Annotated in this window: 55 protein-coding genes (1 of these 55 cut by a window edge); 24 read left to right on the top strand and 31 right to left on the bottom strand. The window is 64.4% G+C overall.

From position 1 onward, the window contains the following. On the top strand, positions 1-1303 hold the 3' portion of the coding sequence (locus tag WMN78_RS15775) for an MFS transporter (RefSeq protein WP_340534675.1). It extends 59 nt beyond the left edge of the window; the window shows 1303 of its 1362 coding nt (coding positions 60-1362); its start codon lies beyond the left edge, outside the window; its stop codon occupies positions 1301-1303. 107 nt (positions 1304-1410) lie between these two features. Here WMN78_RS15775 and WMN78_RS15770 read toward each other — a convergent pair whose 3' ends face one another. Further along, positions 1411-2046 (bottom strand): TetR/AcrR family transcriptional regulator, encoded by a 636-nt coding sequence (locus tag WMN78_RS15770; protein ID WP_340534674.1) that lies wholly within the window; start codon positions 2044-2046, stop codon positions 1411-1413. Positions 2047-2161: 115 nt separating this feature from the next. Between WMN78_RS15770 and WMN78_RS15765 the strand changes: the two genes are divergently transcribed. After that, positions 2162-2572: a carboxymuconolactone decarboxylase family protein gene (locus WMN78_RS15765; RefSeq protein WP_340534673.1), complete on the top strand. Its 411-nt coding sequence runs from the start codon at positions 2162-2164 to the stop codon at positions 2570-2572. Positions 2573-2599: 27 nt separating this feature from the next. Here the strand turns inward: WMN78_RS15765 and WMN78_RS15760 are convergent, their stop codons facing one another. The 4 genes from WMN78_RS15760 to WMN78_RS15745 form a co-directional block, all read right to left on the bottom strand. Next, complete coding sequence (locus WMN78_RS15760) at positions 2600-3778, bottom strand: MFS transporter (protein WP_340534672.1); 1179 nt, start codon at positions 3776-3778, stop codon at positions 2600-2602. Next, complete coding sequence (locus WMN78_RS15755) at positions 3775-4440, bottom strand: GntR family transcriptional regulator (RefSeq protein ID WP_340534671.1); 666 nt, start codon at positions 4438-4440, stop codon at positions 3775-3777. The genes WMN78_RS15760 and WMN78_RS15755 overlap by 4 nt, the downstream gene beginning before the upstream one ends. 84 nt (positions 4441-4524) lie before the next feature. Beyond that, positions 4525-6528: a VWA domain-containing protein gene (locus WMN78_RS15750; RefSeq protein WP_340534670.1), complete on the bottom strand. Its 2004-nt coding sequence runs from the start codon at positions 6526-6528 to the stop codon at positions 4525-4527. Between the two features lie 23 nt (positions 6529-6551). Then, positions 6552-7940 (bottom strand): sigma 54-interacting transcriptional regulator, encoded by a 1389-nt coding sequence (locus tag WMN78_RS15745; RefSeq protein ID WP_340534669.1) that lies wholly within the window; start codon positions 7938-7940, stop codon positions 6552-6554. Between the two features lie 91 nt (positions 7941-8031). Between WMN78_RS15745 and WMN78_RS15740 the strand changes: the two genes are divergently transcribed. Then, positions 8032-8706 (top strand): histidine phosphatase family protein, encoded by a 675-nt coding sequence (locus tag WMN78_RS15740; protein WP_340534668.1) that lies wholly within the window; start codon positions 8032-8034, stop codon positions 8704-8706. A 10-nt stretch (positions 8707-8716) separates the two neighbouring features. Next, positions 8717-9418, top strand: a complete 702-nt coding sequence (locus WMN78_RS15735; protein ID WP_340534667.1) for an SCO1664 family protein — start codon at positions 8717-8719, stop codon at positions 9416-9418. Positions 9419-9434: 16 nt separating this feature from the next. Here WMN78_RS15735 and WMN78_RS15730 read toward each other — a convergent pair whose 3' ends face one another. Further along, the gene (locus WMN78_RS15730) at positions 9435-9635 is read right to left on the bottom strand and encodes a hypothetical protein (protein WP_340534666.1); all 201 of its coding nucleotides are present in this window, start codon (positions 9633-9635) and stop codon (positions 9435-9437) included. Between the two features lie 260 nt (positions 9636-9895). Between WMN78_RS15730 and WMN78_RS15725 the strand changes: the two genes are divergently transcribed. The 6 genes from WMN78_RS15725 to WMN78_RS15700 all read left to right on the top strand — a co-directional run bounded on the left by WMN78_RS15725 (position 9896) and on the right by WMN78_RS15700 (position 14019). Further along, positions 9896-10150 (top strand): hypothetical protein, encoded by a 255-nt coding sequence (locus WMN78_RS15725; RefSeq protein ID WP_340534665.1) that lies wholly within the window; start codon positions 9896-9898, stop codon positions 10148-10150. A gap of 64 nt (positions 10151-10214) precedes the next feature. Further along, positions 10215-11324 carry a cytochrome P450 gene (locus WMN78_RS15720; RefSeq protein ID WP_340534664.1) on the top strand — a complete coding sequence of 370 codons (1110 nt, stop codon included), beginning with the start codon at positions 10215-10217 and terminating at the stop codon, positions 11322-11324. Between the two features lie 87 nt (positions 11325-11411). Next, the gene (gene arfB, locus WMN78_RS15715) at positions 11412-11834 is read left to right on the top strand and encodes an alternative ribosome rescue aminoacyl-tRNA hydrolase ArfB (protein WP_340534663.1); all 423 of its coding nucleotides are present in this window, start codon (positions 11412-11414) and stop codon (positions 11832-11834) included. 213 nt (positions 11835-12047) lie between these two features. Next, a complete protein-coding gene (locus tag WMN78_RS15710) occupies positions 12048-12923 on the top strand; it encodes an aldo/keto reductase (protein WP_340534662.1) in 876 nt (291 codons plus the stop codon). Beyond that, positions 12920-13699: an SDR family oxidoreductase gene (locus WMN78_RS15705; RefSeq protein WP_340534661.1), complete on the top strand. Its 780-nt coding sequence runs from the start codon at positions 12920-12922 to the stop codon at positions 13697-13699. The genes WMN78_RS15710 and WMN78_RS15705 overlap by 4 nt, the downstream gene beginning before the upstream one ends. Before the next feature lie 101 nt (positions 13700-13800). Next, the gene (locus tag WMN78_RS15700; protein WP_340534660.1) at positions 13801-14019 is read left to right on the top strand and encodes a three-helix bundle dimerization domain-containing protein; all 219 of its coding nucleotides are present in this window, start codon (positions 13801-13803) and stop codon (positions 14017-14019) included. 17 nt (positions 14020-14036) lie between these two features. Here the strand turns inward: WMN78_RS15700 and ppk2 are convergent, their stop codons facing one another. The 5 genes from ppk2 to WMN78_RS15675 form a co-directional block, all read right to left on the bottom strand. Then, on the bottom strand, positions 14037-14972 hold the full coding sequence (gene ppk2, locus WMN78_RS15695) for a polyphosphate kinase 2 (protein WP_340534659.1): 936 nt from the start codon (positions 14970-14972) through the stop codon (positions 14037-14039). Positions 14973-15130: 158 nt separating this feature from the next. Continuing rightward, complete coding sequence (locus WMN78_RS15690) at positions 15131-15892, bottom strand: ABC transporter permease (RefSeq protein WP_340534658.1); 762 nt, start codon at positions 15890-15892, stop codon at positions 15131-15133. Continuing rightward, a complete protein-coding gene (locus tag WMN78_RS15685; protein ID WP_340534657.1) occupies positions 15889-16701 on the bottom strand; it encodes an ABC transporter ATP-binding protein in 813 nt (270 codons plus the stop codon). Before WMN78_RS15685 ends, WMN78_RS15690 begins: the two co-directional genes overlap by 4 nt. Further along, the gene (locus WMN78_RS15680) at positions 16698-17069 is read right to left on the bottom strand and encodes a DUF1048 domain-containing protein (protein WP_340534656.1); all 372 of its coding nucleotides are present in this window, start codon (positions 17067-17069) and stop codon (positions 16698-16700) included. The genes WMN78_RS15685 and WMN78_RS15680 overlap by 4 nt, the downstream gene beginning before the upstream one ends. Position 17070: 1 nt before the next feature. Further along, positions 17071-17400, bottom strand: a complete 330-nt coding sequence (locus WMN78_RS15675; RefSeq protein WP_340534655.1) for a PadR family transcriptional regulator — start codon at positions 17398-17400, stop codon at positions 17071-17073. 222 nt (positions 17401-17622) lie between these two features. Here WMN78_RS15675 and WMN78_RS15670 point away from each other — a divergent pair, with 222 nt between their 5' ends. Continuing rightward, positions 17623-19602, top strand: a complete 1980-nt coding sequence (locus WMN78_RS15670) for an amino acid transporter (RefSeq protein ID WP_340534654.1) — start codon at positions 17623-17625, stop codon at positions 19600-19602. A 27-nt stretch (positions 19603-19629) separates the two neighbouring features. Here the strand turns inward: WMN78_RS15670 and WMN78_RS15665 are convergent, their stop codons facing one another. From WMN78_RS15665 to WMN78_RS15620, 10 genes are all read right to left on the bottom strand, one after another. Next, complete coding sequence (locus tag WMN78_RS15665; protein WP_340534653.1) at positions 19630-21147, bottom strand: aldehyde dehydrogenase family protein; 1518 nt, start codon at positions 21145-21147, stop codon at positions 19630-19632. Beyond that, the gene (locus WMN78_RS15660) at positions 21144-21905 is read right to left on the bottom strand and encodes an HD domain-containing protein (protein WP_340534652.1); all 762 of its coding nucleotides are present in this window, start codon (positions 21903-21905) and stop codon (positions 21144-21146) included. The genes WMN78_RS15665 and WMN78_RS15660 overlap by 4 nt, the downstream gene beginning before the upstream one ends. 36 nt (positions 21906-21941) lie before the next feature. Continuing rightward, positions 21942-23255 (bottom strand): NAD(P)/FAD-dependent oxidoreductase, encoded by a 1314-nt coding sequence (locus tag WMN78_RS15655; RefSeq protein WP_340534651.1) that lies wholly within the window; start codon positions 23253-23255, stop codon positions 21942-21944. A 2-nt stretch (positions 23256-23257) separates the two neighbouring features. Further along, positions 23258-23578 (bottom strand): 2Fe-2S iron-sulfur cluster-binding protein, encoded by a 321-nt coding sequence (locus WMN78_RS15650; protein ID WP_340534650.1) that lies wholly within the window; start codon positions 23576-23578, stop codon positions 23258-23260. A 47-nt stretch (positions 23579-23625) separates the two neighbouring features. Next, positions 23626-24402, bottom strand: a complete 777-nt coding sequence (locus tag WMN78_RS15645) for an SDR family NAD(P)-dependent oxidoreductase (protein WP_340534649.1) — start codon at positions 24400-24402, stop codon at positions 23626-23628. Then, entirely contained in the window at positions 24395-26293 is a 1899-nt protein-coding gene (locus tag WMN78_RS15640; protein WP_340534648.1) for a PEP-utilizing enzyme, read from the bottom strand. The genes WMN78_RS15645 and WMN78_RS15640 overlap by 8 nt, the downstream gene beginning before the upstream one ends. 47 nt (positions 26294-26340) lie before the next feature. Beyond that, positions 26341-27420 carry a PEP/pyruvate-binding domain-containing protein gene (locus tag WMN78_RS15635; RefSeq protein ID WP_340534647.1) on the bottom strand — a complete coding sequence of 360 codons (1080 nt, stop codon included), beginning with the start codon at positions 27418-27420 and terminating at the stop codon, positions 26341-26343. Between the two features lie 5 nt (positions 27421-27425). After that, complete coding sequence (locus WMN78_RS15630) at positions 27426-28703, bottom strand: cytochrome P450 (protein WP_340534646.1); 1278 nt, start codon at positions 28701-28703, stop codon at positions 27426-27428. A 156-nt stretch (positions 28704-28859) separates the two neighbouring features. After that, positions 28860-29654, bottom strand: coding sequence for an IclR family transcriptional regulator (locus tag WMN78_RS15625; RefSeq protein WP_340534645.1), 795 nt, complete (start codon positions 29652-29654; stop codon positions 28860-28862). 121 nt (positions 29655-29775) lie between these two features. Further along, positions 29776-31239, bottom strand: coding sequence for a protein adenylyltransferase SelO (locus WMN78_RS15620; RefSeq protein ID WP_340534644.1), 1464 nt, complete (start codon positions 31237-31239; stop codon positions 29776-29778). Positions 31240-31432: 193 nt separating this feature from the next. Between WMN78_RS15620 and WMN78_RS15615 the strand changes: the two genes are divergently transcribed. Then, the gene (locus WMN78_RS15615; protein WP_340534643.1) at positions 31433-31888 is read left to right on the top strand and encodes a hypothetical protein; all 456 of its coding nucleotides are present in this window, start codon (positions 31433-31435) and stop codon (positions 31886-31888) included. Positions 31889-31949: 61 nt separating this feature from the next. Here the strand turns inward: WMN78_RS15615 and WMN78_RS15610 are convergent, their stop codons facing one another. The 3 genes from WMN78_RS15610 to WMN78_RS15600 form a co-directional block, all read right to left on the bottom strand. After that, positions 31950-32216: a DUF1876 domain-containing protein gene (locus WMN78_RS15610; protein WP_340534642.1), complete on the bottom strand. Its 267-nt coding sequence runs from the start codon at positions 32214-32216 to the stop codon at positions 31950-31952. A 127-nt stretch (positions 32217-32343) separates the two neighbouring features. Beyond that, the gene (locus WMN78_RS15605; protein WP_340534641.1) at positions 32344-33180 is read right to left on the bottom strand and encodes an alpha/beta hydrolase; all 837 of its coding nucleotides are present in this window, start codon (positions 33178-33180) and stop codon (positions 32344-32346) included. Positions 33181-33270: 90 nt separating this feature from the next. Beyond that, a complete protein-coding gene (locus WMN78_RS15600; RefSeq protein ID WP_340534640.1) occupies positions 33271-33888 on the bottom strand; it encodes a dihydrofolate reductase family protein in 618 nt (205 codons plus the stop codon). A 192-nt stretch (positions 33889-34080) separates the two neighbouring features. On the opposite strand from WMN78_RS15600, the gene WMN78_RS15595 reads away from it, so the two are divergent. Further along, positions 34081-35517: an MFS transporter gene (locus WMN78_RS15595; protein ID WP_340534639.1), complete on the top strand. Its 1437-nt coding sequence runs from the start codon at positions 34081-34083 to the stop codon at positions 35515-35517. 15 nt (positions 35518-35532) lie between these two features. On the opposite strand, the gene WMN78_RS15590 is transcribed toward WMN78_RS15595, so the two are convergent. Then, the gene (locus WMN78_RS15590; protein WP_340534638.1) at positions 35533-36471 is read right to left on the bottom strand and encodes a LysR family transcriptional regulator; all 939 of its coding nucleotides are present in this window, start codon (positions 36469-36471) and stop codon (positions 35533-35535) included. A 242-nt stretch (positions 36472-36713) separates the two neighbouring features. On the opposite strand from WMN78_RS15590, the gene WMN78_RS15585 reads away from it, so the two are divergent. From WMN78_RS15585 to WMN78_RS15550, 8 genes are all read left to right on the top strand, one after another. Beyond that, a complete protein-coding gene (locus WMN78_RS15585) occupies positions 36714-37832 on the top strand; it encodes a PrpF domain-containing protein (protein WP_340534637.1) in 1119 nt (372 codons plus the stop codon). 10 nt (positions 37833-37842) lie between these two features. After that, positions 37843-39291 carry an SLC13 family permease gene (locus WMN78_RS15580; RefSeq protein WP_340534636.1) on the top strand — a complete coding sequence of 483 codons (1449 nt, stop codon included), beginning with the start codon at positions 37843-37845 and terminating at the stop codon, positions 39289-39291. A 536-nt stretch (positions 39292-39827) separates the two neighbouring features. Beyond that, entirely contained in the window at positions 39828-40838 is a 1011-nt protein-coding gene (locus WMN78_RS15575) for a LacI family DNA-binding transcriptional regulator (protein WP_340534635.1), read from the top strand. Between the two features lie 77 nt (positions 40839-40915). After that, positions 40916-41809 carry an ABC transporter permease gene (locus WMN78_RS15570; protein ID WP_340534634.1) on the top strand — a complete coding sequence of 298 codons (894 nt, stop codon included), beginning with the start codon at positions 40916-40918 and terminating at the stop codon, positions 41807-41809. A gap of 7 nt (positions 41810-41816) precedes the next feature. Further along, positions 41817-42785, top strand: coding sequence for a carbohydrate ABC transporter permease (locus WMN78_RS15565; RefSeq protein WP_340534633.1), 969 nt, complete (start codon positions 41817-41819; stop codon positions 42783-42785). A gap of 73 nt (positions 42786-42858) precedes the next feature. Further along, a complete protein-coding gene (locus WMN78_RS15560) occupies positions 42859-44466 on the top strand; it encodes an ABC transporter substrate-binding protein (RefSeq protein WP_340534632.1) in 1608 nt (535 codons plus the stop codon). A 103-nt stretch (positions 44467-44569) separates the two neighbouring features. Then, positions 44570-46078, top strand: a complete 1509-nt coding sequence (locus WMN78_RS15555; protein ID WP_340534631.1) for a glycoside hydrolase family 32 protein — start codon at positions 44570-44572, stop codon at positions 46076-46078. 30 nt (positions 46079-46108) lie between these two features. Beyond that, positions 46109-47053 carry a carbohydrate kinase gene (locus WMN78_RS15550; RefSeq protein WP_340534630.1) on the top strand — a complete coding sequence of 315 codons (945 nt, stop codon included), beginning with the start codon at positions 46109-46111 and terminating at the stop codon, positions 47051-47053. Here the strand turns inward: WMN78_RS15550 and WMN78_RS15545 are convergent. The 4 genes from WMN78_RS15545 to WMN78_RS15530 form a co-directional block, all read right to left on the bottom strand. Next, the gene (locus WMN78_RS15545) at positions 47050-47268 is read right to left on the bottom strand and encodes a 2-oxoglutarate and iron-dependent oxygenase domain-containing protein (RefSeq protein ID WP_340534629.1); all 219 of its coding nucleotides are present in this window, start codon (positions 47266-47268) and stop codon (positions 47050-47052) included. The two genes, WMN78_RS15550 and WMN78_RS15545, sit on opposite strands and share 4 nt — an antisense overlap. Before the next feature lie 238 nt (positions 47269-47506). After that, complete coding sequence (locus WMN78_RS15540; RefSeq protein WP_340534683.1) at positions 47507-49387, bottom strand: alpha-amylase family glycosyl hydrolase; 1881 nt, start codon at positions 49385-49387, stop codon at positions 47507-47509. Positions 49388-49805: 418 nt separating this feature from the next. Continuing rightward, positions 49806-50072, bottom strand: a complete 267-nt coding sequence (locus WMN78_RS15535) for a hypothetical protein (RefSeq protein ID WP_340534628.1) — start codon at positions 50070-50072, stop codon at positions 49806-49808. A gap of 95 nt (positions 50073-50167) precedes the next feature. Further along, the gene (locus WMN78_RS15530) at positions 50168-50686 is read right to left on the bottom strand and encodes a flavin reductase family protein (protein WP_340534627.1); all 519 of its coding nucleotides are present in this window, start codon (positions 50684-50686) and stop codon (positions 50168-50170) included. A 264-nt stretch (positions 50687-50950) separates the two neighbouring features. Here WMN78_RS15530 and WMN78_RS15525 point away from each other — a divergent pair, with 264 nt between their 5' ends. Further along, positions 50951-51763 carry an MBL fold metallo-hydrolase gene (locus tag WMN78_RS15525; RefSeq protein WP_340534626.1) on the top strand — a complete coding sequence of 271 codons (813 nt, stop codon included), beginning with the start codon at positions 50951-50953 and terminating at the stop codon, positions 51761-51763. A 605-nt stretch (positions 51764-52368) separates the two neighbouring features. On the opposite strand, the gene WMN78_RS15520 is transcribed toward WMN78_RS15525, so the two are convergent. Beyond that, the gene (locus WMN78_RS15520) at positions 52369-53376 is read right to left on the bottom strand and encodes an isopenicillin N synthase family dioxygenase (protein ID WP_340534625.1); all 1008 of its coding nucleotides are present in this window, start codon (positions 53374-53376) and stop codon (positions 52369-52371) included. A 181-nt stretch (positions 53377-53557) separates the two neighbouring features. Between WMN78_RS15520 and WMN78_RS15515 the strand changes: the two genes are divergently transcribed. Then, positions 53558-54652 (top strand): SDR family oxidoreductase, encoded by a 1095-nt coding sequence (locus WMN78_RS15515; protein ID WP_340534624.1) that lies wholly within the window; start codon positions 53558-53560, stop codon positions 54650-54652. Positions 54653-54833: 181 nt separating this feature from the next. On the opposite strand, the gene WMN78_RS15510 is transcribed toward WMN78_RS15515, so the two are convergent. Further along, complete coding sequence (locus WMN78_RS15510; RefSeq protein WP_340534623.1) at positions 54834-55802, bottom strand: NAD(P)-dependent alcohol dehydrogenase; 969 nt, start codon at positions 55800-55802, stop codon at positions 54834-54836. A gap of 48 nt (positions 55803-55850) precedes the next feature. Here WMN78_RS15510 and WMN78_RS15505 point away from each other — a divergent pair, with 48 nt between their 5' ends. Next, complete coding sequence (locus tag WMN78_RS15505; protein ID WP_340534622.1) at positions 55851-56504, top strand: TetR/AcrR family transcriptional regulator; 654 nt, start codon at positions 55851-55853, stop codon at positions 56502-56504. Positions 56505-56773: the final 269 nt, after the last annotated feature.

Raw genomic sequence — 56773 nt, 5'->3', positions numbered from 1 at the left:
ACTCCTCGGCAGCGCACTCGAGTACTACGACTTTTTCGTCTACGGTGCCGCAGCCGCCCTCGTCTTCAACGTCCTGTTCTTCCCGTCCGGCGACCCGACTGTTGCGCTGATCGCATCGTTCGCCACCTTCGCGGTGGGCTACGTGGCCCGGCCTGTCGGTGCGGTCGTCATGGGGCACTTCGGCGACCGCCTCGGCCGCAAACGCGTGATGCTCGCCACCGTCGTCCTGATGGGCGTCGCATCCTTCGCCATCGGGTGCCTGCCCACGTTCGACCAGGTGGGCCTGCTGGCCCCTGCCCTCCTGGTGGTCCTGCGGGTTGTTCAGGGATTCTCCGCAGGGGCCGAATCCGCGGGAGCTTCGACCCTGACCGTTGAACATTCCCCGGTGGGACGCCGCGGATTCTTCACCAGCTTCGTCATGGTGGGTTACGCCGTCGGATGTTCGCTGGCGACTATTGTCTTCCTGCCGGTGGCGCTTCTGCCTGCCGAGATGCTTTACAGCTGGGGCTGGAGGATTCCCTTCTGGCTCAGCGCCGTCGTCGTGGTTATCACCTACTACGTTCGCAGCCACCTGGACGAAACCCCGGTGTTCGCCGAGGCGAAGGAAGAAAGCGCGGTCCGCAAGCTGCCGCTGAGCGACGTGTTCAAGTACCACTGGCGGGACGTGATCCGTGTCGCCGGAGCGTCACTGATGGCAGCGATGCAGACGTTGTTCGCTGTTTTCAGCCTTTCGTACGCAACCTCGGTCGGGGTTGACCGGAGCGTAATGCTCGCCATCATCTTCGGCGCCATCGCGTTGTCCATCGTGACCATCCCCGCCGCCGGCTACCTCTCCGACGTCATCGGCCGGAAGCGGACGATGCTGATCTCCTCTGTCGGCTGTGCGCTCACGCTCTTCGGGTACCTCTGGGCGATCTCGGTGACGGACGTCCTGATGATTGCAGCCTTTGCGTTCGTCAACATGAGCCTGTTCTTCAGCTGCTACAACGGCGTGTGGACGTCGTTCTTCGCCGAGCAGTTCCCGGCGCCGGTCCGGTTCACGGGCATGGCTGTCAGCAACCAGTTGGGCAACCTGCTGGCCGGCTTTGCTCCGATGGTCGCTGCGATGCTCCTCGTCCCCGGCCCAACAGGCTGGTTGCCGGTGGCGATCTTTGGCGCGGTCGCCGCTGGAATTGCGGCGGTAGCGGTTATCGCAATGCCCGAGACATCGAAGGTTCCCACCGAATTGCTGGGCGGTCCGAGGGTTGCCGTTATGAAGGCTGAGATGGAAACAGAGAGATTCGCTGCCGCGAACGCGGGGTAGCCGGTCCCTGGTGAATCACGAGACCTGATGCAACCGCCCGCAGCCCTCGTGAGAGGGGTGCGGGCGGTTGCTTACCACCGCCATGCCGGGGCGTTTGGAACTGTGGCCTAGGCCGTGAACGAGGGAAGCAGGGTAGTGACCAGGCGTTTGCCGAATCCTTTGTCCATGGGGGCGCCACTGAGGAAGAAGCGGTAGTAGACGGGACCGAGTAAGAGGTCGGTCACCATTTCGGGATCAAGGCCGGCCCTGAGTTCTCCCCTGGCGATACCGTGGTCAACCAGGGCGCTCACGTCCGCCAACCGATGGCTGACAACCCGTTCCCGGTATACCCGCGCCAGCTCGGGATCTGCGGCCACCTCCGACACCAGGCCTTTCATGATCCGGCCCATCACGGAGGTACACATGAGCTCGACGGTCCGGTCGACCAGCTCCGCCAATTCAGTTTCAGCATCCGCAACGTACGGCCGTGTACTGACGTCACCGACCATGTCCAGTAGCACGGCCAGCGCGAGGTCATTCCTGGACCGATACCGGCGGTAGATCGTTGTCTTCGCTACTCCTGCCCGGGCCGCGACACCCTCCACTGTCAGGCTGCCGAATCCCACTTCCGCCAGCAGCAAACGTGTCGCGTCCAGGATCTTCTGCTCCGACCTGGCCCGCCGTCCCGAATGCCCGGATGCCGGGGTTCCGCCCGCGTCCGGGACTGCGGGCGCCCCGCCTCCCCCGCCCTTTGAAACGTCCATTACGACACTCTCTTTCCGTAGCCGCGGCAGTACTTCGGTGCTACTATTGTAACGCAACGTAGCGTTTCGGAAACCTTCAAGACGCTTCTTTCACCAACCTAAGAGGAATAAGAAAATGACCACGGATCGCTACCAGCGCGGCCTGGACCGCATGATGGAACTCGTCTCCACCGAGCACACCAACACTTTCGACCACGTAAAGCTCGTGGAGTCCTACAAGAGCCTGGACGAGGACCTGTCCGACTACATCGTCTCCTTCGCCTTCGGGGACATCTATTCCCGGACCAGCCTGACCCAGCAGGAACAGACCATGGTGACCATCTCCACGCTGGTGGCCCTCGGCACTGAGCCCCAGTTGAAGCTGCACATGAATGTCGGTTTTAACGTGGGCCTGACCAAGGAAAAGATCGTCGGTGCCCTCATCCAGTGCATCCCCTACATTGGCTTTCCCCGCGTCCTCAACGCCCTGACCCTCCTGAAAGAGGTCATGGCAGAGCGCGGCCTCTCCCCGGAAGCCACCGACTAGCCCACCCCTCACACCGCTGCCTGCCGCCTAGTCGTCCAGGCGCACGCCGCGGACCAGCAGGAGCGTTCCGCCCACAGCAACGGCTGACGCCAGGAACACGCCTGCCGCACCGAGGCCTGCCGCCACCACGCCGATGGCGCTCGGCAGGACCACCTGCCCCACCCGGTTGCCCGCAAGTCGCAAAGCGAGGGCCTTTCCGCGCTGGCCGTCCGGCGCCTGGGCGGAAAGCCAGGACATGGTCAGGGGCTGGCCGATGCCCAGCCCCAGACCCAGCCCGGCCATCACCACGAAGAGCAGCCACACAGGCATCGGGATCGCGGCGATCGCCAGGGCGACCATAGAGAGCGCGAGGCTTGAAACCATGAGCCTTCCCCGGCCGAAGGTCCTGGACATGCGCCCGAGCCCCAGCCTCGAAACCATTGAGAATCCGGCCCGGACCGCGAGCATAAGGCCCACCGTGGCCGCACTGAGGCCCCGCTCTGTGCCGAGTGCCGGCAGGTAAACCACTGTCAGGTCCACCACGGCCAGCACCGTGGCACTGGTAGCCAACGCCCGGACCAGCCCGGGGGTCCTCAGAAGGGAGGCAACACTCCCCTTCGTGCCGTCCACTGCGGTGACGGCGGGCTTCCTTCTGGTGGTCTTCGCGGAAATGACGAAGGTGGTGAGGAAGAGTACCAGGCTCATGCAGGCCGAGAGAAGGAAAATTGCCTGCGTGTCCGGGCGGATGGAGGCGCCGCCCACCACGGAAATTGCCAACGGGCCAAGCGCCTGCCCCAGGGACGCAGCGAACGTCAGGTAGCCGAACGCGGAGTCAAGCCCCGATGCGACGGCATTGTTCGCGACCACCGCCTGTTGGCCGACCACACACGCCAGCTGGCCGGCGCCCAGGAGTGCCGTTCCGATGACCAGCGAGGCTACCGACGTGCCCCAGAACAGCAGGAACAGGGAACAACCGAGCACGACGGCGGACCCGATCACCATGAGCCGCCGCTCGCCTAACCGGTCCACGAGGGCGCCTGTGGGAACCGCCAGCAGCAATGGAAAGACGGCGTAGCTGGCCGCCACGACACCCAAGGCATACCCCGGCACGTCCAGCTCCAACGCACGGTAGCTGGTTGCCGGCCGGACCAGGAACGTCACGGCTTGGATCAGTGTGGAATGAAGCAGAAGCGCCAAGGCGGAACGGCGGCCCAGTTCACCAATCATGGGATCACGCGGGCGCTGCCGGAGATGGCGCGCAGCGCCTCATCCCGGGCGCCGAGTACATGGTCAAAAGCGATTTTGGCTGCCGCCTCCGGCTTGCCTGACGCCACGGCGTCCACCAGGATTCGGTGCTCAGCGAGGGCCCGGTCGCGGCGCTCCTGCGAGTTGTTGACGAAGTGGCGGTAGCGCTCCATGTGGCTCGAAATCTGGTCGTGGAACCTCTTCGCCCAGGAATTTCCGGCAATGTCCGCGATCGCGGCGTGCAGGGACATTCCGTACTTCATTGCTTCATCGGCGAACTGCACCATGGCCGCATTGCGCTCCACGATCCCCTCAAGGTTCGCGATGTCCGCCGGCGTCGCTTTGCTGCATGCCTCGCGGGCCATGAGGGACTCCATGGCCGCACGCACGTCGTACAATTCGGAGATCACCCCTTCGTCCAGTATCGGGACGAGCACGCCTCCCGTGGGTTGCTGTTCCAGCAGACTTTCCGCGATCAGCCGCCGGATCGCCTCCCGCAGCGGCGTCCGGCTGACCTGCAGAGCTGTCGCCATTGCCGGTTCATAGATCCGCTCCCCCGGCTTCAGTTCCAGGCTGAGGATCCGGCGTTTCAGCTCTCCATACACCAGATGAGCTCCCGTGTTCCGGGACTGCGATTCGACCATGTTGGCCACCTCCGCATCCAACTATACTTGTATACAACTGTACAAAGTGCGCGGCGGATTCGGGACAACAGTGCTTCGGCGGTCCTACGGGGTCCAGTCGGCGTCGTCGTAGGGGCGGCCGCGGAAATGAGCGCGGAGGTACTCCCCCACCACGGCGGCTCCGAGGTCCCCGGCCTCGGGCGCAACCACCCGGCCATCGACCCGGCGGGCCATACGTTGAACGAACCGCTCCAGGCCCGGGTCATCCCCGAGCCGGAAGAACGTGGCCTGCGTGCCTGCGCGGCCAAGACGGTCGAGCTCGGCAATCGTGACGCGGATGGTCTCCGGATCCGGGGGGTAGTCGAAGTACGAAGCCCCGTCCGGCAACAGGTGCGCGGTAGGCTCGCCGTCTGTCACCACCAGGAGGACGTGCTGCATCGACGGGTGGCGGCGAAAGAACCGACCGGCCAGCAGCAAACCATGATGCAGGTTGGTTCCCTGCTCCCGCCGGGATGCAAGGGCCGTGAGCTCGCCAATGTCCATGGTCTGCGCGTAGCGGCCGAAGGTGATCAGCTCCAGCCGGTCCCCGCGGAACCGGGTGGAGACCAGGTGGTGCAAGGCGAGCGCGGTGCGTTTCATCGGCACCCACCGACCCTCGGCGGCCATCGAGAACGACACGTCGACGAGCAGGACGACGGCGGCCTGCGTACGCGCCTCCGTCTCCGCCACCTCGATGTCGCCCACGCCGAGGCGCAATCCGCGGGCCGGATCACCGCCGTCGGCCATCGTGCGGCGGATCGCGTTTGTTATGGTGCGCGTGACGTCCCACGGCTCGGCGTCCCCGAACTCCCACTGCCGGCTGGAGCCGCTCTGCTCGCCGGCAGCGCCCGCAACCCGGGTGTCCCGGCGTCCCTGCCGGCCGGACAACTGCTTGGCCGTGTCCCGCAACAGTGACCTGCCGAGGCGTCTCATGGCCTGCGGGGACAGCCGGAGGTCCCCGTCGGTCCCCCGCCGAAGGTAGCCGCCATCCTGCATCGCCCGCTCGATCTCCGCGAGGGTGCGGGCCGACACGGCGGCATTCTGACCGAGTTGGCGGGCGAGGGCGTCCAGGTCCAAGTCGTCCAGGCGTGACCCGTTGTAGGACTGGGAGAGCTGTTCGGCCAGCTCATCCAGTTCGGCAATGTCCTGGAGCACGCCGGTGCCGTCGCCAAGCCCCAGTCCTTCCTGGCCCTCGAAGCGTTCGGAGCCGGTCCAGTCCTCGCCGGGGCGCAGGGCGCGCAGGCTTGAGTCGAGCTGATCGAGCTGGGCCATGAGTTCGGGCGAGCCGAACGCCTGGGCGGACAGACGCATCAGCTCATCCCGCTGCTCGGGGGACATGGATTGCAGGAGCCGCTGCGCCGCGGCAGCGCGCTGGGCGAGGGCGTCGATCAGTTCCTCGACTGACTGGGGATTTTCCGGGAAGAAGTGGCCGTGCCGCGACATGAACTGCTGAAAGTCGGCGTCAGTGTCTTCGCCCCTGCGGTGCTTGTCGAGCAGCTCGTTGAGATCGCGCAGCATCTCACTGACGGCCGCGCGGTCCTCATCGGTGGCGCCCTCGAGCGCCTGCTTCATACCGGCGAACCGCTGGTCAAGGACCTCGCGGCCCAGCAGGTCCTTGATCCGCTCATACGCTTCCCGGGCGGTGCTTGACTGCCAGTCGTACGAGGCGAGCTCGTTGACGGCTGCCGCCGTGGAACGGGGCAGGTTCTGCAGTTGCATTTCCCGGAATGCGCGGTCGGTGTTGTCCATCATGGCGTCGCGGGCGAGCTGCTTGCGCTCCTCCAGTACTGCGGTGTCGAGCAGCTTTTGGACGTCGTTGAGGGTGCCGTCCAGCCGGTGGCGGCCCAGCAGTTCGCTCCGGCGCTGTTGAACGCGGCCGGCGAGGTCGTCGAGCCCTTCCCGATTATGGCCGCCGCGCCGCAGGAACTCCTGCAGGGCATGCCGGGGCGAGTAGCCCGCCATGACGTCCTCGGCGATCGCGTCCAGCGCCTCCGCCAGGTCAACCGGGGGCGCGAGCGGATCCGGTCCTCCGCTGTACCGGCCGTACCGCGCCCGGTGATGAACGCTCATTCGCCCTCCTGTCCCGAGCCTACCTAGCCGTAGATCGTCGCCTCGTCGTCGGAATCCTTTGAGATCCGCCGCGCGAGATAGAGGCCTTCCAGTGCCAGTTCGACGGCGGCGGCGCGCTGCCCGTCGTTTTCCGCGCCCAAGCGCTCGCTGATGTCGTCATAGAGGCTTGATCCGTTGAGGGACGGGAGGTTCTGGAGGAACTCACTCGCGGTGACCAATTCCCCGGTGGTTACCGTGGTGTGGCCGTCCAGCGCGGCCACGAGTTCACCCATGTCGATGCCGTGGAAGTGCGCCCGCACGGCTTCGGCGGTGGCCATGCGCAGGAGATGGTCCAGGATGTCCTGTTCGCGCCCTTCCTCGCCGGACTCGAACTCGATCTTCCCGGCCAGGACTTCCACCGCGGCGGCCAGGTCGATGATCCGCGCGACTGCCTCGTCCTCCCCGCGCACGCTTGACCGGCGGAGCGCCGCAGCGGCGACAGTTTCGGCGCCCGCTATGGCGAACCGGGCGGAAACTCCGGAGGTCTGGTTGATAGCCGGAGACAGCCGCAGCGCGCGGGTGTATCGCGCCAGGATTTCAAGGATGACAGGCGGGACGTCGGCCACCAGCCGCCCCTCTTGGCGGATGACGGCCACTTCGTCGTCCAGCTCTATGGGGTAGTGCGTGCGGATCTCGGCGCCGAAACGGTCCTTCAGCGGCGTGATGATCCGGCCCCTGTTGGTGTAGTCCTCGGGGTTGGCGGAGGCAACGACGAGCACGTCCAGCGGCAGCCGCAGCACGTAGCCGCGGATCTGGATATCGCGCTCCTCCATCACGTTGAGCATCGCCACCTGGATCCGCTCAGCGAGATCCGGCAGTTCGTTAATGGCGATGATGCCGCGGTTGGAGCGCGGGACGAGGCCGTAGTGGATGGTTTCCGGGTCCCCGAGCCGGCGACCCTCGGCCACCCGCATCGGGTCGACGTCGCCGATGAGGTCGGCAACGGAAGTGTCCGGCGTCGCGAGCTTCTCCACGTAGCGTTCCGAGCGGTGGCGCCACGCCACCCGCAGCCGGTCCCCTTCGGTGAGCGCCCGGGCGCGGGCGTGCTCCGTGATCGGTTCGTAGGGGTGTTCGTTCAGTTCCGAGTCCTCGATCACCGGGGACCACTCGTCCAGCAGCCCCACCAGAGTGCGGAGGAGCCGGGTCTTGCCCTGCCCCCGCTCACCGAGCAGGACAACGTCGTGGCCTGCAATCAAGGCACGCTCCAGCTGGGGAAGGACAGTTCGGCTGAAACCGTACATACCGGGCCACGGATCACGGCCGGCCGCGAGCGCGGCGAGGAGGTTGTCACGGATTTCGTGGCGCAGGTCCTTGTGGACATGGCCGGCGGCACGCAGTTCACCCACGGTGAAGATATCGGGTCGATCACTCACCCCTCTACGGTAGTCCTTGAACGCGGGGGGAATCGAGGAAATTCGCAAGTTCCCGGGCGCGGGCCCGCGGAACGGCCTACGCTGGGTGCTGATGACTGCAGCGACGCCGACGGCTCAATCCACACCGCTTTCTACACCGCAGGGCACCCTCCTTCTGCTGGTGCGCCACGGGGAGACGCCCACCACGGGAACCGTGCTGCCCGGACGGGCCCCGGGACTCCACCTGTCCGAGCGGGGCCGGGTCCAGGCGGAACGGGTCGCGGAACGGCTCACAGGACTTCGCGTTGATGGCCTCTATTCCTCGCCGCTGGAGCGTGCCCGCGAGACGGCAGAGCCCACAAGAGCGTGCACCGGGCTTGAGGTGAACGAAAACGCAGGCCTCATCGAATGTGATTTCGGCGAGTGGACGGGCGCCGCGCTCGCAAGCCTGACGGTCCTGCCCGAGTGGCGCACCGTCCAGCACACCCCGTCGGCCTTCCGATTCCCGGGCGGGGAGAGCTTTACTGAGATGCAGGAACGGATTGTTGCCGCTCTGGAGGCGCTGTGCGCCGCCCACGCCGGGGGCGCCGTCGTGTGCTTCTCCCACGCCGACCCGATCAAGGCCGCGGTGGCCCACGCCCTTGGCACGCCTCTGGACCTCTTCCAGCGGATTGTCATCAGCCCGGGTTCGGTGTCGGCTATCTCGTACGTGGCCGGTCAGGCGCCGGCCGTACTCATGGTGAACTCGACCTCGGAACCCTTGAGTGGGCTGAGGGCGGCGTTGTGAGGAACAGCCGGTGTCCGGCCGGGAGCTGACACTGCTCGCCGAGGGCCGCATCGAGTTGCTTGGACGCATCCCGCGCAGCAGCAACGAGACGTTCCTCGTCCGCGTCTCCACCGACGATGACTCGGCGTGTGCCGTCTACAAGCCCGAGGCCGGGGAACGGCCGCTCCACGATTTCGAGCCCGGGCTGTACCGGCGGGAACGAGCCGCCTATCTGCTCAGCGAACACCTGCAGTGGGGCATCGTGCCGCCCACGGTGATCCGCGAGGATTCCCCGCTGGGGATCGGGTCTCTCCAGTGGTTCATCGAGTGCGACTTCCGCGAGCACTATTTCACCCTGTATTCGGACTCACCCGAGACCCATCGCGTCCTGTCGCAGATCGCCTTGTTCGATTACGTCGCCAACAACACTGACCGTAAGAGCGGGCACGTGCTGCGCGGTTACGACGGACAGGTGTGGGGCATCGACCACGGGCTGTGCTTCTCGGCAGACTTCAAACTGCGCACGGTGATCTGGGACTTTGCGGGCGAAGCCATCCCCCGCGCCTTGCTCCAAGACATCACGCCGCTCGCAGAAACCGTGCCGCCCGACGTGGCCGGGCTCCTCGACGAGGCGGAGGTCAACGCTTTACAGCGCCGGGTGCGGCGTTTGCTGCGCGAAGGGGTGCTGCCTGTAGACCGCACCGGCATGCGTTACCCGTGGCCGCTCGTGTAGGTTGCCCGGCGTTCAGTTACGAACCCGCATTGTCTTCAGTGGCGTCAGGATCCTCTTCCGGTTCGAAAGTGTTGGGCTCCGTGCCCGCGCCGATTCCTACACCTTTTCCAGAGCCCGGGATGTCGGCGCCTTGGCCCGATGCTTCCGGCCCGGGGATCTTCGGTCCGGCCGCGGAATCGGCTTTTGGATGCCCCTTCTCTGCCTCATCAGCGTTCATGACGACCTCCTGGATCCTGCTGTTGTGGGATATTCACGCTAGCACCCGGACCGTGGAACTGTAAGGCTGCTGTGCGTTCCCGGCCAAGTCTCGGCATCCGGTTCGAAGTCTAGACAGGCGCGTCGGAATTTCGTAGATTCGTAACAGCCCTAATCACCTTTCCAAGGTGGGGACCTCTTTGCCGCCGGGTGCACGGCCGCAAAGAGAGCCGCTGTAGCCGAACGGTGGCGCCATATTGCACCCGCGGAAAAGAGCCCCTGATGGCCATCTCGCATTTCGAACGATTCCTTCTCGACGCCACTGCACCGGATGACACGCACTGTCCCCTGGGACCGGACTGTCTGTACGGCCTGTACACGAGCTGGTGCCTGCTTCACAACATCACCCCGGTGGACGACATCGCCTTCCGGGCTGCCATGGAGCGCTGCGGCATCGACCTGCGCAACTCCCGGCGGCGGATGAAAGGACCTGCCGCGGCAGACTACATCCTCTCCAGCTATCCCGCGTCTGCCTGACCAAGCCATGTTTTTCGCTGCGGCCAATGAGCATCCGCTGGATCCTTTTCCCCATTACGAGAGAATGAGGCAGGCCGCACCCGTCTTTCATGACGACCAATCCGGCAGCTGGCATGTCTTCCGGTATGACGATGTGCAGCGGGTATTGTCCGAATATGCCAGGTTCTCCTCGCGGATGGGCGGTGACGACCCGTCCGAGACGGGTCAGTTATTCGCGTCCAGCCTGATCACGGCCGATCCCCCGCGGCACCGGCAACTGCGCTCCCTGGTGACCCAGGCGTTCACGCCAAAAGCTGTGGACGGGCTCGCTCCCCGCATCTCCCAGCTCACGGAGGAGCTTCTGGAGGGGATCGCTTCCCTCGGAACAGCAGACCTGATCCAGGAGTTGGCGTATCCGCTGCCGGTCATCGTGATCTCGGAGCTCATGGGCGTACCCGCCGAAGACCGTGACCGCTTCAAGCGGTGGTCCGACGTCGTCGTCAGCCAAACGCGGAGCGGTGCGGTGAATGAGGACCAGCACCTCACCAATGTGGAGATGACCGGGTACTTCCTGGACCTGATCGAGCAGCGCCGAAGCCGGCCCGGCAATGACTTGATCAGCAACCTGCTCGCCGCCGAGATTGACGGACAGAAGCTCAGTGTGGCCGAACTGCTGGGTTTCTGCAGCCTGCTGCTCGTGGCCGGCAATGAAACGACCACCAATCTGATTGGCAACGCCGTCCTATGCTTCACGGAAGCGCCCGGCACCATGGAACGGTTACGGCAGGAGCCCTCCCTGCTTCCTCAAGCCATCGAAGAGGTGCTCCGCTTCCGGTCTCCCGTGCAGTCCATGTACCGGGTGACCGTCGCCAGCACCACCCTGGGCGACGTTCAGATTCCGGCCGGCGCCCCGCTGGTGGCGTGGATCGGCTCCGCGAACCGCGACGAGCGGCAATTTGAGCGCCCGGCCCGGTTCGACGTCGACCGGAGTCCGAACCGGCATCTGGCTTTCGGCCACGGCATTCACTTCTGCCTCGGTGCGCCGCTGGCACGACTCGAGGCAAGGATTGCGCTGGAGGGCATCCTGTCCCGGCTGCCCGGACTGGCGCTCGCCCCGGGAGCGCGCCTGGAACGGATGGACAGCACCATCGTCTATGGACTGAAGGCGCTCCCCGCCAGCTGGCAGGCAGCCTGAGCGCAAGGTCGCAGCATCCGCCTGCACCCTCTCGGCCGGCCACGCCGCGCGGCCCTCTGCATGGAGCATCCGTGCAACACTTGTTGCATGGATCTGGAGGTGTCGCCAGCGCTCACGATTCCCGCATCGGAACTCGGCTGGAGGTTCTCCCGATCATCCGGGCCGGGCGGCCAGCACGTGAATACCTCGGACAGCCGTGTCGAGCTCTCCTGGAACGTCGCCGAGTCGGCCGTGCTCTCGGACGGGCAGCGGACGATGCTGGTCGCCCGTCTCGGACGCCGCCTCAGCTCCGGAGTGATCACCGTGACTGCCGCCGAGCGCCGCTCCCAGCTCCGCAATCGCGAGATCGCCCTTGCCAAACTCGCCGAACTTGTCGCCGGGGGCCTCGCTCCCGATGCGCCTCCCCGCCGGCCGACGAAGCCCACCCGGGGATCGGACCGGCGTCGCCTTGCCACAAAGCAGCAGCGGTCAGCAACGAAACGTCAACGGCAGCGGCCCTCCGCGGAATAGCGCCGCCGCGGACCGGGCAGCTCCCTTTTGCCTGGCTGGTACCGCAGGCCGGGCTGTTACCGCAGGCCGGGCTGAAGGGTGGTCTGGCAGTACGTGGAACAACAGTGACTGCCCCACGGATTCCAATTGCGGTTTTCTTGATAGTGCAGTCCACACACAGGCCCGCGGGTCCGCACGAGTCACGGCTGCCCGCACACAGAGAATCAGGACATCATGAACATCACACTCAACAACGGAGTCGTTATGCCCGCAGTCGGGCTCGGCGTCTTCCAGACTCCGCCCGAGGCTACCGTGGATGCGGTCGCGACGGCACTCGAGACCGGCTACCGCCACATTGACACGGCCGCGGCTTACTTCAACGAGACCGAGGTTGGCGAGGGCATCCGCCGCTCCGGCATCGACCGCTCCGAGATATTCATCGAGACAAAGGTCTGGATCAGCGACTACGGCTACGAGCAGACACTTCACGCGTTCGAGAAGGGTTCGCGCAAGCTCGGCGTCGACCAGCTCGACCTGTTCATACTCCACCAGCCCCTTCCGGGCGACTTCGACAAGACAGTCGACGCCTACCGGGCCCTTGAGAAGCTGCTGGAGGACGGCCGCGTGCGCGCCATCGGTGTCAGCAACTTCATGCCGAACCACCTGACCGCCCTGCGCGAGCGGACCTCGGTCGTCCCTGCCGTCAACCAGATCGAGGTGCATCCCTACTTCACGCAGCCCGACGTGCGAAAGGCCGGCGAGCACCTCGGCATCCTCACGCAGGCCTGGTCACCCATCGGAGGCATCACCTCGTACCGTGGCGACGCCGCGAAAAGCACCTTCAGCAACCCCGTCATCCTGGGCATCGCCGGTCAGCATCACAAGAGTGCCGCGCAGGTCATGCTGCGCTGGCAGCTGCAGCTCGGGCATTCCGTCATCCCGAAGTCTGTCCGGCCGGAGCGCATCGCCGAGAACTTCGACGTCTTCGATTTCGAGCTCACCCCGGAGCAAATGGGCGCCCTCGAGTTGCTCGACACCGGAGTGCGCGGCGGTCCTGATCCCGACTCGATCACCCTCGAGGCGTTCGGACGGGAGATCCCGGAGGCATGACACAGGACCCAAAGAAACCCGGCACCGTACTCGTCGTCGGCGCAACCGGCAGCGTCGGCCGCCACGTCGTGGCCGAAGCGGTACGCCAGGGGTACGAGACGCGGGCCCTGGTACGCGACGCGGCGCGCGCAGGCCGGCTCGCCGCCGCCGCCCAGAAGGTTGTGGGCGAACTGACCCGGGCGGAGACCCTCACGGACGCCGTCGCGGGCGTCGATGCGGTCATCTTCACCCAGGGTTCCTCATACGGCGACGCCACAGCGGCGGAAGCCGTCGACTACGGGGCCGTGAAGAACGTCCTCGAGGCGGTCAACGGCCGCCGCGTGCGCATCGCACTGATGACGTCCATCGGGGTGACCCGGCGCGGCGGCACCCACGACTGGAAGCGGCGCAGCGAACGGCTCGTCCGCGCCAGCGGCAACGCCTACACAATCGTCCGTCCCGGCTGGTTCGACTACAACGACAACGACCAGCTGGCAGTCACACTCCTGCAGGGCGACACCCGCCACGCCGGAAGCCCCGCGGACGGCGTCATCGCCCGGCACCAGATCGCCCGGGTGCTGGTGGACAGCCTCGCCTCCGACGCGTCCGATCACTTGACGTTCGAACTTGTCGCCGAGCACGGGCCGGCTCAGGACAACCTGGAACCTGTCTTCGGAGCCTTGGACAGGGATCCGGTTGGTTCGTTCGACGGGGTCCGGGACCAGGCCAACATGCCCGTCGCAGCCGAACCGGAACGCGTGCGGCAGGACCTCAGCGCCCTGGCCGCAAGCAGATAGGTGCGTGAGCTCTTCCAGCACGATGTCCCGCCATGATCCATCAGCATGGAGATCTTTCCGTTTTGATGGACGCCGCCGGCCCCCGGCGTCAAACTTATCTAATGGACGACACGGAAAAGCCCGACACCATCGCCAAAATTGCTGACAGGCTCGCCGCCCGTTATCCCGAGGCCCCGCGCCCCCTCGTGGACCGGATCGTGGCGGAAGAATACGGAACATTAGGTGACAGCCGGATCCGGACCTACATCCCGACCCTGGTGGAACATCGGGCCAAGGACCGGCTCAACCGCGGGTTCGACGCCCAAAGCGCTGAACTCTGACGTCTGTCGGACCCGTTTCAGTCTCCGAAGGCTTCGCGGCCGCGGCGGACGATGAGCGGGTCCGGGTCGTACACGACCGAGGCGTCTTTGTCGGCGTAGTCGAACTGGTTGAGGAAGAAGCGCATGGCGTTGACCCGCCCTCGCTTCTTGTCATTGGACTTGACCGTGATCCACGGTGCGTGGTCGGTGTCGGTGCGCAGGAACGTTTCTTCCTTGGCTTTCGTGTAGTCCTCCCACCGGTCCAGGGAGGCCAGGTCCACAGGCGAAAGCTTCCAGCGCCTGACAGGGTCGATCTGGCGGATCGCGAAGCGGGTTCGCTGCTCGTGCCGGGTTACGGAGAACCAGAATTTGCTGAGGTGGATGCCGGAATCCACCAGCATCTTCTCGAACAACGGAGCCTGCCCCATGAAGGTCTCGTACTCATCGTCGGTACAAAAGCCCATCACCCGCTCAACGTTGGCACGGTTGTACCAGGACCGGTCGAACATCACGATTTCTCCAGCGGTGGGCAGGTGCTGGATGTAGCGCTGGAAGTACCATTGGCCGTGTTCGCGGTCCGACGGTTTGCTCAGTGCCACGGTCCGGGCCGAGCGGGGATCAAGGTGTTCAGTGAACCGCTTGATCGTCCCGCCCTTGCCGGCGGCATCGCGGCCCTCGAATACGATCACGATTTTGAGGCCGTGATCCTGGCCCCAGTACTGAAACTTCAGCAGTTCCACCTGCAGGCGATACTTTTCGAGTTCGTATTCCTCCCGGGACATCCGCTCCTCATAGGGGTAGTCCTCCCGCCAGGTCTGGACTGCCGAGCCCCCGGGGTCAATCAGCTCCGGGTCCTCGCCTTGCCCGCCTCTTACCGTGTACCCCACCTCGACGAGCCGGTCTATGGCTTCACGCAGGTTGTCCCGGACCCACCACGAATCCCCGGGTGTCCACGGCCGGCCTAGCTGCACCATCCGGGCCTCCTTCCGGCATTGCCGAAGCGTCGACGGCAGTTTATCTGACGGATCATCAGCCGGAGAAGACAGGGACCGCCCCCTGAATCAAACGGTCGCAAGAAACAGGTACAGGGCCAATCGACCTTGGCCAGCGCAAGGTAAACAGCCGGGGCCCTTTAGGCGATCTTCCGCCGATATGCAGCCGTGGCGAACGCGTAGGCGAAAACCAGGATGCCGAGGCACCATGCGAGGGCTATCCAAATGTCGCTGCCCGCCGGTCGCTGAGCGAACACGTCCTGGATGGTGTTGACGATCGACGTGACGGGCTGGTTTTCCGCGAAGAACCGCACGGCGCCGGGCATGGTTTCCGTCGGGACGAAAGCGGAACTGATGAATGGCAGGAAGATCAGCGGGTAGGAGAAGCCACCGGCACCGTCCACGGACTTTGCCGATAGGCCGGCGATGATGGCGATCCACGTGAGTGCCAGGGTAAACAGCGCCAGGATTCCTGCGACCGCCAGCCAGTCAAGGAGGCTTGCCGAGGTCCGGAACCCCATGAGGAGAGCTACCAGCACGATGATGACGAGCGACAGTCCGTTGGCGACCAGCGAGGTCAGAACGTGAGCCCACAGCACGGACGATCGTGCGATCGGCATGGACTGGAACCGCTCGAAAATACCGCTTTGCATGTCGGTGAACAGCCGAACGGCGGTGTACGCGATGCCCGACGCAATCGCGATCAGCATGATTCCGGGAAGCAGGTAGTTCACGTAGTTCTCGGTGTCAGTCCGAATCGCGCCGCCGAACACGTAGACGAACAGCAGCATGAGGGCGACCGGCGTGATTGCGGTGGTGATGATCGTGTCTACGCTGCGGAAGATGTGCCGCAGGGAGCGGCCCAGCAGCACGGAGGTGTCGGCGAAGAGGTGTCTGTTCATGACCTGTCCTTTGTTGACTCGACCTTGCCGTTGTTCCCAACGGCCTCGTCCCCGACACCTTTGTCCCCCACCAGGGCGAGGAATATTTCCTCCAGACTCGGCTGCTTTTCGACGTATTCGACCTTCGTCGGCGGGAGCAGTTGCTTCAGCTCGGCGAGGGTGCCGTTCGCGATGATGCGCCCGCCGTGGAGAATGGCGATGCGATCCGCGAGTTGCTCAGCCTCGTCGAGATACTGCGTGGTGAGCAGCACGGTGGTGCCCTGCCTGGAGAGCGCCTTGACGATCTGCCACACCTCGAGGCGGGACTCGGGATCGAGTCCGGTGGTCGGCTCATCGAGGAAGATCACCTTCGGTTGCCCGATCAGGCTCATGGCAATGTCCAGCCGGCGGCGCATGCCACCTGAATACGTGGCCACTTTTCGCGAGCCGGCTTCGGTGAGGTTGAACCGTGCCAGAAGATCATCCGCCACGTGCCCGGGGGTTTTCAGGTGCCGCAGTTTAGCCACCAGCACCAGGTTTTCCCTGCCGGACAGGATTTCGTCGACAGCTGCGAACTGTCCGGTCAGGCTGATGGTCTCGCGGACCCTGAGCGGTTCTGTTGCGACGTCGAATCCTTCGACGGCGGCTGTGCCGGCATCCGCTTTCACCAGCGTGGACAGGATTTTCACCACGGTGGTCTTTCCCGCTCCGTTCGAGCCGAGGAGGGCAAAGATGCTCCCAGGCGCCACCTCGAAGTCCACTCCGCGCAGGACGTGCAGGTTCTTGTAGGACTTCTCCATGCCCAGCACACGGATTGCCGTGGCCGTCATGATCCCGCCTGCTTCGCCTTGGCCTTGTCGACCGCCTCGTTGAGACGGGAACGTTCCTTGTCGATCCAGCGCTTTCCGCCGTAAGCCTGAGCGAAGCTCTCGGCGAACTCGATGGGGTCTTCGCCGACGATCTCGCTCACCGGCGTGCCGTCAATGGCGGCGCGTTCCCACAGGTCCGCGAGGTCTGAGAACATTTGCACAATCGTGTCCCCCTCGGTGACCCCGCCGTAGTACATGAAATATCGGTTGAAGGCGTTCGCCACGGCGCGGTAGGGCTCAGGCAAGGCATCCAGCCGCGCCTTGGCCTGCTTGTACTGCTTCTTCTGCTCGAGCGAGCCGGTCACCAGCTCGATCCACTTCGCTGCCATATCAATTTCCTCCCTTACGGAGCTGTTCAAGCCTTTCGGACAGAAAGCCCCATGTCTTCCAGAATTCGTCCAGTTCCTTCTCGCCCTGAGCGTTGAGCGTGTACACCTTGCGTGGCGGGCCCTTCTCGGACGGACGCTTCTCGACGTCGACGAGGCCTTTCTGCTCGATCCTGACGAGCAGTGCGTACACGGTGCCCTCGGCGATCTCGGTGAAACCCTGCGCCCGGAGCAGCGTCGTGATTTCGTACCCGTACGCCGGCTTTCCGGTCAGGAGGGCAAGAACTATGCCCTCCAGTGTTCCTTTGAGCATCTCCGTCATCTGCTTGCCCATCGGATACCTCTTCCAGCTACTCAGTGTTACTAGCTACTAGTACATAGTAGCGCTAAGTAGCGGAAGGGCAAGGGCTTTCAGCTGGACGCACGGCGCGCGGCGTTAAGAAACCGTAAAGAAAACGCTAAAACACGCCTCGATGCACAGTCCGGGGACTACGTTGAATCGCCGAGGTGTCGGACATACCAGGAGCTGCGCCCGATGAACCACTAGGAGACGCAGATGAGCGGTACGGGCCACCAGACCATTCCCGCCGAAGTCAGCCGCCCGGCCCCCGAGACCGACTCCGGAAACTCACTGGTGCGGTGGCTGCTGAAACACCAGGTCCAGCCTGTGATCGGTCCGGAAAGCCCCGAAGACCACGCTCCACCGCAGGCATGGTGGAAAGTCATGTGCCTGACCGGCGTCGACTACTTCTCCACCCTGTCTTACCTGCCGGCCATCGCGGCCCTCGCCGCCGGAGCCCTGTCCCCACTGGCCACACTGCTGATCGTGGCCCTTACCCTCCTGGGAATGCTGCCCATGTATCGCAGGGTCGCCCAGGAAAGCCCGCACGGACAAGGGTCGGTAGCAATGCTGGAAAGCCTCCTGCCGTTCTGGCGCGGGAAGCTCTTCGTCCTGATCCTGCTGGGCTTTGTGGCCACATCCTGGATCATCACCATCACGCTCTCGTCAGCAGACGCCACCGTGCACATGCTGGAGAACCCTTTCCTTCACGATTATCTCGACGGCAAGGCCGTGCTCATCACCGTGATTCTGCTGCTGATCCTGGGAGGTGTGTTCCTGCTGGGATTCAGTGAAGCCGTGGTCGTAGCCATCCCCCTGGTGGCGATCTTCCTGCTCCTGAACGCGGTGGTCATCATCGCCGGTGCGGCCAGGGTCATCAGCGATCCGGCAGCGCTGGATTCCTGGACCGGGCTCCTGGCCTCGCGCGGCGGTATCGCGGACATCGTGGGACCGGCAGTGATAGCCTTCCCGCTTCTGGTGCTTGGCCTGTCCGGATTCGAAACCGGAGTCAGCATGATGCCGCTGGTCGCCTCCGACGGCCAAACACCGGAGGCACGCCTTGCCTCCAAGATCCGGAATACCCGCAAACTGCTGACCACGGCCGCTGCCATCATGAGCGTTTACCTCCTCGGCAGCAGCTTCGTCACCACCGTCCTGATCCCTGCCGAAGCCTTCGAAGCCGGAGGGGAAGCGAGCGGACGTGCCCTTGCCTACCTCGCGCACGAGCAACTCGGTGACACCTTCGGAACCGTGTACGACATCAGCAGCATCCTGATTCTATGGTTTGCGGGCGCCTCGGCCATGGCCGGCCTGATCAATATCGTCCCGCGCTACCTCCCCGCCTACGGCATGGCCCCCGAATGGGGACGGGCAGTGCGCCCCGTGGTCCTCGTCTATACGGCTGTCAGCATCCTCATCACCATCGGCTTCAATGCCGACGTCAACGCCCAGGCCGGCGCGTACGCCACCGGCATCCTGGCCATGATGGTCTCCGGATCCATCGCCGTGACAATCTCCGCGTTCCGGAGAGGCAACCGACGATCGGGAGCGGGCTTCGCGCTGCTGTCCCTGATCCTGCTCTACGCGCTGGCCGCCAACGTCATCGAGAAACCGGACGGACTGACCATCTCGGCTTTCTTCATCCTGGGAATCATCGCGATCTCCCTGGTTTCCCGCGTCGCGCGGACCACGGAACTGCGCGCAGACCTGATCAGGTTTGACGACAACACCCGCCGCTTCATCGCCGACTCGCTGGACTACGACGGCGCACTGAACCTCATCGCCAACCGCCGCCAAACCGGCGACACGAAGGAATACGCCGAAAAGGAATTCGAGCAACGGGGGCAGAACGCCGTCCCCGGGACCGCAGACATCATCTTCTTGGAAATCGACATCATCGACCCGTCCAACTTCGGCGGGACGCTGGACGTGCACGGCGTCGAGGTCGACGGCCACCGCATCCTGCGGGTCGAAAGCCCGGCCGCTCCCAACGCCATCGCCGCGATCCTCCTGGCCCTTAGGGACACGGCCGGCGTCACCCCCCACGCGTACTTCGAGTGGTCCGAAGGCAACCCCCTCGCCCACCTGATGCGCTACCTCCTCCTGGGCCGCGGCGACACCCCGCCCGTCGTGCGGGAAATCATCCGGAAGCACGAACCGGATCCCGCCCGGCGCCCACGCATCCACGTCGGGTAAACGGACGCCGCCTGGAACCCGCTCCCGTCACGCGCGGCGGTGGATGGACTTGTAGCTCAGGTACGCGTTCAGGCCTTCAATTCCGTACTCGGTACCAAGGCCCGAATCGTGCCGGCCGCCAAAGGGTGCGGCATGGTTGGAAGCGAAGAAGTTGATGCCCACGGAGCCGGTATCCATGCGGTCCGCAACAGCGAGCGCCGCTTCGGGATCCTGCCCGAACACCAGGCCGCCCAGCCCGAACTCCGTGTTGTTGGCGAGGCCAACAGCCTCATCGACGTCGTCGTATTTGAGGACGCAGATCACCGGGCCGAAGATCTCCTCGCGGGAGATCCGCATGTCGGGGGTGACGTCGGCGAACACCGTGGGTTCGACGAAGTAGCCGCCTTCCAGCCCGCCGGGCAAGGACGCCGCGCGGCCGCCGGTCGTGGCGCGCGCCCCCTCGGAAAGTCCCGAGTCCACGTACTCCAGCACGGTCCGGTACTGGGACTCCGTGGCGCAGGGACCAAAGACTGTGTCGGGGTGCAGCGGATCACCCTGCTTCCCGGCGGCGATCGTGGCCGTGACCATGTCCACCACCTCGTCATAACGGCTCGCGGGGGCGAGAATCCGGGTGGAGATGTAGCAGGTCTGGCCGGTGTTGCGCATGGAGGACCGGATCAGCACCTTCGACATGGCGTCCAGGTCCGCGTCGGGCAGCACTATGGCGCTGGACTTCCCGCCCAGCTCCAGCGTGACCGGGCGCAGCAGCTCACCGCAGGCGGCGGCAATTTTCCGGCCCACCGGCGTCGAACCTGTAAAGGCCACCTTGTCCACCCCCGGGTGTTTCACCAGTACATCTCCCAGCCGGCCGGAACCGGTGACCAGGTTGACGACGCCGGCGGGGACTCCGGCCGCGGCCACGGCGTCGATGATCACGCGTATGGACAGGGGTGTGGGCGACGCGGGTTTGATCACTACGGTGCAGCCGGCCAGCAGCGCCGGTGCCAGCTTGATGACCACGAGGTTAATGGGGAAATTCCACGGCGCGATCAGTGCGCACACCCCCAGGGGATCGCGGCGGACCACGGACTCGCCGCCTCCGCGCGGGAAGGGGCGGACGTCGTCGCGCTCGAGATATTCCGCCAGGGTCGCGAAATAGCGGAAGATGCCAGCAGCATTGGCGGCGGCACCGGCGGATTCGGCCACGGGAGATCCGTTTTCGCGGGAGTTGGTCAGCGACAACTCTTCAGCCCGTTTTTCCACCTCATCTGCGATCCGGAGCAGATAGGCTGCCCGCTCGGACGGGGCGAGCCGGGACCACCCGCCGCCGCCGGCACCAACGAACGCCCGCCGGGCGGAGCCGACGGCGGCGTCCACATCTTCGGGAGTTCCGTCCGGGACCGAGCCCCAGACCTCGCCCGTGGCGGGGTCGGTGACCGGGTTCCTGCCGGTGCCGCGGGAGGGGCGCCAGGCGCCGTCCACGAAGATCGTGTCCACATGGGTGTGGGGCAGCGAGAGTGCCGCGCGGGCACTCAGGGCGGGAGCATCGTGCGTGGCCGAGGTCATCGGATCACCGCCGTCTTGAGCAGGGCGCTGGAACGGTTGAGATCCGCGGTGGCCATGTCAACGGCGGCCTGCGTGATGAGTTCCGGCACGATCTCGGCGGCCAGCCTGTCGGTGTAGGTGGCCGGGTCCATGGCAAACCACGACGAGGCCAGCGCGATCCCCGCACGGTCGAAGCGCCACAGCCGGTCGGCATCGCGCATCAAGGCGTCCTCCAACGACCGGGCCACCTGCCTGGTGTCATGGCCATCGATGATCTCACAGACGCTTTCCACGAATTCCGGCGAATAGCCCAGTCCCGGCAGCACCCGGCGCGCCACATCGCAGCCCTGCTGCTCGTGCTCGTAACGGATGGCGGCCTTGCGCCAGTCGCCGGAGAAGCCTTCGGAAATGATGCGGGATTCATCAACGTGCGCCCAGCCGGTGTCGTGCAGCAGGGTGGCTACGCGCACCAGTTCAGCGTCGGCTTCGGGGTACGCGCGGCACAGCCGTTCAGCAAAGGCCAGGGAAATCGGCAGGTGGATGTCGTTTCCACGGGTCCGCGTCTCGAGGACCACGGCGTGCCACAGTTCGTCGAGCTCCCCCAGCGCTGCGGGGGTGTTGCAGATGGCGGTGGTGTCCACCGGGCCTGCTGCTGGAACGGGCCGGACGCTGTACTCCGCGGCGAAGGCCTCGGCCAACGCGTCGGCATGTTCGGTGGGGACGGCGCCGGCAGCGGCGCCGGCGCCGGCCTCGGCGACCGGAGTCTTGGGGGTGCTCATAATGCTCCTTCGGGTGGGCCAAGCTGCTGAGTGCAGCTAGCTGTCCGTGGTGATGGTCTTGAGGGGTGTGCCGGTGTCCGCGGCGGCGTCGGCCGGAATGTTCTGTCCCTTGGCCAGCGCGTTCTTCACGGCCATGAAGTCCAGCGGCGCGTTCACGCAGTCCGCGGCGATGATCCGGCCCTGGCGGTAGTAGAGGACGCTGAACTTTCCGCGTTCCTCATCGCGCCGGAGCACGGTCTGGTCGTAGCCGTTGCAGAGGCCCGCGATCTGGAGCTTGAGGTCGGCCTGGTTGGACCAGAACCACGGGATACCGGCGTATTCCTCGCGCCTGCCTGTGAGTGAGTAGGCGGCCACTTTGGCGTGCTCGATGGCGTTGTTGACGCTTTCCAGCCGGATCCGCTCGCCGGGGGCGGAGCCCGGCACCGGGTTGGGCATGTTGGCAACGTCCCCCACCGCCACGGTGGTTCCGTCCGAGGCCAGCGCAAAACGGTCCACCACAACGCCGTTGTCCACGGCCAGGCCCAGTTGTTCGGCCAGCTGGGTATTAGGGACGACGCCGATGCCGATCAGCACGATCTGGGCAGGCAGGAGCGTGCCGTCCTGAAGCTCGACGGCGGCGACAGCCTGACCGGCTTCGTCCGCGGTAAAGCGGGCCGCGCTGGTATTGAGCCGGATATCCAGGCCGCGGGAGCGGTGCGCCGCCAGGAAGTACTCGGCAGTCTCCTCCCCCACAGCCCGGCCCACCAGGCGCGGGCCGAACTCGAGCACTGTGACGTTCTTGCCCATTTTCTGCAGGCTGGAGGCGGCCTCGAGGCCGATGAACCCGCCCCCGATCACCACCACATCCGTGGCGTCGCCCACCCGGGCCTTGAGCGCCAGGGCGTCGTCGGCGTTGCGCAGGTACAGCACGCCGTCGAGGTCCCCGCCGTCAATGTCCAGCTTGCGGGCGCGGGCACCCACGGTGAGGGCCAGCCGCTTGAAGGGGAACTCCCGGCCGGAAGACGCGTGCGCCACCCCGGACCCGTCCGCCTCCTTGTCGATCCGGACGATGAATTCGCCCTTGACGAGCTCCACGTTATGCTCGGCCCAGTAGTCGTTGGAACGGAAGATGAGTGATTCGCTCTCCACCGTGCCCTGCAGGAACTCCTTGGACAGTGCCGGCCGCTGGTACGGGCGGTGGTCCTCGTCGCCGAGGAGGGTGATGTGCTCGTCGAAGCCCAGGGCCCGGAGGGACACCGCGAGCTGGACCCCGGACTGGCTCGCGCCGATGATCAGGAGTCCCGTCCGCATAGGAAGGGTCTGCGCCCCGGTTGTGACGCTGGCCGTCTGCGCCGCTGCGTGCGTGCCCACGGCTACACCTGGGTTTCCGGGGTGGTGACGAACAGTTCGATCTCGTCCGTCAGGCGCAGCTGGCAGGAGAGCCGGGAGTTGTCCTCACGGTCTACTGCGGTGCCGTAGAGCATTTCGTCCTCCATGTCCTCCATCGGCGGGAGCTGCGAGACGCAGTCCTCCCGGACGAAGACGTGGCAGGTGGCACAGGACAGCGAGCCGCCGCACTCGGCCACGATTCCGGGGACGCCGTTGCGCACCGCGGTCTCCATGACCGAGTCGCCCACGGTGCCCTGGACGTCGCGGACGGCGCCTTCGGCGTCGGTGAAGTGAACCGTTGGCATTGGTCCTCCTTGGGATTGAAGTGAGTTGGAAAAGTTGGAGTGGGCAGTCAGATGAACTGCCGGCCGCCGTCGACCACCATGGTCTGGCCGGTGTAATAGGAGCTGTCGGGTCCGGCGAGGAAGAGCGCGGCACCCACGATGTCCTCCGGCTGGCTGGCCCGTTTGATGGCTCCGCGGTCCACGCCGTAGTTCTCGGCGTCCTCCATGAGCCCGTAGCTGGCCTCGGTGAGGGTGAAGCCGGGGGCGATCGCGTTGACCGTGATCCCCCGCCGGCCCAGTTCCTTGGCCATCACCCGGGTCAGGGCCACCACGCCGCCCTTGGATGCGACGTAGTGCAGCCATTGCTCGGAACCGCTGAAGATAGTGGCACTGGAGAGGTTGATGACGCGTCCGCCCTCCGGCAGGTAGGGGCTCGCGGCGCGGGTCACCAGCCAGGGCCCCTTGAGGTTCACGTTCATGACCAGGTCCCATTCAGCCGGATCAATGTCCTCGAACGGGCTGCGGGTCACCCCCGCGTACACCGCGGCGTTGTTAAGGACGACGTCGATGCTCCCTTTGCCAAAGTCCGCGGAGGTTTTCGCGAGGTCCTCTGTGGAGTCCACACTGGTGACGTCGGCGGCGAAGGCTGCGGCTTCAGCGCCGGTTTCGCGGACGAGTTTCGCTGTCTGCTCGGCACCCTCGAGGTTGATGTCCGCCACCGCCACCCGGTAGCCGCGGCCGGCAAAGCCGAGCGCGAACGCCCTGCCCAGCCCGCCGGCGGCACCGGTGATGAGGACGGTCTTTCCCGCCGCCTCCTGCGCCGCAGGGACGTTCGGTTCAGACATGGCTGTGGCTGTGGGCGCCGGGCCCGGTGACGAGCAGTTCGGCTGGTTCCCCGTGCCCGGGCTCCTCGAGGTCAAGGATCTGCACGGTGCCCTTGGTGCCGTCCACGCGCAGCCGCTGGCCGGTCTTGATGGTGGTGGACGCCGAGCCCGTTCCGGTCACGGCCGGGAGGCCGTACTCGCGGCAGACGATGGCCGCGTGGCTCATCATGCCGCCGATATCGGTGACCGTGGCCTTGATCTTGCCGAAGATCGGGCCCCAGGACGGTGCCGTCACGGTGGCGACAAGGATCTCGCCCTGCTGGACGTCGGAGAGCTGGTCGGCGTCGGTGACCACGCGGGCCAGGCCTTCCACCACACCGGGGGAAGCCGCCATGCCCCGCAGCCCGCCGCCTTCCACCGCAACGCCTGCGCCCAGCCACTGCTGGACCTGCTCGGTGGTGATGCCCCAGAGCATCCGGGTGAACGGTTCGGTGATGGACTCCGGCGGGGTGTTGAGCGCGGGTGCGGGTCGGGCGGTCTTGAGCGCGTCCACGATGCCGCGGCGGCGTTCGATCTCCTCCGGCCAGAAGTCCGGGCCGATGGGTTTTGCGCCCACGCCCCAGCCGGTGACCAGGTCGAAGAGTGCGTCGCGGACCTCGTTGCGGCCCAGGTAGAGCAGGTCGTCCGGTTCGGTCCAGAAGCCCTCTGCCTGCATCATGCGGGACAGTTCGCGGATCTTGCGCCAGAAGACGCCCATGGTCCAGTGCTCGATGTAGAAGTTGTGGTTTTCCACGTACGGGTATGCGGTGGCGGCCAGTCCGCGCTTGGCGTCGAACAGTGCCTGGTTTTCGCCTTCGAGGAGGTCGCGGTATTCCTCGATGATGCGGTCGCGTTCCACGATCAGGGCCTCGACCGGGCGCATGATTTCCTGGCCCTCGTCCAGCCGGCGGATGTAGTCCGCGATGTAGCCCAGCGGGATTTCCTGGTGCTCGTTCCAGTACTTGTCGTGGCCGTAGAAGCCGTTGCCCACAGTGAAGTTGAACCACGGGTCCTTCGCGCCCTCGTACTGGGCGATCCACCGGTCCCCGCCGGGAGCGGCAGCGATGGCACCCAAGGTGGCATCGACGTCGTCCATGTTGTTGGAGTTGCTGAAATGAGTCTGCAGCCCGAGCTCGACGGCCAGCTTCGCCAGGCCCTTCAGCTCGTCATCCGGGCGGAACAGTTCCATGTCCACGCCCTGCACCATGGTGGCGATGGACTGGTCCGGGACGTTGGGGAAGACCTGCTTGCAGAAGTTGAAGAAGTCCAGGTACGCGATGTAGCCCAGGTTCAGGAACTCGAAGTGGTACTGCCAGTTCTGGTAAGCGAGCTGGATGAGGCGGTCGTAGCTTTCCAGCAGTTTCTCGGAACCGTCCTTGCCCTTCCCCGAGACGATGTCCTCCATCGGGACCATGTCCGGGAGCTTGGGGAAGGAAATGGTTTCCATCTCCGCGATGGTGCCCTTGACCTTGACGTGCCACTGTTTGAGGAGCTCGTCCCAGTTCTGGAAGTAGTGGCCCACGCGCTGTTCGAACAGTGGCACCCGCGCGGCGATCTGGTCCTCAGGGACCGGGATGGGCGACATGTAGAGGTAGCCCAGGTGGACTCGGAATTCGATGCCGTTGGCATTGGGGATCATCAGGTGCCGGGCGTTGTACTGGCCCAGGCACTTCACCGCGAATTCGCCGCCGATCGTTTCGAAAGGCTTATACACGGTGGGCCAGTGCTGGCTGTCGCAGAACCAGAACTTGGCGTCTTCCTGCTCCTTGAGCTTTTCCTGGAACACCAGATAGTAGGGGTAGATCTTTTCCCAGCCCTCGGCGCCGGCGGGCACCGGAAGCTCGGAGGGTTTCGGGAAGGATGTCAGGGACATGGCGGTCCTTTCAGGAGGGCTCGGCAGTGAGCCTTGGTGTGTGGAGCCTAGGCGGAAGGGTTGAGTGTTGGCGTGCTGAATCCGCTGAAGAAGCCGCCGGTGACGACTGGCTGCGGGGCGGTCTGCGGGGCAGGCTTGGAGGAGTGCACGGTCTCCGGGCGGGACTGGAGCAGCAGCAGGTTTTCGCCGTCGGGCAGGTCCGCGTCGAGCGCCCATTCAATGTCCTGCGGGCACTTGTAGTGCTTTTCGGCGCGCTTCGCCATCCGGGCGACGGCGGTGAGTTCCGCATCGGTGAGGCTGCGGCGTGCGCGGCGGTCGGCGTCGACCTCGCGTTCCACCAGGCCTTTGGCGCCGGCGTCGGGGACCAGTTCGGCGTGCTTGTCACCGAGGTGCTCGCTGACGACGGCGAGCGTGACCTTGTCCAGCACGATGTTGTCCGGCGTGACCTGGCCGGAGACCACCATTTCGCCCACACCGTAGGAGGAGTCGATGGTGATCTTGGAACGGTCCCCGTTGGTGGGATCCATGGTGATGGCGACGCCGGACACCTTGGAGTTGACCATCTTCTGCACCACCACAGCCATCGACAGGCCCTCGTTGGGGATGCTGTTCTTGAGTCGGTAGATGATGGCACGGGAGGTGAAGAGCGAGGCCCAGCACTGGCGGATGTGCTCGGTGACTGCCTTGACGCCGTCGAGCCAGAGGTAGGTGTCCTGCTGGCCGGCGAAGGATGCGTCGGGCAGGTCCTCCGCCGTGGCGCTGGAGCGGACGGCCACCGGCACCGGAGCGTCGAAGCCGGCCATCAGGGCTTCGTAGGCGCCGACGGTCAGTTCGCGCATGGCCTGCGGCACGGGGCGGGAGCAGATGTCCTCGCGGATGGCGGCGGAGACCCTGTCCACCTGGTTCATGTCCTCCACATCCAGGTCGGCAAGGAGCTGGTGGATGTGCCGGGTGATGCCAGCTTCCTCCATGAAGGCATCGAACTGGGCGGTGGTGACGACGAAGCCGGGCGGGACGGGCATGCCGGCGGAGGTCATGGTGACCAGGGAGGCGCCCTTGCCGCCGAGGTTTTCAAGCTTCGGCTCGATGCCGCCGTCGAAGAACTGGATGTATTCGTTGCTCTGCATGGTGGTTAGGCCTTCCAGCTGACAGGGACGGTCTCGGGGACACGGAAGGAGAGGTTTTCGCGGAAGGCGATGCCTTCGGGGTCCTCGAGCTGGAGCTCCGGGGCGAGCCGGGCCACTTCCTCGAGTGCGATTTTGGCCTGGAGCTTGGCGAGCATGTTGCCCAGGCAGTAGTGGATTCCGAACCCGAACGAGAGGTGTTCGCGGGCGTTGGAGCGGGTGATGTCGAAGTCCTCGCCGGCTTCGAATTTGCTCTCGTCGCGGTTCGCGGAGCCCATCAGGAGAAGCAGCTGGGAACCTGATTCGATGGCCACGCCGCCCACTTCGGTGTCCTTCAGGGCCTTGCGGCGCCAGCCGACGATCGAGCCGGCGTAACGCAGGACCTCGTCGATTGCGGCGGGGATCTTCTTGGGGTCTTCCACGAGCTGCCGCCACTGCTCCGGACGGGCCAGGAGCTCCCGGAGGGCGTTGGAGATCAGCGTAGTGGTGGTCTCGTGGCCGGCGAAGAGCAGGCTGTAGAGGACAGAGGCGATCTCGTGGTCCGAGATTTCGGCGCCGTCCTGCTGGGCTTTGACGAGGTCTGCGGTGAGGTTGTCGCCGCCCTGCTCGTGGGCCACCCGGACCAGGCGCAGGCATTCCTGCCAGTACTCCACCAGGTTGTGGGCGTGCGGGATCTGTTCCTCATCGCTCAGGTCGCCCCACGTCATGGCGGCGCGGGAATCGCTCCAGCGCTTGAAGGTGTCCACCTGGGAGACGTCTGCGCCGATCAGGGTGAGGATGGTGATGGTGGGGACGTCGTACGCCAGGTCCTTGACCATGTCGCCGCGGTGTTCCGGGCGGGCCAGCATTTTCTCGAGCAGTTCGACGACGTTCTGCCGGATGAACGGTTCCAGTGCCTTGTAGCGGCGGGGAGTGAAGGCCTTCTGGACCACGGCGCGGATGCGGGTGTGCTCCGGCGGGCGGCGGGCGGACAGGCCGGAGTAGGCGGTGAAGCCGCCGTCTTCCATGATCTTCTTCGCGGCGGGTCCGCGCTCGCGGACCGGGGCCTGGGCGTTTTCGCTGGAGAAGGTCTCCCAGTCCTCAAAAACGGCCTTGATGTCGTCGTAGCGGGAGACAACGTAGAGGCCCACGCGCTCATCGAACATCACGGGCTGTTCGGACCGGAGCTCGGCGTAGGCGCCGAAGGGATCCTTCATCTGGAAGGGCTCATAGCCGTGGTGTCCGGCGGGGGCTTCGGCGCCGTATCCGAAGGGACAGCGGCCGGCCGTTTCTGTCGACGATGACATGGGACTCCTTGAAAAGTGATTCCGCCCGGCACCGTCAGAGGCGCCCGGGGTTCTTAGGGACCAGTGTGGTCCACCTCACCCCGGGATAATAGCGTTGACTTCCACTGAGCGGAAGGCAATATCGGAGCCGGCCAGGCGCCGTCGTGCTCTTTCGCGTTAGTCCTTGGCTCCGCGATGCACGCCGATCAGGGTTTCCAGCGGAATCCGCGCGGTGGCACGCTCAATCTGGGCCGATATGCCCTTAAGGACGGGAAGGTGCCTGGTCATGGTGGATGCCTGCGACGTGGGCAGCACCAGGCCGAGGCCGGCGCCGATTCTGCCCGTGTGAAAAACCGGGACAGCAATGGAACACGATCCGAGCCGCATCTCCTCCAGGGTGGTGGCGTACCCCTGCTCCCGGATCTGGGTCAGCTCTTCGGCAAAGCGGCGCGGGTCAATGTGGGTATGGGCGGTGGGCCGCTCGAGATCGCGGTTGAGATAGGCGTCCCGGACCCAGTCGTCCTCGAACGCGAGGATGACTTTTCCGACGGCGGTGGCGTGCATGGGAAGGCGGCCTCCGACGCGGGAGGCCCGGGGCACGCGCTTGGAACCGTAGACCCTGTCGATGTAGAGGACCTCGTGCCCCGCCCGGATGGCCAGGTGCGCGGTTTCGCCGGTCAGGGAGAACAGGTCCTGGATATAGGGGCGGGCAGCGTCGCGGAGCTGGCGTCCGGTGTTCTGGGCAAGTTCCCACAGCCGGATGCCCAGCTGGTAGCGGCCGTTGGGTTCGCGAGCCAGGAAGCCCCAGTCCGTGAGTTCATTGACCAGCCGGTGGGTGGTGCTCAGCGGCAGCCCTGACTGTTCCGCGATGTCGGTGAGGCTCATTGCGCCGCGGGATTTCTCGAATGCTTCCAGGATGGCCAGGACCTTGGACGTCACGGTCCGGCCAGGTTCGCGGCTGCCGCCGGCCATCGTGACTCCTTTGTGTACGCTCCCATGGCAGAACCACCTTCGGCAGTCCGATCAGAGTCTAGTCTTCCCGCGTGGGACTTAGGGGAGGACGACCTCGTCAGGGCGCATCAGACTCAGCGGTTCAGGTTCCGCAAAAGGTCCGGTAGGGGCCAAAGCTGTCCGGTGCGGGCGCGGTGTAACGCTCGAGACCGGGGCGCTCATCGAAGGGTGAACCAACTGCTTCCAGCAACCGTCCAAGCGGACCCATGTTCCCACCGGTAGCCGCCGTCAATGCCTCCTCCACCATGTGGTTCCGCGGAATGTAGACAGGGTTGACCCGGTCCATGGCGTCCGCATCCGGCCCCAAGTCGCGCCAGCGCTCAGCCCAGGCATCAAATGCCGCCAGGTCGAGCATTATGCCGCGCGCAGCTCCTGCTTGTCCGCGAGCGGCGTTAGCGAGGTGCCGGAAAAACGATGTGTAGTCCGCACGTGACTCCTGAACCAGAGCCACAAGCTCGTCCACGAGAGCCGAGGTCACCTCGTCGTCAAGACCGGCACGGAATCCCAGCTTGGCCTTCATGCCCGCCGCCCAGGCTTCGCTGTACTGCCGGCGGAAACCGCCAAGTGCCTCCACCGCGAGGTCCACCGCCTGCTCCTGGTCATCGTGCAGCAGGGGTAGGAGAGACTCCCCGAGCCGGGCAAGATTCCATTCCGCGACCACCGGCTGATTCCGGTAGGCGTAGCGTCCGGTCTCGTCGATCGAACTATAGACGGCCCCGGGATCGAAGCCTTCAATGAAGGCGCACGGCCCGTAATCGATGGTTTCGCCCGATATCGTCATGTTGTCGGTGTTCATAACCCCGTGCACGAATCCCACGAGCATCCACCGCGCCACCAGCGACGCCTGGGCGGATATGACCGCTTGGAACATTGCGAGATATGGATTCCCAGCCGCACCTATGGACGGATAGTGACGCGCGATTGCGTAGTCGGCAAGGCGGCGAAGCAGGCCGATGTCGCCCGTGGACCGGGCGTACTGGAAGCTGCCCACGCGCAGGTGGCTGCTGGCAACCCTGGTAAGAACGGCGCCCGGCAGCGGAGTCTCCCGCTGTACAGAACGCCCGGTCGCGACGACGGCGAGGGATCTCGTGGTGGGGATGTTCAAGGCGTGCATTGCCTCGCTCACGATGAATTCACGCAGCATCGGCCCGACCACTGCCAGACCGTCCCCGTTCCGCGCGAACGGCGTCCGTCCTGATCCCTTGAGGTGGATCTCGCGCGGGTGCCCGTCCGCATGCCCGAGCTCACCGAGCAGGAGCGCCCGCCCGTCCCCCAGACGTGGCGCGTACCAGCCAAACTGGTGGCCGGCGTACGCCTGCGCCACGGGAGTGGCGTCCACAGGCATGGCGTTGCCGATCAGCAGACGCACACCCTCTGGGCTCCGGAGAAAGGCAGGATCGAGGGCGAGCTCGGCGGCGAGGGCCTCGTTAAGGACCAGGAGTTGCGGATCGGGAGCTTCCTCCGCCCGCCAAGGAATGGCCATCTCCTTGAAGTCCCGGGCGAAGCGGCCATCAAACGTGACGGTTGAATGCGCGATGTCACTCATCTATCAAGGGTACCGGCGACACTGCCAGCGACACCCCCCACTCACGCCTCATCTACAAGACGGCTCTTGACAAGCCAAGGGCGAGAGGACTCCCATTCACCTACCTACGTGAATAAGAAAGGGTGTGGTGGCCTTGTCTGCCATCCAAGCTCCCCAGGGCAAACAGTCCCGCCTCCGGACAGGAGCCGCTCTCATGACGCTTGCCGGTCTGGCCTTCGTTGGATACGCCGCAGTCTTCTTGGCACTCAACTTTTCGGGCACCTTCCTCGAACTGGGCATCGGCCCCGATGAAGTGGACAAGGGGAAGGCGGACGTCGAGGCGTTCAGCCCGCAGCTGTATCACTACATCAGCCATTTGCACATCGCACTCGGCGGCTTCATCGCTGCGACCGGGCTGGCCATCGCAGGCCTGTCCTGGTTTGGGGTGCGCCGCGGAGACCGGTGGGCCTTCGCCACAGCCGTTATCGTCCCGGCCGTCGGACTCGCCGTTGCCCTCCCTGCACACTACCCATGGGGGCTGGCCACGCTCGGGCACCTCGGCCCGGTCTATCTCACGGTCCTCATTTTCCTGGTAGGGGCCGTTGCAGCCTACAGCGGCATGCGAAGCGTGCCAAGACACACTGCTGAGACACTCAACAGGAAGGGCTGAGTGCCGTTACCCGAACTCCCCGCACAACACAAAAATTGGTCCGCTCACAGAAATGGCAGGCTTAAGGGCGTAGATGCGCAGGTTCCTTGGTAATTTTCTCGATATCCGCTGCGGTGACTTCGATCAGCTGATGCGCCAAGTCCGCCAAGGCGCGTGCAGTCGCCAGCTCGTCCCCGATCTCGGGGACATTGGAGTCCACCGGATTCAGCCTGGCCAACCCGACGCCTTCCAGCTCAGCCCGGTTCTGGGACCTCAATCGCGCTGTGGCCCTCGTTTGGTTTTCATGTTCGTCGATGACGATGTTCACCGACCAGCTTTTCTCTTGCATGGTGCCCGCCTCCTCGATCCAATTTCCACGATGCCAAGATCGAGGCACGCCGTCAAGGGCCCTGAATTGTCCCGAAAGATAAGGCTATTCCGGCGGGTGCGCACCCGCCGTCGGACGCTTCAGGTTGTCACCGGTCCTGCCACCCGGACGGCGGAGGCGAGTCCAGAAAGGTGGTCACAACTTCCTGCACCAGATTTGTCTTTGCGAGCCCGAAGAAATGTGTCGTGCCGGGAAAAACCGCGAGCTGCGACGCCGGTACGCCTTCAAAGTCGCCGTTCACGTCTCCCCCGCGCAACTGCAGGAACCGTACCGCGTGCTCGAGCTTGACCATGTCGCAGTCGCCGACGGTGATCAGGGTGGGGGCCGCGATGCCCCGGATCTCGTCATCATTCCATCCTGTGGCGCCCGCGTCGTAGCGCCCCAGCTTGTCCAGGAGTCCTTGTAGATGCTCCCGGTCAGGGTGCGGCGACACCGTCAGATAGCGCTCTTCCATAGGGGTGCCGGCGATCATATCCACGGTCATTGCAGCGACCGCCTCGGAGTTTTCGCCCCGATCGCCGTCAGGCCGGAATGACACGGAAGAGACGATGAGTTTGCGGATCAGGTCCGGGCGGTTTACCGCCAGATGCAGTGCAACCGCGCCGCCGACGCTGAATCCGAAGATATCCACCTCCCGGAAGTCGAGATGTTTAAGGAGTTCAACGATGTCGGAGGCGAGGTCGCGGGTGTTCAGTGGACGGTCGATGTCGTTGGTTCGGCCGTGACCTTGGAAGTCCGTCGCAATGAGGCGGCGGCCCGCCGACAAGCCCGGGAGCAACGCGCCGAACTGCTGCTCGATATCGAACAGCCCGCCATGTAATACCAGCAGCGGTGTACCGCCGGAACCATGCAGCTCGTAGTACATCTGCATTCCGTTGATGGGTGCGTACCCGGTTTCGGGGGCTGCCGCCGCTTGCTGATCCATCCGCTCATTCTCCGCTCGTTTCGGGACGCCCCTCATTGTGGGGCCATCCTAGTCCGGCTGCAGTGCGGGCGGCAGGGTACTTCCGGGGATCTACGCGCCCGGCTGGTAGGTCCCGTACTTGGGAGGGCCGGCGTACTCGTAGACGTGAACTGCCAAGCCGCCCGGCGTCGTCTCATTGCTGATCAACCGCAGCCCAGCCGTGGCGCCTCCTCCCGGAAAGAGTCTCCGGCCACTGCCCAACACGACAGGCGCAATCACCAGGCGCAACTCGTCGATTAGCCCTGCGGCCAAAAGTGACTGGGCCAAGGTGGCACTGCCGTGAATCTGCAACTCCCGGCCGGGCTCCTGCTTTAGTTCAGAGACTTGTGCGGCGATGTCTCCCGACAGGATCGTCGTCGGAGCCCAATCCGCTGTCGCCAGGCTGTGGGAGGCAACGTACTTTGGGAGTCCGTTCATCTTTTCCGTGAACGGATCATCGGGGTCGGTGATGCGTGGCCAGTCCCGCGAAAAGTTGTCGTAGGTACGGCGGCCAAACAGCAACGCATCGGCCTGGCCGAGCCAGCTCGCTGCCAGTTTTACGAACTCCTCGTCCAGGTGCGGCACGAACCAACCTCCCTTGCTGAATCCGTCGCTGGTGTCCTCATCCGGGGATCCAGGACCCTGGGAAACACCATCCAGGGTCAGGAACTGCGTCAGTATTAATTTCATCTTCTATCCCCTCTTAGGGTGGCTCCCGGCTCAAGGCATTGCGGGTTGTCGGTGCAGTCGAGATACTACTCCGCGGAGTGGCGCTCAACACCTTCCGGACTACCGGCTGAAACGGCTCTGACCGACGCCGCTGGGCGTCCCGACTGGTGGTGGGCCCTGTACCGCCTGCCGGTTGTCAGTAAAATTGAACGCATGACCGAGCAGGACCCGGCCCCGCCCAGGGCCGCTGCGGAGGCGGGCCCCACCTCTGCACCCGTCGAAGACGGCGAGGCCCCGCGTCTGGCCGATCCCGACGCCGTCGACACATCCTTGCGCAGCCCGGCGCAGCGGTCCCGCACCTTCGTCGGGATCCTCGTGAACACCGGCCTCGCCAACATTACGACCAGCTACCTGTGGTTCGCCCTGACGTTCTGGGTATACTTGGAGACACGCAACGTCATCGCCACCGGCGTAGTCGGCGGCGCCTATATGTTGTTGATCGCCCTGTCCAGCATCAGCTTCGGTACCTTCGTGGACCGCTACCGCAAGCTGGCCGTAATGCGCTTTGCCGCCGGCTTCACCCTGGTGATGTTCGTTCTTTCCGGGGTCATGTTCCTGCTGACACCCACGGTCTGGCTGCTGGACCTGACACAGCCGTGGTTTTGGGTCTTCACCATGGTCATCCTGATCGGTGCGGTGGTGGAAAACATGCGCAACATTGCCCTGTCCACCACGGTCACTATCCTCATCGAGCCGGATCGGCGGGCCAATGCCAACGGGCTGGTGGGTATGGTGCAGGGACTGATGTTCATCATTACCTCGGTGCTCTCCGGACTGTCGGTCGGGCTGCTGGGCATGGGATGGACCGTTGTTGTCGCCATTGTGCTCACGGCGCTGGCGTTCGCGCACCTGCTCACGCTGCACATGCCCGAGGAGCTGCGCGCGGCCGCCACGGATGCGCACGGCGGTTTTGACCTGCGCGGCTCCCTTGCCGCCGTACTGGCCATTTCCGGACTGTTCGCGCTGATCCTTTTCTCCACGTTCAACAACTTCATCGGCGGCGTCTACATGGCGCTGATGGATCCCTACGGCCTGGAGATGTTCCCGGTGGAGCTATGGGGGACCTACTTCGCGCTCGGTGCCACTGGTTTCATCGTGGGCGGTGCGCTGATCGGCAAGTTCGGACTCGGGTCAAACCCGTTGCGCACCATGCTCATCGCGGTGATCGTCATGGGGATTCTCGGTGCGGGGTTTACGCTCCGGGAGTGGGCGTGGCTCTATATCGCCGGCATCTGGCTGTATCTGGTCCTGGTGCCTTTTGTGGAGGCCGCCGAGCAGACGGTCATCCAGCAGGTGGTACCGCTACAACGCCAGGGCCGGGTGTTCGGATTCGCCATGGCGTTCGAGTCCGCTGCAGCTCCGGTCACCGCGTTCCTCATCGCGCCGATCGCCCAGTTCTGGATCATCCCGTATGCGCGGTCCGCTGAGGGCGCCGCCCAGCTCGCCCCGCTACTGGGCGAAGGCACCTCCCGCGGCATCGCCCTGGTGTTTCTGGTGGCCGGGATCATCATGATCGCTGCCGCGCTGCTGGCCTTCCTGACCCCGGTTTACCGCCGGGTTTCGGCGTCGTATGCGGGGGCGGCCACCTAAGCGCCCTGACCGGGTCTAGAGATAGTCGCCGGCTCGTTCGCGGGCGATTTCCAGCAGGGTGGAGTGAAAGGCAACCTCGGCCGGAGCGTAGACCTTGTCCTCGCGCTGCGCCAGCAGTATCCGCCGCAGGGGGGCGGCAGAACCCAGGCTCAGTACCTTCACGTCGGGATGCTGGAGTGCCACGGCTGTCTTAGGCACCATAGCCACGCCCATGCCCACACTGACCATCGCCTGAGCCTCCTGGTAGTCATTGGCAAGGAAACCAATCACCGGTTCGAACCCGGCATCGTGGGCGGAACGCTGCAGCACCTCTACCACCGGGTGGGCCTCGGCCCGCACGATCCAGGATTCGTTGCGCAACTCCTCCATGGTCACCTGCTCCCGATCGGCGAGCGGATGGCTCCGGGCCACCAGGATTACCGTGCTTTCCCGGAAGACCTCTGTTACGCGGATGGAATCGTCCCGGAACGGATTCCAGGGGTAGTCCCAGAGCAGGCACAGCCCCGTGACCCCTGATTGCAGATCCGCCACGAGTTCGTCGAAGCGGGCGCTGCGCAACGAGAGGCCGATGGCCGGGTAACGCTTCTTGAACGTCCGGATGACGATGGGCAGGAAGGACCCTGCCAGGGTGGGGAAGGTGCCCACGGTCAGGGACCCGCGTTTGAGGCCGGCGATCTGGCCCAGGTCGGACCGGGCTGCCTGCATCTGCCAGACGATCTTGCGGGCATGGCCAGCCAGCACCTGGCCGGCCTCGGTGGGCACCACACCGCGCGAGCGGCGGTTGAGCAGAGGCTGCCCTACCTCTTGTTCGAGCTTGCGCAGCTGCTGCGAGACGGCTGAGGGGGTGTACATCATCAGCTCGGCCGCAGCGGTGATGGATCCCTGCTCCACGACCTCCAGCAGCAGCGCCAGCCGCCTTATGTCGAACAAATCCCGGCTGTCGTCGTTAAGCAAGGCTTCACCTTTCAGCAGATTGAGTACATTCACTCCTAGAAGTGGGGTCCGCCCTGGGACAGCAGGTCACTTTTTTGGCCAAGCAGCCTAAGGGGCCATCAATTTCCCTCTAAATCATGTGTGAGTTAAGCAACTCTACATCCCTCTTCAAAAATCCAACATTGTCTAAAAGTGTGATCTGGCTCAATCTCGTTTTAGGCCCTCATCCGCATCTGAGGCACGAGGAGAAGTTGGGAAACACCATGAAGATTGAAGCGCAATGGATGCGCGGAGGCACCAGCAAATGCTGGGTGTTCGAAGCGGAGCATCTTCAGGAGGGCGGCACCAGCCTCGATGTGCTGCTGCCGCGCCTGTTCGGCAGCCCGGACCCCCGCCAGATCGACGGGGTCGGCGGGGCGACTTCGACCACCAGCAAGGCGGTGATTCTGCACCGGCCGGTCGGCGACGACGTCGACGTTGAATACACCTTCGCCCAGGTGGGCATTGAAGAGGCCGCCGTGGACTGGGGCAGCAATTGCGGGAACGGCTCGGCGGTAGTGGGCTTGTACGCGATCGAGAAGGGGTGGGTGCTCCCCCAAGGAGACATCACGCGGATAGTCACCCGCAACACCAACACCAACCAGATCATCGTCCAGCGAGTGGCCACCCCCGGTGGTGCGCTGGCGAGCAACCCGGACGCCCGGATGCCCGGCGTGCCCTTCCCCGGCTACCCGGTGGGGCTCGGTTTCCAGGACCCTGCAGGGAAGACCACCGGTGCGCTGCTGCCCACGGGAGCGACCACCGACACGATCACCGCTGGCGGAACGCACTGGACCGTGTCCATGGTCGACGCCGGAGCGCCCGTGGTGATGGTCCGCGCCGAGGAGCTTGGCCTGGACACGTCCCGGTATGACACCTGGCGCGCCGGGGTCGAGCTGGAGCTCGACACCCTCGAGCAGATCCGGCGGCAGGCGGCGGTGCGGATGGGGCTGGTCCCCACTGCAGCCGAAGCTGCCCGGGCCATCCCCAAGCTCGCCATCGTTGGCCCGCCTGCCCAGGCCGACGCTGGCTGCGACGCCAACGTGATGATGCTCTCCATGGGCAAGCCGCACCCCGCCCTGGCCATCACCGGCAGCATTGCCCTGACCCTGGCCGCCCGCACCGCCGGCACGGTGATGCACACCATCACGGGCGGCACGGCGGCAACTACGCTCCGGCTGCGCACCCCCGCCGGGGTGATCGAGACGTGGAGCGAGGAACGCAACGGGAGCCTCCTCGTAGGCGTCGACCGCACGGCCCGCACCATCGCCACAACCATCATCCACCTCCCCGAGGTTCCCGGCAGCGCCGTCGCTGCCGCCCTCGCGGGAGCCACTCGCTGAGGAGACCACCATGACCAAGACTGAGCACCGCACCACTGCCGTTGCGGCCAAGACCCGGGACGACGATGCCCGGCGACCAGCCCGACGCCGCCGAATCCTACTGGTGGCGACGGCGGCCGGTTTCGCGATCCTGGCTTTAATTGCCCTCGTGCTCGGGGGTGATATCTTCAACTCTTCGGCCACCCCGGAACCGGAGCACTCCATGACCGCTGTCCAGATCATCCCGCTCATCATTCTCGTCATAATGTTCGTCGTCGCCACGAAGTGGCCGCTGAACATCGGCGTGATGGGGCTGGTCGCCTCCTTCGGCGTCGGCTACTTCATGCTGGGAATGACAGACAAGCAGATACTCGAAGAGTTCCCCGCCAGCATCGTCCTGACGATCATCGGAGTCACCTACTTCTTCAGCATGGCGCAGCGGAACGGCACCATCGACATCATCGTTCAGAACTGCGTGCGCCTCGTGAGGGGCAAGACCATGCTGCTGCCCTGGGTGTTCTTCCTGATCGCTGCCGCGCTCACGTCACTGGGAACCTTCTCACCGGCCGCCGTCGCACTGCTGGCACCGGCGGCCATCGGATTCGCCTACGAGTCCCGCATCCATCCGGTGGTGATGGGCGCGTTCATCATCAACGGAGCACACGCCGGCGGCTTTTCCCCGTTGTCCGTGGCCGGCGTGCTGGTCCACGACATCGCGCTCAAGAACGGCTTTCCCATCTCCCAGGGCGCACTCTTCACTGCCAGCTTCGCCGTCAATCTCATTCTCTCCGTGCTCACCATCGTCCTGTTCGCCTTCCTCGGCAGGCTGCGGGACGGCGAAGGCGGCCACCGAGCCGACCTGGACACTCCCCGCACCACCCGTCCACGCGGCCAGCAGATCCTCACACTCGCCCTGATCGCGGTGATGCTCGTGTGCACCCTGGGCTTGCACATGCCCATCGGCTTCGTGGCACTCTCTGCCGGCCTATTGCTGGCACTGGTCAACATCAAAGAACATCAAACATTCATCGGCGGCGTCTCCTGGTCCACCGTCCTGCTGGTCGCGGGCATGATCACCTACGTCTCGCTGCTCCAGCACGTGGGCGTCATCGATACCCTCGCGGAGCAGGCCCTGGCGCTGGGCGCACCGTTGCTGGTGGCCCTGGTCCTCTGCTATGTCATCGGCGTCGGATCAGCCTTCGCCTCCTCAACGGCGTTGCTGACCGCGTTCATCCCCCTGGCCGGTCCGCTGCTGGCCACCAGCGCGCTGAGCGCCTCCGGAACGGTGGCGGCCCTGGCTATCGCTGCCACGGTGGTGGACGTTTCGCCCTTCTCCACCGACGGCGCGCTGGTCGTCGCCAACGCCCGCGACGACGACCGGCAGCGCGTCTACCGCCAGCTGATGGCCTACGCCGGCGGAGTGGTGCTGGTGGCCCCGGCCCTGGCCTGGGTCCTGCTGGTGCCCACGGGCATCATGTAACCAATCCGGACCCGGGCAGCGCCGTCAGCAACACCTGACAGGCGCGAGAACTGCTCAGCAGGCAAAGGAGGCAGGGTGACCACGCGGTCACCCTGCCTCCTCCCACAATCAAACCGCCAACCGGATCCCCAGTTTCTACGCAACGATGGCGTGAGCGTTTACCGACGACCCGCAAACAGCAACAAATAGCCTGGCCCCTGTCTCTTTTGACGCACTTTTAGCCCCATTCCTGCCCGGAAACAATGTCTGTTCCGGCAGATAACGGGTCCTACAATCGGGGTGGACGCAACCGGGCAGGGCACCCCCGGACACGCCCGCGGGGGGCTGAAGGCCATCGCGACCAAGGCCGATGGCATACCGGCCGCGGCTAGCTCAGACAGGATTCTTTCGGCACCGGGGAGCCAGGGACCCCGTCGTCTGTTGACGCATGGTGTGATGCCCGTTACAGTTACTCAAAGTTATACGAATAACCGATGAACACTAAACGGCCCGCGGAGGTGCCCATGGCTGGATCACGGCCGAAGTCAGGACCGACGATGCATGACGTCGCTGCTGCTGCCGGCGTCTCCCAGGCCACCGTGTCCCTGGTGTTGAATTCGGCTTCCGGATCCCGTTTTTCCGAGGACACCCGTAAACGCGTTCGGGATGCTGTGACCCAACTGGGTTACCGCACGAACGCCCATGCCAAGACCCTGCGCGAAGGCGTGGCCGGCATGATTGGGTTCATCGGCGATTCGGTCGCCACTACGCCTTTCGCCGGCGCCATCATTGAAGGTGCGCAGCAGCGGGCATGGGAGGACGGGCTCCTCCTACTCACGGTAAACACCGGCGGAGACAAAGAACTCGAGGCGGCATCCTTGGACGCCATGCTCTCCTACAGGGTTGCAGGAGTGGTCTACGCCGCCATGTACCACCGGGAACTGGACGTTCCGGATGCTCTGACGGGCGTCCGCGCAGTGGTGCTGAATTCCCAAGACCGGGCAGGCCGGGTCCCGAGTGTCGCCCCGGACGAGGTCAAAGGCGGGTACTCAGCCACGCGCCGGCTGCTCAAAGCCGGGCATTCCCGCGTGGGGCTGATCAACATTGAGAGCCTCGAAAGCGGTCTTCCTGCTGCCGTCGGCCGCTACGACGGATACTGCACGGCACTTCAGGAGGCGGGACTTGAAGTCGATCCGGACCTGGTCCGCTTCGGCACCGGCGGCGAGGAAGACGGCTACAAGTACGCGATGGAGCTGTTGACCGGCCCGAAGCCGCCGACCGCGATCTTCTGCGCAAACGACCGCGGCGCCTGGGGCGCCTACCAGGCGGTCTCGGATCTGCACCTCTCGATTCCTCAGGACGTATCGATTGTGGGCTTCGATAATCAGGCGACTTTGGCGCCGTTCCTCCGTCCGGGACTGACCACCTTTGAATTGCCGTTCGTTGCCATGGGCCGGCGCGCGGTTGAACTGATCCTCCAGGAAGCGGAACCCGATGGCCGGGTCGAGCTGATGGACTGCCCTCTCGTTGAACGCAAGTCAGTGACACATCCTAAGGAGATGCCATGAGCCGCACCATCCCGGCCCGACCCGGGCGTCCGTCAGCGGCACCGTTGCCGCAACGAAAAATTTCTCTTTCGCTCCGAATGAAGAGAATTTCTCGGGCGTGGCAGTTATACGTATTACTAGGCCCTGCAATCATTTACATCCTGGTCTTCAAGTACTGGCCGATGTATGGCGTGCAGATCGCCTTCAAGAACTACAACCCCGTGGACGGGTTCACGGACAGCCCCTGGGTGGGCCTGACGCACTTCATCAGGTTCGTGAACTCCTACCAGTTCGGCCAGGTCGTCGGGAACACCCTCTGGATCGCCGTCCTGGGCCTGCTGGTCGCCTTTCCGATCCCGATCATCCTGGCGCTGCTGGTCAACCAGCTCCAGAGCGAGAGGTTCAAGAAGTTCACCCAAACGGTGCTCTACTCACCCGCTTTCATCTCCACCGTGGTGGTGGTCGGCATCATGTTCGTGGTCCTCTCCCCCCGGTCGGGGCTGGTGAACAACGCGGTCCAGCTGGCCGGGGGCGAGCCGATCTTCTTTATGGGCTCCGCGGAGTGGTTCCGTCCCATCTACGTGATCTCGGACGTATGGCAGAACGCCGGGTTCTCCATGATCGTGTATCTCGCGGCCCTGGCCGGCATCGATCCTGCGCTTCACGACGCGGCCAAGGTCGACGGCGCCTCCAAGCTCCAGCGCATCCGGCACATCGACCTTCCCGGCATCATGCCGGTGGTAACCGTGCTGTTCATCCTGGCTATCGGCAACCTGCTTAACGTCGGGTTCGAGAAGGCGCTGCTGATGCAGACGCCCCTGAACCTCTCGACGTCGGAGATCATCCAGACCTACGTCTACCACGCAGGCCTGCAGCAGGCGCAGTTCAGCTACTCGGCCGCCATCGGCCTGTTCAACTCCCTCCTCAACCTGGCGCTGCTGCTCTTCTTCAACACGGTGGCACGCCGGGCCAACCAAGCGACCCTGTGGTGATGCCGACATGTCATTGACAACCAACCCCCGCACTATCGACAAGCCCACGCCTACCGTGAGTCGGGGCCACCTCCCCCGCCCCAGGCCGACGCTGCGTGACCGGTATGGCGACCGTGCCTTCAACATCGCTGCAACTGCTGTTCTGCTGCTGTCCATCCTGGCCGTGGTCTACCCGCTGTACTTCATCGTCATTGCCTCCATCAGCGATCCCAACGCCGTCTACGAAGGCAAAGTCTGGCTGTTTCCTTCCGGTGTGACCACGGAAGGCTACGAGCGGATCTTCGCCGACAGCCGGATCTGGAACGGCCTAAGCAACACCGTCATGTACACCGTGCTCGGCACCGCCATCAGCGTCAGCACCATCCTCTGCGGCGCCTACGCCCTGTCCCGGAAAGACATGCCCGGCCGGAAAATCCTGATGCTCCTGTTCGTGATCACCATGTTCTTCGACGGCGGACTCATCACCAAGTACCTGGTGGTCCGCGACCTGGGCATGCTGGACACCGTCTGGGCCGTGGTGCTGCCCGGCGCCGTGGGCGTGTGGAACCTGATCATCGCCAGGTCATTCTTCGAGCACACCATTCCAAATGAACTGCGCGAAGCCGCCCAGATGGACGGGGCAACCGACTTCAAATTCTTCTTCAAAATGGTGCTGCCCCTGTCCAAGCCACTGATCATGCTCATGATCATGGTCCACGTCGTGGCGCACTGGAACTCGTTCTTCGACGCACTGATCTTCCTCAACGACGATTCCAAGTACCCGTTGCAGCTCGTCCTGCGCAACATCCTCATCCAGTCAGACGTCTCCTCCACCGGAACCACCGGCGGAGACATCGAATCCTATGCCGCCGCGCAACGGATCGCAGAGCTCACCAAGTACGCCATGATCGTCGTCTCGAGCCTGCCACTCATGATTGCCCTGCCATTCATGCAGAAGCACTTCACCAAGGGCGCCATGATCGGCGCCGTCAAATAGCCCCTCCCCCATATTTACCGCCCGGGCAACTGCCATCGGACGGTAGCAACTCCACCTCAGAAAAGGAATGACCATGGCATTCAGCCGTAAATACGCCGCCCTCGGCGCCGTCCTGGCCGGAACATTGACGTTCACCGCCTGCTCCGGCGGCGGCTCCGGCGCCACGGAGATCAAGGACGCCTCCGCCGATTACGGATTCCAGGACACCGGCTTCCCGATCGTCAGCAAGCAACTCGACCTCACCTTCTCCGGCACCAAAGCCGCTCTCGCCCCGGACTACAACACCATGACCGTGGTGAAGGAATGGGAAAAAGCCACCAACATCCACATCAACTGGGAGAACCTGCCCGAAACGGTCTTCCAGGAAAAGAAGAACCTTATCCTCGCCAGCGGTGACCTGCCCGACGCCTTCTTCAACACGGGCCTGACCGACGCCGAGATCGCCACTTATTCCGCGAGCGGCACCCTGATCCCGCTCGAGGGATTGATCGAGAAGAACGCACCGAACCTCTCCAAGCTGCTCGACGCCCGCCCCGACATCAAGGCAGCCATCACGTCTTCGGACGGGCACATCTACTCACTGCCCTCAGTGGAGGAACTCGGCCTGGTCCAGTTCCCCAATGAACTGGCCATCAACACCGCCTGGCTGAAAAAGCTCAACATCCCGATGCCCAAGACCATAGACGATTTCCACGACGCACTGCTCGCATTCAAGACCCAGGACGCCTCCGGCACGGGCAAGACCATACCGCTGAGCTTCATGCCCGGTTCCTGGTGCGGAGACATCGTTGACTTGATCGCCGCCCTCGGCGGAGTCCCGGACAACATGGATCACCGCATCGTCCAGGACGACAAGGTCATCTTCACCCCCACCCAGGACGGCTACAAAAAAGCCATCCAGACCCTGCACGAGTGGTACCAGGAAGGCCTGATCGACCCGGAATCCTTCTCCCAGGACGACAAGGCCTACCTGGCCAAGGGCAAAGCCGCCACGGAAAACCTCGGCTCATTCGTCTGGTGGGAAATCCCCGAAATGGTCGGCGCCGACCGCGCCAGCAACTACTCCCTGGTCCCGGTCCTCGAAGGCGTGGACGGCAAACGGGTCGCCAGCCAGTCCAACAACCAGGAGATCGCCCGCGGCGCGTTCGCCATCACCCGGAACAACAAATACCCGGCAGCAACCATGCGCTGGGCCGACAACCTTTACGACCCCATCCAGTCAGCCCAGGCCAACTGGGGGCCGATTGGCGAAACCCTGCAAAAGGACGCCAGCGGACTGCTGACCCAGATCCCAGCCCCGGCCGGAACCAGCGAAGGCGAACGCCGCCAGAAGGTCGCCCCGGGCGGCCCCAAAGCCAACACCGCCGAGAACTTCACCACCGTCGTCGCTCCCGAACCCCGCGCCGCGGAACGCCAGAAAACCGTCAACGAACTCTACAAGCCCTTCGCCGGCAACGACGGCTACCCCCCGGTCGCCCTGTCCAACGAGGAACTGCAGCAGATCAGCACCATCCAGACGGACACCACCACACTGGTCAAGCAGAACATCGCCAAGTGGATCGTCTCCGGAGGAATCGAGCAGGAATGGGACGGCTACGTCTCCCAGCTCAACAGCATCGGCGTCGAAAAAATGATCGAGGTCTACCAGCAGGCCTACGACCGTTACAAAAAGAACTCCTAACTCCGAGGAACCGGGGTGGGCCGGAGCGCTCCGGCCCACCCCGTCACCGGGAACCCGTCCCGAGGGTTCTCAGCCACCTGCACAGAAACGAGAACCGTTTTTCATGACCGCCGCGACCGCCACCACGGCCGAAACTTTCCGGCCGGCCCTGCACTACGCCGCCAGGAACACCTGGCTTAACGACCCCAACGGCCTGATTTTTCACGACGGCGTATACCACCTCTATTACCAGAACAACCCGCTCGACAACGTTTGGGGAAACATGTCCTGGGGGCATGCCACGTCCCCGGATCTGCTGACGTGGACCGAACACCCGGTGGCCATCACCTGCGACGATGAAGAGGACATCTTCTCGGGCAGCATCGTCTTTGACCGGGACAACACCAGCGGATTCGGCACCGACTCGGCTCCGCCGCTCGTCGCCATCTACACCAGCGCGTTCAAGCCCGGCTCCGCACACCACGGCGTGCAGGCACAGTCCCTGGCCTACAGCCTGGACGGAGGCTACACCTGGACGAAGCACGCCGCCAACCCTGTACTGAACCGCGGGTCAGCAGAGTTCCGCGATCCCAAAGTCCTAAGGTACGACGGCGGTGCCGGCAGCTATTGGGTAATGGTCGCCGTGGAAGCCACCGACTTCCAGGTCGTCCTCTACAAGTCCAAGGACCTCAAGGACTGGGAGCTGTTGAGCACCTTTGGCCCGGCCAACGCAACTGGCGGTGTCTGGGAATGCCCTGACCTCTTCCCCCTCCCCGTCGACGGCGATCCGAACGACCTTCAATGGGTCCTGACCGTGAATCTCAACCCCGGTGGCCCGAACAGCGGCTCCGCGGGGCAGTACTTCGTAGGCGACTTCGACGGGACCACGTTCTCTTCGGCGACAACGGTCACCGACGGCCTGCAGGACCCGGACCGGCTGGGCGAGTACCTGTGGCTCGACTGGGGCCGGGACTACTATGCCGCCGTCTCCTTTAGCGAAGCCCCCGATAACCGCCGCCTGATGATCGGGTGGATGAACAACTGGCAATACGCCAACGAGATCCCCACCTCGCCGTGGCGCAGCACCATGTCCATGGTCCGGGAGGTGTCCCTGCAGAGCATGGATGGGAGTTGGCGGCTGGTGCAGCAAGTGGCAGGCGATCCGGCCCCGCTCGCAGAGCAGACCCCGTCGTTCACCCTCGCGGCTGTGGAAATATCCGACGGGCATCACGTCCTGGACGGTGCAGCCGGCAGCGTCCAACGCATCGAGCTCGCGCTCACGCCGGGAACAGCCGAGGAATGCGGACTAATCGTCCGCGGTGATGGAGCGCAGGGAACCCGCATTGGCATCCGGCCCGCGGATGACCGTATCGTCGTCGACCGCCGGGAATCCGGGCAGACAGACTTCCACGGATCCTTCGCGTCCGTAGACACTGCCCCGATCCGGACGACGGACGGTACCTACGAACTCACCGTTTATGTGGACCGCTGCTCGGTAGAGGTTTTTGCCCAGGGAGGCCAGGTCACTCTGACCGAGTTGATCTTCCCGGCCGCCACCAGCACCGCGGTCTCGCTCTACGCCGTCGGGGGCACGGCAACAATAAACAACCTGAGTGTCACTCAATACGCCTAGCGCGGACAATTAACGGAAGAAGGACTCCCCATGCACAAGCCAGAGGCCACCGGCCCTGCGCAGCACACACTCGACGTCGTAGTTGTAGGTGAAGCCCTCACCGACATCGTTACGTCGCATCACGGCACCACCGAACACCCGGGCGGATCACCCGCCAACGTCGCGTATGGGCTCGGCCGCCTCGGGGTCAACACCGCCCTGCTAACCGCAATCGGAGACGACGGCAGAGGCGCAGCCATCGCCAAGCACCTGCAGAGCGCCGGAGTGAAGCTCCTGGATGGCTCATGCTCCTTGGACAGGACCTCGTCGGCAACAGCAACGATCTCCGCCGATGGTTCTGCCAGTTACGCCTTCGACGTTACCTGGGACCTCAACCCAATAGCTCCCGCCTCCGTCCCCAAGGTACTTCACACGGGTTCGATCGCAGCCTTTCTTAAGCCCGGCGCCGACAAGGTCAAATCACTCCTTCAGCAATGCCGTGATGAATGCATTATCACCTACGACCCCAACATCAGGCCCGCACTGCTAGGCAGCCACGCCCAGGCAAAGTCCCTTTTCGAAGACCTGGTTCATCTGACCGACGTCATCAAACTCAGCGACGAGGACGCGGAATGGCTCTACCCCGGAACGGAATTGGACGACACTGCCACGCACCTCCTTGGCTTAGGAGCCGGTCTGGCGGTCATCACCCGCGGCTCACAAGGCTCGCTGTTTGCCACAGCTGCCACACGACTGACCATCCCGTCAGTGACAACCAGGGTCGCCGACACAATTGGGGCCGGTGACGCCTACATGGCGGCGTTGATCATGGGACTCCTCACCCGAGGGACCGACGGCTTCGCCCCCTCCGTTCTGGAGCAGATCGGACGCACGGCCTCCATGGCCGCCGCCATCACCGTCGGGCGCACGGGCGCAAATCCGCCGACCTCGGAGCAACTCCGAGCCCACCTTCTGGAACGGCAGCCAACGCACTAACGCCGGCAGCGTCCCGCCTTTCGGCGACAGGGGCGGTCGCCGCCGAAAGCGACTATTGCATCGAGCCATCGCTCCTGCGGGATGCCATGGCCGGCCAGATACTGGAATCCGACCTCATGCATGGCGTTGCGCAGGCCGACACGGAACCGGGACGCCTCCTCCGCGCCCGCGTTCAATCGGGAGAAGTCGACGACGGGCAGTCTTTCGAGTGGCAACGTCTCCAGTCCTTCTCAGCGAACCTGTTGAGTCAGCGCATGCATCTGGTTCCATGTTACGGCCGGGCAACTGCGTTGGGCATGAACGTGCCGAATTGCCGGTTCGGCACCGACGGCGAACCGGCGGCAACAATGGCTCCACTATCGGACGTCTACGGCATCTGGACGTCGCCGACTGCCAGGTCACTGTATCTCCGGGTCCGGCCAAGCAGTGGGTGAAGTCCGACCCTCTGCTAATTCACGGCATCATGATGACGAAGCCAGCCGGCGGGACGCTGACCCTGATAGCTGAACCGTTCCGCCCCTCGACCGACACCGGCGACCCAACCTGGGCAGGGTCCGTTGAATAGGCGTACTGGAATTTGCCTCCGATGGCGTTTAGGCGCGCGTCAATAGTTACCCACGCTGTCCTTGCAGATGCCACGTCGGTGTTGATGGCGCAAACCACCTCCCGGTCCGCCATGATCCGGCTCCAGGCGACGACGGACGTCATCCGTCCCTGGCCGATGCGGTCCGGGTACCAGAAGCCGGTACCGTCCTCGGATATTGGCCGGAAGTACTGACGGCCACGGCGCAGGGCGAGCTCATTCTTACGAATGGCCAGAATGGCGGTTAGCCGCTTGTACATGTCCCCCGACTCATCGAAGAAGTGCCTGTCCCGGCTCTGGAATGAACCGAACCCGGCCCCGAACATGGTCTCACGGATGTAGCGGTCTGCTTTGAAGTCGTTTTTGGGGTTTGTATTAACGGCCGTCGGAAAGCTGCCGTCGAAGAGCTGTTCGCTTCCGTAGTAGATGCACGGGATCCCTAGTGTCGTCGCATTCATGGCCAGAACCGCGAGCTCGAGTGCATGCCCTTCCGCGTCTGCCGCGAACCGCGCCTTATGGCTCCTGCCCATGCGTACCAGGTCATGGTCGTCGAAGGTGGTCACCACATGGTTGCGGAACCACGTGTGGGTCGCCTTATCGATCTGGACCGAGTTCCGGAAAATGTCGAAGTACCACTTCGGATTCGTCCAGCCTTTCGCCGTATCCGCAAGCAAACCCTGAACGTCCGCGAGACCCAGGGCTGCATCAAGCCCAGTTTGGTCGCGGGTGTCGACGGCCTCTCCACGGCTGCCGGTGATCTCTCCGACCAGAAAAAATGAGTCCTTGCCGATGCTCTGCGCGAACTCATGAATCTCCGAGGCGAAGAACCGCGTCGCCCCCAGGTCCATGTGCTTGACAGTATCGACCCGGAAGCCGTCCAGGTCAGCATAGGCGAGCCAGTATTTGTAGGCGTCAGCAAGGGTTCGAAGGGCGCTCGAGGGTGCGTATTCCGCCACGTCTCCGGCCCCCTGGTGAATGTCCTTCAGGCCTTCAAAGTCCCCTTCGGTTTTCTCCGGTGTGGCGTTCCAGTCGTAAATCTTCCCCTTGCAGGTGAAGACGCCGTCGTCCTGGAGCTCCACAGGCCAGACTGCGCTGTCCGAATCGGCCGGGTTCACCCGGCCCGGGAAAGGCAGGGTGGCGGCCCCACTTGGATCCCGCCACCCACGCACAGGATAGGTAACGCCGCTCCACCCCGGTTCGTATAAGTTGCCGTCCTGGTCCCTCGTGTCGTACTGAAACACATCGGCGGAATGGTTCAGGATCACGTCGAGGATGACGTAAAGCCCAGCGTTGTGCGCTGCGATAACGAGGTCTGTGAAGTCTTTATCTGTGCCGAAGTGCGGATCGACTTCGAGGAAGTTCTGTATCCCGTAGCCGTGGTAGTCATCCACGCCCTTCCGCTGCCGAAGCACCGGGCTGATCCACAGGGTGGTGACACCGAGCCTTTTGAGGTAACCCATCTTGGACGCGATCCCCGCCAGATTCCCACCGAGCCATTGGGTGCCGGCAAATTCCCAGTCCTGAATGGCAGCCTGCGACAGGACGGCGTTACCAGCGTCGGCCGGCGAAAACAGTTTTGTCGAGCCCTGAACGGTCTGACCGGATACATCCTTGTAGCCATTTTCCTTGCCGTCCGAGAACCGGTCGACGAGGAGGAAGTAGATCACCTGATCCGACCAGTCGCGGGGCGACGGGTGATAGCCGTTCGGTTGCAGGAGTTGTGCCCACGGAATGTCTTTGATCGAAAACATCACTGCCCTCACTGTCAGCTGCGAGATTTTGCAGGGGGAAGCAGGCTCATCGTCCTGCTTCCCAGGAGACTGCCCATGCCTTTTCGGATGGGGTCCCGCCGGATTCACGGGCGGGCGCGCAGTGCGCCGCTCGCTATCTCGTCCGGGCGTCCCTGAGGTTGAGGGCTGGCATCGGACGGCGATGAGCCAAGTATGGCGAAGCGAGACCAAGCGCGGAAGGGGCTATCGGAATTCTTCTCGCTGCGAGACCTGGACTGATTGCGCCAAATGTTCTGCCGCGACTTCCCGCTAAGGGGCGTTACGACTCATTGGTCCGGGCTCGCCGAGTCACCGTAAGTTCGCGCTATGAACACCTATTCTGAAGAGCAAGAGCCTGTACCGGTCCCCGCTGACGGGGCACGTGACCGCGGGCCCATCATTATCGGAGCGTTGTTTCGGGCGGTGGGCGCATACCCGACGGGCTGGCGTTACCCGGGCGCACCACGATCCCCACGGCGATGCCGACCTTATCCGGGCCACGGCCCTGGAAGCCGAGCGGGCCGGACTGGACTACATCTTCTTCGGCGGCGTGGCCGGCTTGTCCTGAGTCGCTGGAACGTGCCTGCTCCTGGAGTGGCGCCGCCTCCCACAGGACACCGGCGGTCAAAAGCACACCAAAGGCGCCAAGAAGCACAAGCGCCGTCACCACGGCGTCCTCTAGACAGAGTGCAGGCGGACGCCGTCACGGCTGCCGTGCGTCTGACGGCCGGAGCCTTCCACGCGAGCCCGACTTGGCCCGTGTCATGCGACGCTTTCCAGCAGCCCTGCCCGGGACGGCACGCCATCGAAATACCCGCCTTTAAAGAAAAGCAGCGGCTCGGCGCCGTCCCGCGCACCGAGGGCGCGCACCGCCCCCACCACGATGGTGTGGTCACCGCCGTCGTACTCCTGGTGCAGTTCGCAGTCCACCCATGCGAGTGCCTGATCCAGCACCGGGTTGCCCAGCGGCGAAGCGGAGAATTCCACACCGGCAAACTTGTCCGTTCCGGAGCGGGCAAACTGGGTGGCAAGGTGCCGATGCCCGGCAGGCAGGATGTTCACCGCGAAGCGTCCGGCTTTGCGCAGCTGCGGCCAGGTGCTGGAGCTGCGGGCCGGGCTGAAGGTGACCAGAGCTGGATCCAGGGAGAGAGACGAAAAAGACTGGCAGGTGAAGCCTGCCGGTCCGTTGTCCGTCGCCGCGGTGACTACGGTCAGTCCAGACGCGAAATGGCCCAGGACGTGGCGCAGTCGCTGCGGGGTGAGATCAAAATGTTCCGTCATGTTTTTTCCCTTTCAAGGCCGGTAATCCAAACCAACCACCCGTCCGCACCCCTTTCAACCGGGGATGAAACGGACCGACGCGCAAAGCAATCTGGCTTCACGGCCCGAAGCAGAAGGTAACGAAACGGACCCTCATGGGACGCTAACCAGCACGTTTAGCCTGCCAACATCTCCGCGGACTTGCCATAGTCTGGGCATGCCAGCCTGCGGCCGAAGTTGAGGAAGTCGGCCAGCAGGACACAAGACGTTTGGAAGGGGCCAACCATGCTGATCTGCGCGACCTGCGCCGTCGAACGCGACGAACCCACCCCGGAGCTCTGCCCGATCTGCACCGATGAGCGGCAGTACGTGCCCGAGGACGGACAAAAGTGGCTCACACTGGACTCGCTGGCGCAGGAGGGGCAGCAGACATTGTTGAAGGAGAATGAGCCGGGTCTTTTCGGAATCAAGACGGACCCAAAAGTCGGGATCGGCCAGACCGCCCAGCTTGTGATGACACAGGAGGGTTCGCTGCTGTGGGATCCGGTCGGATATGTCGACGACAGCGCCGTGAAGGCAGTGCTCGAGCGGGGCCAGGTCCTGGCGATCGCGGCCAGCCATCCCCACATGTTCGGTGTGCAGGTCGAATGGTCGCAACGGCTCGGTGGCGTCCCCGTCCTGGTGGCGGACCCAGACCGGGAATGGCTGGGGCGCAGTGATCCCATGATCCAATACTGGTCCGGCAGTCAGACTGTCGCCGAGGGGTTGACACTGCACCAGACCGGCGGGCACTTCCCGGGCAGCGCGGTGGTGCACTGGGCTGCAGGCGCGGGCGGCAGAGGAGTCCTGCTGACGGGTGACAGCGTATATGCGAATCCAGACCGTCGCTCCATCTCCTTCATGCGCAGCTACCCTAACCATTTGCCGCTATCCGGCGCGGTGGCGTTGCGAATCGCCGCACAGCTGGAAGAGCTCACGTTCGACCGGATCTACGGCAACTTCAACAACGTCATAGCGTCAGGAGCCAAGGCCATCCTGCACGATTCCGCCAGAAGGCACGCTGCCTGGGCGCGAGGAGACTTCGACCATCTGACCTGACTGTCCAGTACCCCAGAAGGTCGTGCCCACGCTCGGGATCGGCGTCCAGCTGCCGTACGCCATGCCGATCCCCACCGGGGCGGCCGGGCGAGTTGCAAATAGTTGTTTACAGCGCCATAGCGGCGCCGTATGGTGCTCACCTAGCAAGAATGCAGACAAGCCTGGGAACGGAAAATGAGCACCGTGAAAAAGAGCAAAATTGCCGTCACGGCCCTGGCCGCGCCCTAGCTCATGCGCTTCCCGTTCGGCAACAGCACCTCTTGCGCGGCGGGCTACCTCAAGACCATCGGCATGGGTGGCGGGGTTGCCTGGCACTGGGACGTCGGCAACCCCGGCGGCTTCGAGTGCCCCGGTGCGGCCGGCGTCCAAAAGTATGTGATGGCGGAAGCGGCGCCCGGCGCGATCATCCTGCTCCGCGACGCTGAGGACGTCTTGTCCTGCCCCTCGACGCAGTGGACCTACTTGCCACCACGATCGACGCACTGCGCGCCGAGGGCTACGAGTTCGGGGTCGTCGCACCGTCCGCCACGGCCAACCCGATCAACCAGGGCTCGCCCGCCGTCCGAGCCTACAATCAATGCACTCGGGCAGGGGCGCCGTAAGCCTTACAGCAGGTCCGCGTGGTGCACCGCGACGACGTTGGGGTGGGCGCGAAGCCGGTAGCGAAGGGCGTTATCGCCGTAGGTTTCCAGAATCGGGCTGTTCGTCGGGTCCACCGACAAGCCCCGCGCTTTGGTTTGAAACTCAGGGCTCACCGCCAGCTGCGGCATCCTCGCGTCCAGTGACGGATTGTAGAAGAACGGAAGGGAGACCCTGTCTGTGCCGCGAGGCGGCGAGACCACGCGGTGCAGGGTCGCCTTGAGGTAGCCGTTCGTGGCCAGCTCTAGCATCTCGCCGATGTTGACCACGAAAGTTCCGGGCACCTGCGGTGCGTCGATCCATGCCCCCCGGTACTCGACCTGGAGGCCGCCCTTCCCAGGCTCCACCAAGAGCAGCGTCAACACTCCCCCGTCGCGGTGGGAGCCTACACCTTGCTTGGGTTCCTCGTTGGATGACCCCGGATACCGCACGACCTTCAGCATGGGGAAGGCCCGTGCGGCGAATGCCGCGTCGAAGGTGTCCTCGGGCGCTCCGAGAGACAGCGCCAGGGCCCGCAGGAGGCTCAATGAGATCGTGCTCAGCCGCTCCATCCACTCCGCGACAATCTCCCGCATTTCGGGCAGCGCTTCCGGCCACAGATTGGGCCCCTCCAAGCGCCAATAGTCCGCGACACCCGGACCCGGCTCCACAGTATTCCGCTCCACGCCGATGTCGATCTGCTCGCGCCAGTCGACTGCACCGTCCGTGAGTTCCCCGCCGACACGGGTGTAGCCACGGAATTGCGGACTGTGGACATTCTCAATGGCGAGCTTCTGTTCTTCCGGTAACTCGAAGAAGCGGCGGGATACGTCCAGCATGGCGTCCATGAGCTCCTGCGGGATGCCATGGCCGGCCAGATACAGGAATCCGACCTCATGCATGGCGTTGCGCAGGCCGACACGGAACCGGGACGCCTCCTCCGCGCCCGCGTTCAATCGGGAGAAGTCGACGACGGGCAGTCTTTCGAGTGGCAACGTCTCCAGTCCTTTTCAGCGAATCTGGCAAGCCGGCACATGCATCTGCTTCAATGTTACGGCCGGGCAACCACGTCGGGCATGAACGCGTAGAAATACCGGCTCCGGACTGCCCCTCCAATCCGTGGTGCCTGCGGTCGCCGGTCTTCGGTAGATGTCACAGCAAGAAAGTCAGGTACTAATGACCTCCCACACGGTCGGCTTAGGCATCAATCAAAACAGGGTTGCGCTGGTCGTCGGCGCAAGCGGCATCGCAGGCTCGGCCATAGTCGAACAGCTGAATCAAAACGGTGTCTGGACAGTCCTTGCCCTGTCCAGGAATCCGGTTGCGGGTTCGCCCGCCAGGCACATCTCCGCGGACCTGATGTCCCCGGACGGCCTCGCATTGGCACTCGGCGACGAGAAACCCACACACGTCTTCTTCACAGCGTGGGCGAGGCAGGACAACGAGCAAGAGAACATCGCTGTCAACACAGCAATGCTCCGCAACCTGCTCAGTGCCTTGGACCATGCCCCCGTCGAACACGTGGCCCTAATGACCGGGCTGAAGCACTATCTGGGCCCGTTCGAGTCCTACGGGGCAGGCCCAATTCCCGACACCCCCTTCCGCGAGGAAGAGCCCCGGCTACCGGCGCCGAACTTTTACTATGCGCAGGAAGACGAGCTGTGGGCGGCCGCAGAACGGCAGGGGTTTCGCTGGTCCGTGCACCGTTCTCACACGGTCATCGGCCATGCCTTGGGCAACGCGATGAACATGGGCCTGACGTTGGCGGCACAGGCAACTCTGTGCAAAGAGCTCGGCCAGCCCTTCATCTTTCCCGGCTCCGAGACCCAATGGAACAGCCTCACCGACATGACGGACGGGGAACTCCTTGCGGAGCACATGATCTGGGCCGCCACCAGCGAACAAGCGGGCAATCAGGCCTACAACGTGGTCAACGGTGACGTCTTCAGGTGGCGTTGGATGTGGCCAAAGTTGGCTGGCTACTTTGGCGTAAGAGCTGAAGGCTTCGAGGGCTCGCCGCGGCCGCTCGAGGAACAGATGGAAGGCTTGGACGACTTGTGGTCCAGCATTGCCGCCACGCACGGCCTCGTCGAGGCCGACTTGGCCCGGGTGGCATCATGGTGGCATACGGACGCAGACCTTGGCCGCAATATTGAAGTTCTCGCGGACATGAGCAAGAGCCGCCTGGCCGGCTTTAACGGCTACCGGCGCACCGAAGACTCCTTCCGGAGGCTGTTCGACCGGTACCGCGCCGAGAAGATAATCCCCTGATCAACTTCGCCGGAGCCCCGATCGCCTTGGCAGTAGGGGTCGCACGAAAGGCAGCGAGGACCCGGCCCGCTAAAAGCGCTGCACGCGCTGCAGCAAGGATGACGACCGCGGTGGTGGCGGGTCCGGCGCCGGGAGACATCAGCTGCCATTGGTACTGAGCGGTTCGAGCTGAGCACAGGGTCTAGGTAGTGATCACGATTTTGCCGCGGGTTTTGCCGGCGTCGAAGTAACGCATGGCGTCGGAAACCTGCTCCAACGGATAGCTGCGGTCGATGGCCGGAACCAGGGTTCCCGCCTCCAAATGTCCGGCGAGATGTTCGAGGTCTGCTGCACCCTCTGTGCCAAAGACCATGGTCAGCCGCTGAGGGATGAACGGGGACAGTGCAAGGGCTCGGAGGTGCCGGTCCATGCTGCCCGTCCATGACCCGCCTTCCTCCCCGCCGGTGATGACAGCCGTGCCGGTGCGGGTGAGCGCCCGGCGGAGCCGTGACAGGGAGGGGTTCCCGGCGATGTCCAGGATCAGGTCGTAGTGTTCGGTGCCGTCGGCGAAGTCCTGCTTGGTGTAGTCGATGACGTGGTCGGCGCCGAGTGCGCGCACCAGGTCCACCTTGGCTGTACTGCACACGCCGGTGACTACTACCCCGGCAGCCTTGGCGAGCTGCACGGCGTAGCTGCCGACGCCGCCCGAGGCCCCAAGGATCAGCACCTTTTGACCCCGCGCGATTGGACCGGCGGTGCGAAGCGCCTGGAGGGCGGTGCAGGCGGACACCGGGACCACGGCGGCCTGCTCGAAACTGACGTTCGCGGGCTTGTGGGCGAGCTGGCCTTCGCGGGCCGCGGCGTACTCTGCGAACGCGCCCTTCCCGACGCCGAAGACCTGGTCCCCATTCGAGAAGCGGGTCACCGCCGCTCCAACCGCCATGACGGTGCCGGCCAGGTCCAGCCCGGGGACGGGGTCCTTAGGGGCGCGGATGCCGTAAGCCAGCCGCAGCGCGTAGGGCAAGCCCTTGGTGACGTGCCAGGTTCCCCGGTCCAGACCTGCCGCATGGACCCGTACCAGCACTTCGTTCGCTGCGATCTTCGGCCGGGGAACCTGCGCCAGGTTAAGCACATCGGCGGAGCCGTAGGCCTCGTGGACGATGGCCCGCATTGTGGCCTCCGCTGCGGCCTGGCCACCTGGACGAGGTCGCTTCTGGGCTTGCTCGCCCTCCGCCGGGAGAAGGTGCTCGAGTGCGCCTTGGATCTCGCCGATGAGTCGGGGATCGCCGCCCTGACCATCCGCTCGCTCGCAGAAAGCATGGGGACTAAACCCATGTCGCTTTACTACTACGTGGCGACCAAGGACGAAATTCTGGATGGAATCGTGGACCTCGTTTTCAGCGAGATCGAGCTGCCGTCCCCCGGTGGCGATTGGCGGGACGAAATGCACCGGCGCGCACATGCGATGCGGGCAGCGCTCAAACGCCATCCGTGGACGGTTGGACTGTTGGAGACGCGCACGTCCCCCGGCGCGGCAACCCTTCGCCATCATGATGCGACCCTGGGCACGCTGAGAGCTGCCGGCTTTTCGGTTGCGATGACCGCCCACGCCTACGCCCTGCTCGACAGCTACATCTACGGATTCGCCCTTCAGGAAGCCGCCCTGCCCTTTGACGGGCGGAACACAGCCGCCGAAATCACCACCCCCATCGTGGAGCGCTTCTCCACCGGCGAGTACCCGCACATGGTGGAAATCGCCGTCGAGCACGTCCTCAAACCCGGTTATGACTTCGGCGATGAATTCGGCTTCGGGCTGGACCTCATCATCGACGGTCTCAGCCGTTCAATTCCTGGCCTTGGTTCAGATGGGTAGCAGGTTCAACGGAAGTCGGTGACAGGCGGAGCACGTTGGAGAACCGGACGCCGTGAGGCCCCTGGGCGCCTTCCCCCGCCGGACGCATTCCCGCCTCATCGGGATAAACTGGATCGATCATGACCGGTGCCCCGCTCCGTCTGCTTCTGGCCTGGTTCGTCATCCTGGCGACCCTCCTCTCGGCCTGCACACCCGCGATCAGACTTGATGAGAACACCACCGATCCACCGGTCCAGGCCTCCTCGGCCCCGCCCGCGGCACGCGATGAC

The sequence above is a fragment of the Arthrobacter oryzae genome (genome assembly GCF_037911235.1).
Lineage (GTDB): Bacteria > Actinomycetota > Actinomycetes > Actinomycetales > Micrococcaceae > Arthrobacter > Arthrobacter oryzae_E.
This window is presented reverse-complemented; position numbering and strand designations above follow the sequence as displayed.

Coding starts and splice junctions, on each gene's coding strand:
- WMN78_RS15650 (WP_340534650.1), bottom strand. CDS start 23,578: ATGCCAACGGTTCACTTCACCGACGCCGAAGGCGCCGTCCGCGACGTC.
- WMN78_RS15680 (WP_340534656.1), bottom strand. CDS start 17,069: ATGGCAGCGAAGTGGATCGAGCTGGTGACCGGCTCGCTCGAGCAGAAG.
- WMN78_RS15645 (WP_340534649.1), bottom strand. CDS start 24,402: ATGTCTGAACCGAACGTCCCTGCGGCGCAGGAGGCGGCGGGAAAGACC.
- WMN78_RS15605 (WP_340534641.1), bottom strand. CDS start 33,180: ATGGATCAGCAAGCGGCGGCAGCCCCCGAAACCGGGTACGCACCCATC.
- WMN78_RS15595 (WP_340534639.1), top strand. CDS start 34,081: ATGACCGAGCAGGACCCGGCCCCGCCCAGGGCCGCTGCGGAGGCGGGC.
- WMN78_RS15530 (WP_340534627.1), bottom strand. CDS start 50,686: ATGACGGAACATTTTGATCTCACCCCGCAGCGACTGCGCCACGTCCTG.
- WMN78_RS15585 (WP_340534637.1), top strand. CDS start 36,714: ATGAAGATTGAAGCGCAATGGATGCGCGGAGGCACCAGCAAATGCTGG.
- WMN78_RS15625 (WP_340534645.1), bottom strand. CDS start 29,654: ATGGCCGGCGGCAGCCGCGAACCTGGCCGGACCGTGACGTCCAAGGTC.
- WMN78_RS15600 (WP_340534640.1), bottom strand. CDS start 33,888: ATGAAATTAATACTGACGCAGTTCCTGACCCTGGATGGTGTTTCCCAG.
- WMN78_RS15550 (WP_340534630.1), top strand. CDS start 46,109: ATGCACAAGCCAGAGGCCACCGGCCCTGCGCAGCACACACTCGACGTC.
- WMN78_RS15555 (WP_340534631.1), top strand. CDS start 44,570: ATGACCGCCGCGACCGCCACCACGGCCGAAACTTTCCGGCCGGCCCTG.
- WMN78_RS15750 (WP_340534670.1), bottom strand. CDS start 6,528: ATGAGCGTTCATCACCGGGCGCGGTACGGCCGGTACAGCGGAGGACCG.
- WMN78_RS15570 (WP_340534634.1), top strand. CDS start 40,916: ATGAAGAGAATTTCTCGGGCGTGGCAGTTATACGTATTACTAGGCCCT.
- WMN78_RS15710 (WP_340534662.1), top strand. CDS start 12,048: ATGAACATCACACTCAACAACGGAGTCGTTATGCCCGCAGTCGGGCTC.
- WMN78_RS15575 (WP_340534635.1), top strand. CDS start 39,828: ATGCATGACGTCGCTGCTGCTGCCGGCGTCTCCCAGGCCACCGTGTCC.
- WMN78_RS15760 (WP_340534672.1), bottom strand. CDS start 3,778: ATGATTGGTGAACTGGGCCGCCGTTCCGCCTTGGCGCTTCTGCTTCAT.
- WMN78_RS15690 (WP_340534658.1), bottom strand. CDS start 15,892: ATGAACAGACACCTCTTCGCCGACACCTCCGTGCTGCTGGGCCGCTCC.
- ppk2 (WP_340534659.1), bottom strand. CDS start 14,972: ATGGTGCAGCTAGGCCGGCCGTGGACACCCGGGGATTCGTGGTGGGTC.
- WMN78_RS15730 (WP_340534666.1), bottom strand. CDS start 9,635: ATGAACGCTGATGAGGCAGAGAAGGGGCATCCAAAAGCCGATTCCGCG.
- WMN78_RS15740 (WP_340534668.1), top strand. CDS start 8,032: ATGACTGCAGCGACGCCGACGGCTCAATCCACACCGCTTTCTACACCG.
- WMN78_RS15580 (WP_340534636.1), top strand. CDS start 37,843: ATGACCAAGACTGAGCACCGCACCACTGCCGTTGCGGCCAAGACCCGG.
- WMN78_RS15685 (WP_340534657.1), bottom strand. CDS start 16,701: ATGACGGCCACGGCAATCCGTGTGCTGGGCATGGAGAAGTCCTACAAG.
- WMN78_RS15725 (WP_340534665.1), top strand. CDS start 9,896: ATGGCCATCTCGCATTTCGAACGATTCCTTCTCGACGCCACTGCACCG.
- WMN78_RS15665 (WP_340534653.1), bottom strand. CDS start 21,147: ATGACCTCGGCCACGCACGATGCTCCCGCCCTGAGTGCCCGCGCGGCA.
- WMN78_RS15755 (WP_340534671.1), bottom strand. CDS start 4,440: ATGGTCGAATCGCAGTCCCGGAACACGGGAGCTCATCTGGTGTATGGA.
- WMN78_RS15675 (WP_340534655.1), bottom strand. CDS start 17,400: ATGGGCAAGCAGATGACGGAGATGCTCAAAGGAACACTGGAGGGCATA.
- WMN78_RS15635 (WP_340534647.1), bottom strand. CDS start 27,420: ATGCAGAGCAACGAATACATCCAGTTCTTCGACGGCGGCATCGAGCCG.
- WMN78_RS15515 (WP_340534624.1), top strand. CDS start 53,558: ATGACCTCCCACACGGTCGGCTTAGGCATCAATCAAAACAGGGTTGCG.
- arfB (WP_340534663.1), top strand. CDS start 11,412: ATGGATCTGGAGGTGTCGCCAGCGCTCACGATTCCCGCATCGGAACTC.
- WMN78_RS15510 (WP_340534623.1), bottom strand. CDS start 55,802: ATGCGGGCCATCGTCCACGAGGCCTACGGCTCCGCCGATGTGCTTAAC.
- WMN78_RS15540 (WP_340534683.1), bottom strand. CDS start 49,387: ATGTTTTCGATCAAAGACATTCCGTGGGCACAACTCCTGCAACCGAAC.
- WMN78_RS15525 (WP_340534626.1), top strand. CDS start 50,951: ATGCTGATCTGCGCGACCTGCGCCGTCGAACGCGACGAACCCACCCCG.
- WMN78_RS15705 (WP_340534661.1), top strand. CDS start 12,920: ATGACACAGGACCCAAAGAAACCCGGCACCGTACTCGTCGTCGGCGCA.
- WMN78_RS15630 (WP_340534646.1), bottom strand. CDS start 28,703: ATGTCATCGTCGACAGAAACGGCCGGCCGCTGTCCCTTCGGATACGGC.
- WMN78_RS15765 (WP_340534673.1), top strand. CDS start 2,162: ATGACCACGGATCGCTACCAGCGCGGCCTGGACCGCATGATGGAACTC.
- WMN78_RS15770 (WP_340534674.1), bottom strand. CDS start 2,046: ATGGACGTTTCAAAGGGCGGGGGAGGCGGGGCGCCCGCAGTCCCGGAC.
- WMN78_RS15670 (WP_340534654.1), top strand. CDS start 17,623: ATGAGCGGTACGGGCCACCAGACCATTCCCGCCGAAGTCAGCCGCCCG.
- WMN78_RS15565 (WP_340534633.1), top strand. CDS start 41,817: ATGTCATTGACAACCAACCCCCGCACTATCGACAAGCCCACGCCTACC.
- WMN78_RS15640 (WP_340534648.1), bottom strand. CDS start 26,293: ATGTCCCTGACATCCTTCCCGAAACCCTCCGAGCTTCCGGTGCCCGCC.
- WMN78_RS15610 (WP_340534642.1), bottom strand. CDS start 32,216: ATGCAAGAGAAAAGCTGGTCGGTGAACATCGTCATCGACGAACATGAA.
- WMN78_RS15620 (WP_340534644.1), bottom strand. CDS start 31,239: ATGAGTGACATCGCGCATTCAACCGTCACGTTTGATGGCCGCTTCGCC.
- WMN78_RS15720 (WP_340534664.1), top strand. CDS start 10,215: ATGAGGCAGGCCGCACCCGTCTTTCATGACGACCAATCCGGCAGCTGG.
- WMN78_RS15700 (WP_340534660.1), top strand. CDS start 13,801: ATGGACGACACGGAAAAGCCCGACACCATCGCCAAAATTGCTGACAGG.
- WMN78_RS15615 (WP_340534643.1), top strand. CDS start 31,433: ATGACGCTTGCCGGTCTGGCCTTCGTTGGATACGCCGCAGTCTTCTTG.
- WMN78_RS15560 (WP_340534632.1), top strand. CDS start 42,859: ATGGCATTCAGCCGTAAATACGCCGCCCTCGGCGCCGTCCTGGCCGGA.
- WMN78_RS15660 (WP_340534652.1), bottom strand. CDS start 21,905: ATGAGCACCCCCAAGACTCCGGTCGCCGAGGCCGGCGCCGGCGCCGCT.